This window comes from Cellulomonas sp. P4_H12 (assembly GCF_056400905.1).
The window spans coordinates 57,672-112,679 of record NZ_JBFUKJ010000011.1 but is presented as its reverse complement, the minus strand read 5'-3'; the positions used below and the strand labels follow the sequence as shown (position 1 = coordinate 112,679).

56 protein-coding genes (2 of these 56 running past the window's edge) are annotated in these 55,008 nt (G+C 72.5%); 23 read left to right on the top strand and 33 right to left on the bottom strand.

Annotated features, from left to right (window positions below):
- The 5 genes in view from AC1DQC_RS08250 to AC1DQC_RS08230 are tightly spaced (at most 43 nt apart) and all read left to right on the top strand, a layout consistent with a single transcriptional unit that may run on beyond the window.
- Positions 1–14, top strand: partial view of a DoxX family protein gene (locus AC1DQC_RS08250; RefSeq protein ID WP_477050742.1) — the end only. It extends 499 nt beyond the left edge of the window; the window shows 14 of its 513 coding nt (coding positions 500–513); its start codon lies off the left edge, out of view; it ends in the stop codon at positions 12–14.
- Between the two features lie 43 nt (positions 15–57).
- Positions 58–1,341 carry a 3-phosphoshikimate 1-carboxyvinyltransferase gene (gene aroA / locus AC1DQC_RS08245; protein ID WP_477050741.1) on the top strand — a complete coding sequence of 428 codons (1,284 nt, stop codon included), beginning with the start codon at positions 58–60 and terminating at the stop codon, positions 1,339–1,341.
- On the top strand, positions 1,341–2,417 hold the full coding sequence (gene rsgA, locus AC1DQC_RS08240) for a ribosome small subunit-dependent GTPase A (protein ID WP_477050740.1): 1,077 nt from the start codon (positions 1,341–1,343) through the stop codon (positions 2,415–2,417). Before aroA ends, rsgA begins: the two co-directional genes overlap by 1 nt.
- A gap of 31 nt (positions 2,418–2,448) precedes the next feature.
- Positions 2,449–3,252, top strand: a complete 804-nt coding sequence (gene hisN, locus AC1DQC_RS08235; RefSeq protein ID WP_477050739.1) for a histidinol-phosphatase — start codon at positions 2,449–2,451, stop codon at positions 3,250–3,252.
- A gap of 38 nt (positions 3,253–3,290) precedes the next feature.
- Positions 3,291–4,037 (top strand): class I SAM-dependent methyltransferase, encoded by a 747-nt coding sequence (locus AC1DQC_RS08230; protein WP_477050738.1) that lies wholly within the window; start codon positions 3,291–3,293, stop codon positions 4,035–4,037.
- On the opposite strand, the gene AC1DQC_RS08225 is transcribed toward AC1DQC_RS08230, so the two are convergent.
- The 5 genes from AC1DQC_RS08225 to AC1DQC_RS08205 form a co-directional block, all read right to left on the bottom strand.
- Entirely contained in the window at positions 4,016–4,432 is a 417-nt protein-coding gene (locus tag AC1DQC_RS08225; RefSeq protein WP_477050737.1) for an HNH endonuclease, read from the bottom strand. The genes AC1DQC_RS08230 and AC1DQC_RS08225 overlap by 22 nt on opposite strands.
- 36 nt (positions 4,433–4,468) lie before the next feature.
- Complete coding sequence (locus AC1DQC_RS08220) at positions 4,469–5,197, bottom strand: HAD family hydrolase (RefSeq protein ID WP_477050736.1); 729 nt, start codon at positions 5,195–5,197, stop codon at positions 4,469–4,471.
- Entirely contained in the window at positions 5,197–6,693 is a 1,497-nt protein-coding gene (gene gltX / locus AC1DQC_RS08215; protein WP_477050735.1) for a glutamate--tRNA ligase, read from the bottom strand. Before gltX ends, AC1DQC_RS08220 begins: the two co-directional genes overlap by 1 nt.
- Positions 6,694–6,768: 75 nt before the next feature.
- On the bottom strand, positions 6,769–7,554 hold the full coding sequence (locus AC1DQC_RS08210) for a fumarylacetoacetate hydrolase family protein (RefSeq protein ID WP_477050734.1): 786 nt from the start codon (positions 7,552–7,554) through the stop codon (positions 6,769–6,771).
- A 14-nt stretch (positions 7,555–7,568) separates the two neighbouring features.
- Positions 7,569–8,390 carry a methyltransferase domain-containing protein gene (locus tag AC1DQC_RS08205; RefSeq protein ID WP_477050733.1) on the bottom strand — a complete coding sequence of 274 codons (822 nt, stop codon included), beginning with the start codon at positions 8,388–8,390 and terminating at the stop codon, positions 7,569–7,571.
- Between the two features lie 92 nt (positions 8,391–8,482).
- On the opposite strand from AC1DQC_RS08205, the gene AC1DQC_RS08200 reads away from it, so the two are divergent.
- Positions 8,483–9,505 (top strand): DUF418 domain-containing protein, encoded by a 1,023-nt coding sequence (locus AC1DQC_RS08200; protein ID WP_477050732.1) that lies wholly within the window; start codon positions 8,483–8,485, stop codon positions 9,503–9,505.
- Here the strand turns inward: AC1DQC_RS08200 and AC1DQC_RS08195 are convergent.
- A complete protein-coding gene (locus tag AC1DQC_RS08195) occupies positions 9,495–9,884 on the bottom strand; it encodes a DUF1304 domain-containing protein (RefSeq protein ID WP_477050731.1) in 390 nt (129 codons plus the stop codon). The genes AC1DQC_RS08200 and AC1DQC_RS08195 overlap by 11 nt on opposite strands.
- Positions 9,885–9,919: 35 nt before the next feature.
- Here AC1DQC_RS08195 and AC1DQC_RS08190 point away from each other — a divergent pair, with 35 nt between their 5' ends.
- The 3 genes from AC1DQC_RS08190 to AC1DQC_RS08180 are packed head-to-tail and all read left to right on the top strand — an operon-like array spanning position 9,920 to position 12,722.
- On the top strand, positions 9,920–10,786 hold the full coding sequence (locus tag AC1DQC_RS08190) for a 3-methyladenine DNA glycosylase (protein ID WP_477050730.1): 867 nt from the start codon (positions 9,920–9,922) through the stop codon (positions 10,784–10,786).
- A gap of 47 nt (positions 10,787–10,833) precedes the next feature.
- The gene (locus tag AC1DQC_RS08185) at positions 10,834–11,499 is read left to right on the top strand and encodes a response regulator transcription factor (protein WP_477050729.1); all 666 of its coding nucleotides are present in this window, start codon (positions 10,834–10,836) and stop codon (positions 11,497–11,499) included.
- Complete coding sequence (locus AC1DQC_RS08180) at positions 11,496–12,722, top strand: sensor histidine kinase (protein WP_477050728.1); 1,227 nt, start codon at positions 11,496–11,498, stop codon at positions 12,720–12,722. The genes AC1DQC_RS08185 and AC1DQC_RS08180 overlap by 4 nt, the downstream gene beginning before the upstream one ends.
- Here AC1DQC_RS08180 and AC1DQC_RS08175 read toward each other — a convergent pair.
- The 7 genes from AC1DQC_RS08175 to rnhA all read right to left on the bottom strand — a co-directional run bounded on the left by AC1DQC_RS08175 (position 12,694) and on the right by rnhA (position 18,211).
- A complete protein-coding gene (locus AC1DQC_RS08175) occupies positions 12,694–13,431 on the bottom strand; it encodes an FAD:protein FMN transferase (protein ID WP_477050727.1) in 738 nt (245 codons plus the stop codon). The genes AC1DQC_RS08180 and AC1DQC_RS08175 overlap by 29 nt on opposite strands.
- Positions 13,432–13,433: 2 nt before the next feature.
- Positions 13,434–13,928, bottom strand: a complete 495-nt coding sequence (locus AC1DQC_RS08170) for an FMN-binding protein (protein ID WP_477050726.1) — start codon at positions 13,926–13,928, stop codon at positions 13,434–13,436.
- Positions 13,925–15,289 carry a ferredoxin reductase family protein gene (locus tag AC1DQC_RS08165; protein ID WP_477050725.1) on the bottom strand — a complete coding sequence of 455 codons (1,365 nt, stop codon included), beginning with the start codon at positions 15,287–15,289 and terminating at the stop codon, positions 13,925–13,927. The genes AC1DQC_RS08170 and AC1DQC_RS08165 overlap by 4 nt, the downstream gene beginning before the upstream one ends.
- 68 nt (positions 15,290–15,357) lie before the next feature.
- Positions 15,358–15,993 (bottom strand): AMIN-like domain-containing (lipo)protein, encoded by a 636-nt coding sequence (locus AC1DQC_RS08160; protein WP_477050724.1) that lies wholly within the window; start codon positions 15,991–15,993, stop codon positions 15,358–15,360.
- Positions 15,994–16,029: 36 nt separating this feature from the next.
- Positions 16,030–16,764 (bottom strand): glutamine amidotransferase, encoded by a 735-nt coding sequence (locus tag AC1DQC_RS08155; RefSeq protein WP_477050723.1) that lies wholly within the window; start codon positions 16,762–16,764, stop codon positions 16,030–16,032.
- Positions 16,761–17,639 (bottom strand): oxygenase MpaB family protein, encoded by an 879-nt coding sequence (locus AC1DQC_RS08150; RefSeq protein WP_477050722.1) that lies wholly within the window; start codon positions 17,637–17,639, stop codon positions 16,761–16,763. The genes AC1DQC_RS08155 and AC1DQC_RS08150 overlap by 4 nt, the downstream gene beginning before the upstream one ends.
- A gap of 143 nt (positions 17,640–17,782) precedes the next feature.
- Complete coding sequence (gene rnhA, locus AC1DQC_RS08145) at positions 17,783–18,211, bottom strand: ribonuclease HI (RefSeq protein WP_477050753.1); 429 nt, start codon at positions 18,209–18,211, stop codon at positions 17,783–17,785.
- A 68-nt stretch (positions 18,212–18,279) separates the two neighbouring features.
- Between rnhA and AC1DQC_RS08140 the strand changes: the two genes are divergently transcribed.
- The 3 genes from AC1DQC_RS08140 to AC1DQC_RS08130 are packed head-to-tail and all read left to right on the top strand — an operon-like array spanning position 18,280 to position 21,534.
- Complete coding sequence (locus AC1DQC_RS08140; protein WP_477050721.1) at positions 18,280–20,832, top strand: DEAD/DEAH box helicase; 2,553 nt, start codon at positions 18,280–18,282, stop codon at positions 20,830–20,832.
- A gap of 3 nt (positions 20,833–20,835) precedes the next feature.
- On the top strand, positions 20,836–21,228 hold the full coding sequence (locus tag AC1DQC_RS08135; RefSeq protein WP_477050720.1) for an MmcQ/YjbR family DNA-binding protein: 393 nt from the start codon (positions 20,836–20,838) through the stop codon (positions 21,226–21,228).
- Positions 21,229–21,270: 42 nt separating this feature from the next.
- Complete coding sequence (locus tag AC1DQC_RS08130) at positions 21,271–21,534, top strand: hypothetical protein (RefSeq protein WP_477050719.1); 264 nt, start codon at positions 21,271–21,273, stop codon at positions 21,532–21,534.
- Between the two features lie 3 nt (positions 21,535–21,537).
- Here AC1DQC_RS08130 and AC1DQC_RS08125 read toward each other — a convergent pair whose 3' ends face one another.
- A complete protein-coding gene (locus AC1DQC_RS08125) occupies positions 21,538–21,936 on the bottom strand; it encodes a YccF domain-containing protein (protein WP_477050718.1) in 399 nt (132 codons plus the stop codon).
- Between the two features lie 73 nt (positions 21,937–22,009).
- Between AC1DQC_RS08125 and ybaK the strand changes: the two genes are divergently transcribed.
- From ybaK to AC1DQC_RS08095, 6 genes are all read left to right on the top strand, one after another.
- Positions 22,010–22,507, top strand: a complete 498-nt coding sequence (gene ybaK, locus AC1DQC_RS08120) for a Cys-tRNA(Pro) deacylase (protein ID WP_477050717.1) — start codon at positions 22,010–22,012, stop codon at positions 22,505–22,507.
- 21 nt (positions 22,508–22,528) lie between these two features.
- Positions 22,529–23,260, top strand: coding sequence for a YggS family pyridoxal phosphate-dependent enzyme (locus tag AC1DQC_RS08115; RefSeq protein WP_477050716.1), 732 nt, complete (start codon positions 22,529–22,531; stop codon positions 23,258–23,260).
- Between the two features lie 322 nt (positions 23,261–23,582).
- Positions 23,583–23,777, top strand: a complete 195-nt coding sequence (locus AC1DQC_RS08110) for a helix-turn-helix transcriptional regulator (protein WP_477050715.1) — start codon at positions 23,583–23,585, stop codon at positions 23,775–23,777.
- Positions 23,764–24,213 carry a hypothetical protein gene (locus tag AC1DQC_RS08105; RefSeq protein ID WP_477050714.1) on the top strand — a complete coding sequence of 150 codons (450 nt, stop codon included), beginning with the start codon at positions 23,764–23,766 and terminating at the stop codon, positions 24,211–24,213. Before AC1DQC_RS08110 ends, AC1DQC_RS08105 begins: the two co-directional genes overlap by 14 nt.
- 15 nt (positions 24,214–24,228) lie before the next feature.
- Positions 24,229–24,594 (top strand): YidH family protein, encoded by a 366-nt coding sequence (locus tag AC1DQC_RS08100; protein WP_477050713.1) that lies wholly within the window; start codon positions 24,229–24,231, stop codon positions 24,592–24,594.
- Positions 24,591–24,905, top strand: coding sequence for a YidH family protein (locus tag AC1DQC_RS08095; protein WP_477050712.1), 315 nt, complete (start codon positions 24,591–24,593; stop codon positions 24,903–24,905). The genes AC1DQC_RS08100 and AC1DQC_RS08095 overlap by 4 nt, the downstream gene beginning before the upstream one ends.
- A gap of 1 nt (position 24,906) precedes the next feature.
- Here AC1DQC_RS08095 and AC1DQC_RS08090 read toward each other — a convergent pair whose 3' ends face one another.
- The 3 genes from AC1DQC_RS08090 to cimA all read right to left on the bottom strand — a co-directional run bounded on the left by AC1DQC_RS08090 (position 24,907) and on the right by cimA (position 28,570).
- Positions 24,907–25,965, bottom strand: coding sequence for a lipoate--protein ligase family protein (locus AC1DQC_RS08090; RefSeq protein ID WP_477050711.1), 1,059 nt, complete (start codon positions 25,963–25,965; stop codon positions 24,907–24,909).
- A 21-nt stretch (positions 25,966–25,986) separates the two neighbouring features.
- Positions 25,987–26,859: a hypothetical protein gene (locus tag AC1DQC_RS08085; RefSeq protein WP_477050710.1), complete on the bottom strand. Its 873-nt coding sequence runs from the start codon at positions 26,857–26,859 to the stop codon at positions 25,987–25,989.
- Between the two features lie 88 nt (positions 26,860–26,947).
- The gene (gene cimA, locus AC1DQC_RS08080; protein ID WP_477050709.1) at positions 26,948–28,570 is read right to left on the bottom strand and encodes a citramalate synthase; all 1,623 of its coding nucleotides are present in this window, start codon (positions 28,568–28,570) and stop codon (positions 26,948–26,950) included.
- 351 nt (positions 28,571–28,921) lie between these two features.
- Between cimA and AC1DQC_RS08075 the strand changes: the two genes are divergently transcribed.
- A complete protein-coding gene (locus AC1DQC_RS08075) occupies positions 28,922–29,527 on the top strand; it encodes a DUF6069 family protein (RefSeq protein WP_477050708.1) in 606 nt (201 codons plus the stop codon).
- Positions 29,528–29,602: 75 nt separating this feature from the next.
- On the opposite strand, the gene AC1DQC_RS08070 is transcribed toward AC1DQC_RS08075, so the two are convergent.
- From AC1DQC_RS08070 to AC1DQC_RS08030, 9 genes are all read right to left on the bottom strand, one after another.
- Positions 29,603–30,712, bottom strand: a complete 1,110-nt coding sequence (locus AC1DQC_RS08070) for a branched-chain amino acid aminotransferase (protein WP_477050707.1) — start codon at positions 30,710–30,712, stop codon at positions 29,603–29,605.
- Positions 30,713–30,799: 87 nt separating this feature from the next.
- Positions 30,800–31,864 (bottom strand): 3-isopropylmalate dehydrogenase, encoded by a 1,065-nt coding sequence (locus AC1DQC_RS08065; protein ID WP_477050706.1) that lies wholly within the window; start codon positions 31,862–31,864, stop codon positions 30,800–30,802.
- 53 nt (positions 31,865–31,917) lie between these two features.
- Positions 31,918–32,460, bottom strand: coding sequence for an ASCH domain-containing protein (locus tag AC1DQC_RS08060; protein ID WP_477050705.1), 543 nt, complete (start codon positions 32,458–32,460; stop codon positions 31,918–31,920).
- Between the two features lie 327 nt (positions 32,461–32,787).
- On the bottom strand, positions 32,788–33,816 hold the full coding sequence (gene ilvC / locus AC1DQC_RS08055) for a ketol-acid reductoisomerase (protein ID WP_477050704.1): 1,029 nt from the start codon (positions 33,814–33,816) through the stop codon (positions 32,788–32,790).
- A 52-nt stretch (positions 33,817–33,868) separates the two neighbouring features.
- A complete protein-coding gene (gene ilvN, locus AC1DQC_RS08050) occupies positions 33,869–34,393 on the bottom strand; it encodes an acetolactate synthase small subunit (protein WP_370502885.1) in 525 nt (174 codons plus the stop codon).
- A gap of 4 nt (positions 34,394–34,397) precedes the next feature.
- A complete protein-coding gene (locus tag AC1DQC_RS08045; RefSeq protein WP_477050703.1) occupies positions 34,398–36,245 on the bottom strand; it encodes an acetolactate synthase large subunit in 1,848 nt (615 codons plus the stop codon).
- Between the two features lie 237 nt (positions 36,246–36,482).
- Entirely contained in the window at positions 36,483–37,064 is a 582-nt protein-coding gene (locus AC1DQC_RS08040; protein ID WP_477050702.1) for a pyridoxamine 5'-phosphate oxidase family protein, read from the bottom strand.
- Between the two features lie 101 nt (positions 37,065–37,165).
- Positions 37,166–38,863 (bottom strand): glycoside hydrolase family 13 protein, encoded by a 1,698-nt coding sequence (locus AC1DQC_RS08035; protein ID WP_477050701.1) that lies wholly within the window; start codon positions 38,861–38,863, stop codon positions 37,166–37,168.
- Entirely contained in the window at positions 38,860–40,029 is a 1,170-nt protein-coding gene (locus AC1DQC_RS08030) for an ROK family protein (RefSeq protein ID WP_477050700.1), read from the bottom strand. Before AC1DQC_RS08030 ends, AC1DQC_RS08035 begins: the two co-directional genes overlap by 4 nt.
- 111 nt (positions 40,030–40,140) lie before the next feature.
- Between AC1DQC_RS08030 and AC1DQC_RS08025 the strand changes: the two genes are divergently transcribed.
- The 4 genes from AC1DQC_RS08025 to AC1DQC_RS08010 all read left to right on the top strand — a co-directional run bounded on the left by AC1DQC_RS08025 (position 40,141) and on the right by AC1DQC_RS08010 (position 45,491).
- A complete protein-coding gene (locus AC1DQC_RS08025) occupies positions 40,141–42,324 on the top strand; it encodes an alpha-galactosidase (protein WP_477050699.1) in 2,184 nt (727 codons plus the stop codon).
- 61 nt (positions 42,325–42,385) lie between these two features.
- On the top strand, positions 42,386–43,645 hold the full coding sequence (locus AC1DQC_RS08020) for an ABC transporter substrate-binding protein (RefSeq protein ID WP_477050698.1): 1,260 nt from the start codon (positions 42,386–42,388) through the stop codon (positions 43,643–43,645).
- Between the two features lie 2 nt (positions 43,646–43,647).
- Positions 43,648–44,583: a carbohydrate ABC transporter permease gene (locus AC1DQC_RS08015; protein ID WP_477050697.1), complete on the top strand. Its 936-nt coding sequence runs from the start codon at positions 43,648–43,650 to the stop codon at positions 44,581–44,583.
- Positions 44,583–45,491: a carbohydrate ABC transporter permease gene (locus tag AC1DQC_RS08010; RefSeq protein WP_477050696.1), complete on the top strand. Its 909-nt coding sequence runs from the start codon at positions 44,583–44,585 to the stop codon at positions 45,489–45,491. The genes AC1DQC_RS08015 and AC1DQC_RS08010 overlap by 1 nt, the downstream gene beginning before the upstream one ends.
- A 72-nt stretch (positions 45,492–45,563) precedes the next feature.
- On the opposite strand, the gene ilvD is transcribed toward AC1DQC_RS08010, so the two are convergent.
- From ilvD to AC1DQC_RS07975, 7 genes are all read right to left on the bottom strand, one after another.
- Positions 45,564–47,294 carry a dihydroxy-acid dehydratase gene (gene ilvD / locus AC1DQC_RS08005; protein WP_477050695.1) on the bottom strand — a complete coding sequence of 577 codons (1,731 nt, stop codon included), beginning with the start codon at positions 47,292–47,294 and terminating at the stop codon, positions 45,564–45,566.
- 60 nt (positions 47,295–47,354) lie between these two features.
- Entirely contained in the window at positions 47,355–48,353 is a 999-nt protein-coding gene (locus AC1DQC_RS08000) for a LacI family DNA-binding transcriptional regulator (protein WP_477050694.1), read from the bottom strand.
- A gap of 128 nt (positions 48,354–48,481) precedes the next feature.
- Positions 48,482–50,035 carry a glycoside hydrolase family 43 protein gene (locus AC1DQC_RS07995; protein WP_477050693.1) on the bottom strand — a complete coding sequence of 518 codons (1,554 nt, stop codon included), beginning with the start codon at positions 50,033–50,035 and terminating at the stop codon, positions 48,482–48,484.
- Entirely contained in the window at positions 50,032–52,479 is a 2,448-nt protein-coding gene (locus AC1DQC_RS07990; RefSeq protein ID WP_477050692.1) for a beta-xylosidase/alpha-l-arabinosidase, read from the bottom strand. The genes AC1DQC_RS07995 and AC1DQC_RS07990 overlap by 4 nt, the downstream gene beginning before the upstream one ends.
- 98 nt (positions 52,480–52,577) lie before the next feature.
- Positions 52,578–53,465 carry a carbohydrate ABC transporter permease gene (locus AC1DQC_RS07985; RefSeq protein WP_477050691.1) on the bottom strand — a complete coding sequence of 296 codons (888 nt, stop codon included), beginning with the start codon at positions 53,463–53,465 and terminating at the stop codon, positions 52,578–52,580.
- On the bottom strand, positions 53,465–54,481 hold the full coding sequence (locus AC1DQC_RS07980) for a carbohydrate ABC transporter permease (RefSeq protein WP_477050690.1): 1,017 nt from the start codon (positions 54,479–54,481) through the stop codon (positions 53,465–53,467). The genes AC1DQC_RS07985 and AC1DQC_RS07980 overlap by 1 nt, the downstream gene beginning before the upstream one ends.
- An 8-nt stretch (positions 54,482–54,489) precedes the next feature.
- Positions 54,490–55,008 carry the end of an extracellular solute-binding protein gene (locus AC1DQC_RS07975; RefSeq protein ID WP_477050689.1) on the bottom strand. 777 nt of this gene lie beyond the right edge of the window, so 519 of the gene's 1,296 nt are visible here — the last part of the coding sequence; its start codon lies beyond the right edge, outside the window — the gene reads right to left on this strand; the stop codon is at positions 54,490–54,492.

Below are 55,008 nucleotides of genomic sequence, written 5' to 3'. Positions count from 1 at the left end.
AGACGTCGGACTGAGACGTTCGCCGACGTCGTCGGCACCCCGACTAACCTGGGCGCCATGGATCTCTGGCCCGCGCCGCTCGCCGACGGCCCGCTCGACGCGCTCGTGGACGTCCCGGGCTCGAAGTCGCTGACCAACCGGTACCTGGTGCTGGCCGCGCTGGCCGACGCCCCCGGTCGCCTCCGCGGGGCGCTCCGCTCGCGCGACACCCGGCTGATGGCCGAGGCCCTCGCCGGCCTGGGCGCCCGCGTCGACGAGGACGGCAGCGACTGGGTGGTCACGCCGGGTCCCGTCCTGGGGTCGACCCAGGTCCACTGCGGCCTCGCCGGGACCGTCATGCGGTTCCTGCCGGCGGTGGCGGCGCTGGCCGACGGGCCGGTCCGGTTCGACGGCGACGAGTCGGCGCTCGCCCGGCCCATGGGACCCGTGCTGACCGCGCTGCGCACGCTCGGCGTCCGGGTCGAGGAGCACGGCGAGCCCGGGCACCTGCCGTTCACGGTGCACGGCCACGGCTCGCTCGTCGGCGGCCAGGTCGACGTGGACGCCTCCGCGTCCAGCCAGTTCGTGTCCGGTCTCCTGCTCGCCGCCGCGCGGTTCGAGCGCGGGCTGACCCTGCGGCACACCGGGCGGACCCTGCCGAGCCTGCCGCACATCGAGATGACCGTCGCGGTGCTGCGCGAGGCGGGCGTCGAGGTCGACGACTCGCGGCCTGCGATCTGGCGGGTGGAGCCGGGCGCGATCGCCGGTCGGGACGTGCGCGTCGAGCCCGACCTGTCGAACGCGGCGCCGTTCCTCTGCGCCGCGTTGGTGGCCGGCGGCACGGTGCGCGTCCCGGGCTGGCCCGCCGCCACGACCCAGCCCGGCGGCCTCCTGCCCGGCATTCTCGAGCGCATGGGCGCGACGAGCCGGCTGGACGGCGACGTGCTGAGCGTGACGGGGACGGGCACGGTGCACGGGGTCGACCTGGACCTGCACGCGGCCGGCGAGATCGCGCCGACCATCGCCGGGCTCGCGGCGCTGGCCGACTCCCCCACCCGGCTGCGCGGGATCGCGCACCTGCGCGGCCACGAGACCGACCGGCTCGCCGCGCTCGCCGCCGAGATCACGCGGCTGGGCGGCCAGGCGGAGCAGACGTCCGACGGGCTCGTCATCACGCCGCGCCCGCTCACCGGGGGCACGTGGCGGACGTACGAGGACCACCGCATGGCCACGGCCGGCGCGCTGGTGGGGCTGCGCGTGCCGGGCGTCGAGGTCGAGGACGTCGCGACCACCGCGAAGACCCTGCCGGACTTCGTCGGCCTCTGGGGCGGCATGCTCGCCGGTTCGGCCGTGCTCGCCTGATGGGTGCGCGGCGCTACGACGAGCGCGACGTCCGCATCCGTCCGGGTCGCGGGTCACGTCCGCGGACCAAGCAGCGCCCCGAGCACGCCGACGCCGAGGTGGCGCTGGTGACGGCGGTCGACCGGGGCCGGTACGCCATCCTCGTCGACCCCGACGGGCCCGACGAGCGCGTGGCGATCGCGATGAAGGCGCGCGAGCTGGGCCGCGACCGGGTGGTGCCGGGCGACCGGGTGGACATCGTCGGCGACACGTCGGGCGACGAGGGGTCGCTGTCCCGGATCGTGCGCATCGGCGAACGACGCACGGTGCTGCGCCGCACGGCCGACGACACCGACCCGGTCGAGCGGATCATCGTCGCCAACGCCGACCAGCTGGTGATCGTCACGGCGCTGGCCGACCCGGAGCCGCGCACGCGCATGATCGATCGCTGCGTCGCAGCCGCCTACGACGCCCGCATGGACGCCCTGCTCGCGCTGACCAAGGCCGACCTGGCGGACCCCGCGGAGCTGGTCGGCATGTACGCCCCGATCGGCGTCGAGGTCGTGGTCACCAGCGCGGAGAAGTCGACGGGTGGCCGGATCATCCACGGGCTCGACGACGTGCGCGCCGCGCTCGAGGGCAAGACGTCGGTGCTGGTCGGGCACTCGGGCGTCGGCAAGTCGACGCTGGTCAACGCGCTGGTGCCCGGGACGTACCGCGCCGTGGGCGTCGTCAACGACGTGACCGGCCGCGGGCGGCACACGTCGAGCTCGGCGGTCGCCCTGCGCGTGCCGGGGACGAGCAAGCCGACGTGGGTCATCGACACCCCGGGCGTGCGGTCGTTCGGGCTCGCGCACGTGGACCCGCAGCACCTGCTGGGCGCCTTCGCCGACCTCGCCGCGGTCGCCGAGGAGTGCCCGCGGGGCTGCACGCACGCCGACGACGCCCCCGACTGCGCGCTGGATGAGTGGGTGGCCGCGTCCCCCGACGACGTCACGCGCGAGGCCCGCTCCGCGCGCGTCGAGTCGTTCCGTCGGCTGCTGGCCAGCCGGCTGGGCACCGGCGAACCGGACAACCGGGAGCCCGCACGTCCCTGACGTGCACCGACGACCCACTACCGTGTCGGGCATGAGCCTGCGTCCCGGGTACGACGACGACCTGCGCCTCGCCCACGTGATCGCGGACCAGGTCGACTCGCTGACCATGGCCCGGTTCAAGTCGCAGGACCTGCGGGTGGAGACCAAGCCCGACCTGACKCCCGTGTCCGACGCCGACAAGACCGCCGAGGAGATCGTCCGGGGCCAGCTGTCCCGGGCGCGTCCCCGCGACGCGGTGCACGGCGAGGAGATGGGCGACACCGGCCACGGACCGCGGCGCTGGGTCATCGACCCGATCGACGGGACCAAGAACTTCGTCCGCGGTGTGCCCGTGTGGGCCACGCTCATCGGCCTCCTGGACGGCGACCAGGTGGTGGTCGGCCTGGTGAGCGCACCCGCGCTCGGGCGCCGCTGGTGGGCCGCCCAGGGCTCCGGGGCGTGGACCGGCAAGTCGCTGGCCGCGGCGAGCCAGCTGCGCGTGTCGGGCGTGGACCGGCTCGAGGACGCGTCGCTGTCCTACTCGTCGCTGAGCGGCTGGGAGGAGCGCGGGCAGCTGGACGCGTTCCTCGACCTGACCCGACGCACCTGGCGCACCCGCGCCTACGGCGACTTCTGGTCGCACGTGCTCGTCGCCGAGGGCGCCGTGGACCTGTCCGCCGAGCCGGAGCTCGCGCTGCACGACATGGCGGCGCTCGTGCCCATCGTGACGGAGGCCGGCGGGACGTTCACGTCGATCCGCGGCGTGCCCGGGCCGTTCGGCGGCTCCGCACTGGTGTCCAACGGGCTGCTGCACGAGGCCGCACTCGAGCTGCTGGACCCCCTGCCCGACGCGTGACGTCGCCAGACGCCCACGTCCGCGGCACGATCGGTGCCATGAGCACCGACAACCGGGACGACCGCGCCGCCTCCTTCGAGCACGCCGCGGACGTCTACCAGGCGACCCGACCGGGCTACCCCGACGACGCGGTCCGGTGGTCCGTCCCCGCGGACGCCCGGGACGTGCTGGACCTCGCAGCCGGGACCGGCAAGCTGACCGAGCGCCTCGTGGCGCTCGGCTGGCACGTGGTGGCGGTCGAGCCGTCCGACGCCATGCGGGCCGAGCTGCGCAAGGCCCTGCCGGACGTCGAGGCGCACCCGGGCACCGCGGAAGCCATGGACCTGCCCGACGCCTGCGTGGACGCCGTGACGATCGCGCAGGCGTGGCACTGGGTCGACCCGCCCTCCGCGTCGGCGGAGATCGCCCGAGTCCTGCGGCCGGGCGGGCAGGTGGCAGCGATCTGGAACGTCCGTGACCAGGCCGCCGACTGGGTGGCCAGGTGGACCGAGATCGTGCACACCGGCGACAGCATCGGAGGCACGCTCGCCTACGGCGAGCCGCAGCTGGGCGACCGCTTCACCGAGGTGGAGCACGCCACGTTCCGCTGGCAGCACTCGCTTCCAGCACGTGACGTCCGCCGGCTCGCGGAGAGCCGGAGCCACGTCATCCTCCTGCCGCCCGACGAGCGAGCTGCCCTCCTCGGCGCGGTCGACGAGCTCGTCGCCACGCACCCCGACCTGCGCGGGCGCGACGTCATCGAGGTGCCGTACGCCACCGAGTGCTACCGGGCGCGGCTCCGCTGACCCTCGGGCGGTTGCCGTCGTCGGAGCCGCCGCTGCTGCGCGGCGAGGTACGCGCGCGCCCGTCGCTGGCCGCCGCGCTCGACGATGACCTGCTCGAGCGCGGCGAGCGACCGGGTGATCGCCGCCTCGTCCGGCAGCCAGCCGCGGCGCCCGCACTCGTCGAGCCACTCGACGACCCCACGGTGCCCGCGCTCGGCGTTGCAGCGCCGACAGGCGGGCACCTCGTTCTCCAGCCACGACGGTCCGCCCTTGACCCGCGGCACGAGGTGCTCGCGCGTCGGCGGGAGGAGCGGTCCGAACGCGCGACCGCACCACACGCAGCGCGCGCCGTCCCGCTCGACAGCGAGCCGCAGGCGCTCCGAGCGAGCCGGCTGGTGCGACGGATCCTGCCTCACCCGGTCGACGGTACGTCCGGATCGCCGGGCGTGCGCCTACAGACCCAGCGCCGCCGGGAGCTCGTCGAGCGACGTCACGACGACCACGCCGGCATCGGCGATCTCGTCGTCGCTGATCGGGACCCGGCGACCGCCGGGTCGGTCCAGCCACACGCCGACCAGGCCGGCGGCCCGTGCGGCCGCGGCGTCGACGTCGAGCTCGTCGCCGACGTACGCCGTGCGCTCGGGGGCGGTGCCGAGCAGGCGGCAGGCCTCGAGGAACACCCGCGGGTCGGGCTTGCCGAAGCCGAGGGTGTCGACGCCGACGAGCATCGGCACCCGGTCGAGCAGGGCGGCCCGATCCAGCTTGCGGGTCTGGTACGCCACGGCCGCGTTGGACAGCGCGCCGACCGCCAGGCCGGCCGCCAGCAGCCGGTCGACCACCGCGTCGACGTCGTCGTGCGCCGACCAGGCGCCCGAGAACTCCGCCTCGAACGTCTCGTCCCAGCGCGCGAAGCCGGCGTCGTCCAGCGCGGGCCCGCCGAACCGCTCGTGCAGCTCGTTCGCGCGCGCCATCCGCTGCTCGGTGTACCCGACCTCGCCGCGCGTGTACGCCGCGTAGTGCCCGCCGACGTCCGCCCGCCAGACCGTCACCAGCTCCGCGTGCCGGTCTTCGGGCAGGTCCGGCAGGTAGCGGCGGGCGACGCCGGCCAGCGCGTGGCCGAACGCCCCGCGCGTGTCGACGAGGGTGTCGTCGATGTCGAAGAGGACGCCGTCGAGCTGCATCACAGGGTCGCGCGCAGGCCGGCGATCCGCGCGAGCGTCGACTCCTTGCCCAGGATCTCCATGGACTCGAACAGCGGCGGCGAGATGCGGCGGCCGCTCAGCGCGACGCGCAGCGGCGTGAACGCGAACCGCGGCTTGATGCCGAGCCCGTCGACGAGCGCCGCCTGCAGGGCCTCCTGCGTCGTCGTCGTCGTGAAGTCGTCGAGCCCCGCGAGCGCCGCCGCGGCGGCGTCCAGCACGGGCGCGGAGTCCTCCCGCAGGGCGCCGCGGGCGTCGTCCGCGATCTCGAGCGCGTCGTCCGCGACGAACAGGAAGCCGAGCATCCCCACGACCTCGCCCAGCAGCGTGATGCGCTCCTGGATCAGGGGCGCGCCCGCGTCGAGCAGCGCGCGGTGGGCCGGCTCGAGGTCGGCGTACGCGTCGGTGGGCACCAGGTGCGCGCGGTGCAGGTACGGGACCAGGCGGTCGCGGAAGTCGTCGGGCGCGAGCATCCGGATGTGCGCGGAGTTGATGGCCTCGGCCTTCTTGAGGTCGAAGCGCGCGGGGTTGGGGTTGACGTCGGCGACGTCGAAGGCCGCCGTCATCTCCGCCATCGTGAAGATGTCCCGGTCCGGCCCGATCGACCAGCCCAGCAGGGCGAGGTAGTTCAACAGGCCCTCCGGCGTGAAGCCGTTGTCCCGGTGCAGGAACAGGTTGGACTCCGGGTCGCGCTTCGAGAGCTTCTTGGTGCCCTCGCCGAGCACCGACGGCAGGTGGCCGAACACCGGCATCACCGTCGCCACCTCGATGTCGAGCAGGGCCCGGTACAGCGCGATCTGCCGGGGCGTCGACGACAGGAGGTCCTCGCCCCGCAGCACGTGCGTGATGCCCATGAGGGCGTCGTCCACCGGGTTGACCAGCGTGTACAGCGGCTGGCCGTTGGCGCGGACGATCACGAAGTCGGGCACGGACCCGGCCTTGAACGTGATCTCGCCGCGCACCAGGTCGGTGAACGTGATGTCCTCGTCCGGCATCCGCAGTCGCAGGACCGGCTCGCGGCCTTCGGCGCGGAACGCCGCCCTGTCCTCGTCGGAGAGGTCGCGGTCCGCACCGTCGTAGCCGAGCTTCGGGTCCCGCCCCGCCGCCCGGTGGCGCGCCTCGATCTCCTCAGGCGTCGAGAACGACTCGTACACGTGGCCGCCCTCGACCAGGCGGCGCACCACGTCGGCGTACAGGTCCATGCGCTGCGACTGCCGGTACGGCTCGTGCGGGCCGCCCACCTCGACGCCCTCGTCCCAGTCCAGCCCGAGCCACCGCAATGCGTCCAGCAGCTGCAGGTAGGACTCCTGCGAGTCCCGCGCGGCGTCGGTGTCCTCGACCCGGAACACGAACGTGCCGCCCGTGTGGCGTGCGTACGCCCAGTTGAACAGCGCCGTGCGGACCATGCCGACGTGCGGCAGACCGGTGGGCGAGGGGCAGAAGCGGACGCGCACAGCAGAGCCGGGAGAGGAAGTCACGGGCTCCAGATTAGTGGCGGCGCAGGACCGGGTTGCGCAGCGTGCTCGCCTGTCCGCGACGTTCGTCCGCCCGAGCTAGTGCCGGCGCAGGACCGGGTTGCGCAGCGTCCCGATCTCCTCGACCTCGATCTCCACGACATCCCGGTCCACGATCGGGCCCACGCCCGCGGGGGTGCCGGTGAGGATGACGTCGCCCGGCAGGAGCGTGAACACCTCGGAGATGTACGACACGAGGTACGCCGAGTCGAAGATCATCTGGGAGGTGCGGCCGTCCTGCGTCGTCGTGCCGTTGACGCGGGCGCGGACGAACAGGTCGTCGACGTCGAGGCCCGGCACGATCCACGGGCCGATCGGGCAGGAGCCGTCGAAGCCCTTGGCGCGGGTCCACTGGGAGTCGGCGCGCTGGACGTCGCGCGCGGTGACGTCGTTGGCCACGGTGTACCCGAAGACGTGGTCGAGGGCACGGTCCGCGGGGACGTCCTTGGTGACCTTGCCGATGACGATGGCCAGCTCGGCTTCGTGGTCCACGTGCTCGGTCCAGTCGGGCAGGACGATCGGGTCGTCCGGCCCGATGATCGACGTGTTGGGCTTGAGGAAGAGCAGCGGCGCCGCGGGGACCTCGTTGCCCAGCTCGGCGGCGTGCGCGGCGTAGTTGCGGCCGACCCCGATGATCTTGGACCGCGGGATCACGGGGGCCAGCAGGCGGACGCTGTCGTCGTCGAGCCGGATCTGCTCGCCCGTCGGCTGGACGGGCGTGTAGAGCGGGTCACCCGTGATGACCACGAGCTCCTCGGAGCCGGGGGCTCCGTCGACCAGGGCGTAGCGGGGGTCTCCCCCGGTGGTGAACCTCGCGATGCGCATGTCGGCAGCCTAGGTCAGGCGCGCGCGAGCACCTCGCCGTGGAGCACCGCGAACCAGCCCTCGGGCTGAGCGCCCCACTCGCGCCAGGCGTCGGCCAGCAGCTCCAGGCCGACCTCGTCGGCGAGCCCGTGCGCGATGGCCTGCGCGGCGAAGTTGGAGGCGACCGAGCGGTCCGCCCAGAGGCTGGCCCACCACGTCCGGTCCTCCGGGGTGGCGTAGCACCAGACGCCGGCGCTGGGGACGATGCCCGCCGGGTCGAAGCCGGCCTCGCGGACCCACGACAGCAGCTTGCGGCCGGCGTTGGCGTCGGCCTCGTTGGCCTGCGTGACCTCGTGGTACAGCTCGCGCCACTCGTCGAGGCCGTTCGACTGCGGGTACCAGGTCATGCCGGAGTAGTCGGCGTCCCGCACGGCGACGATGCCGCCCGGCTTGGTGACGCGGCGCATCTCCCGGAGGGCAGCGATGGGGTCGGTGAGGTGCTGCAGCACCTGGTGCGCGTGGACCACGTCGAAGGCGTCGTCGGGGAACGGCAGCTCGTAGGCGTCGGCCACCTGGAACGTCACGTTGTCCGCGCCGGCGTCCGCGGCGGCCTTCTGCGCGATCTCGACGACGGCCGCTGACGTGTCCACGCCGACGACCTCACCGGGCTCCAGGCGCGCCGCGAGGTCGATGGTCACGGACCCCGGGCCGCAGCCCACGTCGAGCAGGCGGGTACCCGGCACGAGGGCGGGCAGCAGGTACGCGGCGGAGTTCTCGGCGGTGCGCCACCGGTGCGAGCGCAGCACGGACTCGTGGTGCCCGTGGGTGTACACGTCGGGGTGCGTCGGAGAGTTCACATCGAACTGTAATCATCCGAGAGGGGGAGAGTTCAACAATCGGAACGAACCGTTTCGACATGCGAGATTCCGCGGCTCGCTAGCATCCGAGCATGCGCCGGATCGTCGGGATCGACGTCGCCAGGGGCCTGGCCGTGCTCGGGATGATGACCGCGCACGTCGGTCCCGACGACCCCTACGGCTTCTCCGAGCTGGCCGACGGACGGCCGGCCTCGCTGTTCGTCGTGCTCGCTGGCCTGTCGCTCGGCCTACTGTCCGGCGGCGCCTCCCCCGTCACGGGGACCCGGCTCGTCCAGGCGCGCGTCCGCATCCTGGTGCGTGCGCTGCTGCTGTTCGCGCTCGGGGAGCTCCTGGTCCTGCTCGCGACGCCGGTCGCCGTGATCCTGCCGACGTACGGCCTGCTCTTCGCGCTCGGCTGCCTCGCGCTGCGCTGGTCGCGCGCGGCCCTGCTCACCGCGGCCGGGGTGGTCGCCGTGCTCGGGCCGCCGCTCGGCCAGAGCATCGCCGCCGAGCTGGAGGGTCGGCCCGCCACGACTCTCGTCGCCCTGGCGACCGGACACTTCTACCCCGCGATCGTCTGGCTGGCCTACCTGCTGTTCGGGCTCGCCATCGGCCGCAGCGACCTGCGCGACCGCTCGCTGCGCGCCATCGGTTCCCTCGTCGGCGTGGGCCTCGCGATCCTCGGGCACGGCGGGTCGTGGGTCGCGCTGCACGTCCTGCACTGGCCCACAGGTCTGGCGACGAGCGAGCCGCACTCGTCGACCACGTTCGAGGTCGTCGGCAACGTCGGCGTCGCCCTCCTCGTGATCGCCGCGTCGCTCGCCCTCGCGGAGCGGTGGCCCGGCGTCCTGGCGCCGCTGGCGGCCGTCGGGTCGCTCGCGCTCACCGCCTACACCGTGCACATCGTCGTCATCGCGGCCCTGGGGCGGACCGTCGTCTACGACCCGACCCTCGTCGTCTGGCTCGTGTTCGTGCTCACCACGGTCGCGCTGTGCTGGCTCTGGGCCACGACCCTCGGGCGCGGGCCGCTCGAGTGGGTGCTGCACCGGGTGTCGACCAGCGCGGCCGACGTGGCGCCGGACGAGCTGCCGGCCAACCAGCCGGTCAGCCGCTGACGAGCGCGAGCACCGCGAAGACCACGGCGAGCAGCGGGAACGTGCCCTGGGTCGCGGCGGCGCGGGCCATGCTGCGGTTCGTCGCGACGAGCACGAGCGCGGCGGCGAGCATCGAGCCGCAGGCGAGAAGGATCAGCGCGAGACCTACGGTCTCCTGGCCCGCGAGCGCGAGAACGGCGCCGACGAGCGCGCCGACGGCCAGGAACAGGTTGTAGAAGCCCTGGTTGTAGGCCCACGGCTTCACCGCGGGCACGTCCTGCGTGCGGGTCTGGAACCGGGCGTGCACGTCGGGCCGCTCGAACAGCAGCGACTCGTAGGCGAAGAACAGGACGTGCAGCAGCGCGGCGAGCACGGCGAAGACGGACGCGAGGATGACCACGGGGGCAGTCTGGCAGGTTCGCCTACCCTGGACGCGTGACCGTGACCGCTCCCCCCGTGCTCGACGCCGCGACCTGGTCGTCGCGCGCCGCCGCGCACGCGGAGCGCGCCGACGCGTTCACCGCCGCCCGACGCGAGCGCCGCTCGCGCCAGCAGAAGCACGCGATCGAGGACTTCCTGTTCGAGTACTACCCGGTGTCGCCCGCGGCGCTGCGTCGCTGGCACCCCGGGGTCGGCGTCGGGCTCGAGGCGCCCGCGCCGCACGCCGGGTGGCGGTGGTACCGGGAGGCGGCCGGCGTCGTCGAGCTGGACGCCGCGGCGTTCGTCGCCGAGCGCGGCGACGCGGTCCGCTTCATCCACGGGCTGCTCACCGCGACGCTCGGTCGCCCGGCGCTCACCGGCTGCTTCGGCCTCCACGAGTGGGCGATGGTCTACCGCGAGGCCGACGAGCACCGGCACCCGCTCCCCCTGCGGCTCGGGTCGGCCGGCACCGACGCGGTGGTCGAGACCCACAAGATCCGGTGCACGCACTTCGACGCCTACCGGTTCTTCACCCCCGAGGCCGTGGACCGCAACACGCTGCGGCCGACGCGCGACTCCATGACCGCGATGGAGCAGCCCGGCTGCCTGCACGCCGGGATGGACGTCTACAAGTGGGCGACGAAGCTGGGTCCGGCCGTGCCCGGCGACCTGCTGCTCGACTGCTTCGCGCTCGCCCGGGACATCCGGACGCTCGACATGCAGGCGTCGCCGTACGACGTGACCACCTACGGCCTGGATCCCGTCGCGATCGAGACCCCCGACGGCAAGGCCGAGTACGTCGCGCGGCAGCGCGGGTTCGCCGACCGGGGGAACGTCCTGCGCGAGCGGCTGGTCGTGGTGTGCGAGGCCGTGCTGGCCTGACGGTCGACCGTACGATGCGATCAGTCGACCGCGAAGGAGAGCAGGCGATGCCCGACCCCGCGCAGCTGCTGCTCGTCGAGGACGACCGCCAGCTCGCGTCCATGCTCGAGCAGATCCTGGTCGGCGAGGGGTACGAGGTCGACGTCGCGCGGGACGGCCAGCGGGGGCTGCACCTCGGCCTGACCCGCACCTATGACGTCATCGTGCTCGACCGGGGGCTGCCCGCCATCGAGGGCCTCGACCTGCTGGGCCGGCTGCGGTCGAAGGGCGTGGTCACGCCTGCGCTGGTGCTCTCGGCGCTGGGCAACCCCGCGGACCGGGTCGCCGGGCTGGATGCCGGCGCCGAGGACTACATGAGCAAGCCGTTCGACGTCGACGAGCTGGCCGCGCGGCTCCGCGCGCTGCGGCGGCGGCGCTACGAGCACGCGACGTCGCTGCCCGTCCCCGCCGGGACGCTCGACGTGGACACGCGCCAGGTCACGCTCGCGTCGGGCGACCTTGTGGACCTCTCGGAGCGCGAGTGCTCGCTGCTCGAGCTGCTCGCGCGGCACCCCCGGCAGGTGTTCAGCAGGGCCGAGATCCTGGACCGGGTGTTCACCCAAGCCGAGGACGAGGGCGTCGTCGACACCTACGTGTACTACGTGCGGCGCAAGCTGGGTCGGGCGAGCGTCGCGACCGTCCGGGGCGCGGGGTACAGGTTGGGGGCCGGGTGACCACCGAGCCCGCCACCGGGGCGGAGCGCGACGCCCTGCGGCGGACGGCTCGTCGGCTCGGGGTGCAGACCGCGCTCCTGGTCCTCGGGTGCCTCGTGGTCGTGGGGGTGGCGGTGCTCCTCGTGGTCACCCGGGCCCAGGCCGAGTCGGCCACGGCCCGGCTCGAGGGCGCGGTCCACTCGATCGACGACGCCCACGACGCCCCGCCCGGCATGTGGGTCGCCGTCGCGTCGCAGCGTGGGCTGTCGGCCTCCGACGAGCTACCGGACAGCCTCCCCGACCTCGACGTGATGCGGCAGGTGGCCAGGTCGGGCGAGGACGTGTGGAGCACGGCACCCACCGACGCCGGCACGGTCCGCGTGCTCACGGGCAGCCACGAGGGGACGGTCGTGCAGGCGGCGCTGGACCCCACCGAGACGCGCGAGGAGCTGGCCCGGCTCGCCGCCGCCCTGCTGGCCGCGAGCGCGCTCGGCGTCCTGCTCGCGGGGCTCGGCGCGGTGTGGCTGACGCGCCGGGCGGTGCAGCCGATGGTGGCCGCGCTCGCCCTGCAGCGGCGGTTCGTCGCCGATGCGAGCCACGAGCTGCGCACCCCCCTGACGCTGCTCTCGACCCGCGCGCAGCTGCTCGACCGGCACCTGAGCGCCGACTGGGACGGCCCGTCACCGGAGCGGGTCCGGCACGACGTCGACGGCCTGCTCGCCGACGCGGCCGCCCTCACCGCCGTCCTGGACGACATGCTGCTGGCGGCCGACGCGCGGTCGGTCGACGCGGTGCCCGTCGACGCGGTCGCGCTCGCGCAGGAGGTGGTCGACGCCGCACGCGCGACCGCCCTGGAGCGCGACGTGCGGATCGAGCGCGACGGTGACCCGGCGGCGTCGGCCCTCGCGTCACCGGTCGCGTTCCGCCGGGCGGTCACGGCCCTCGTCGACAACGCCCTCGACCACGCGACGACGGCGGTCGAGGTCGTGGTGCTCGCGCGGGGCGGACGCGTGGCCGTGGAGGTGCGCGACGACGGCCCCGGGCTGCCCGAGAGCGACCGCCTGTTCGAGCGCTTCGCGTCGCACCGGGCGGACGGCCCCGACGACGAGCGCCGCCACTACGGCCTCGGGCTCGCGCTGGTCGCCGAGGTCGCCGCCCAGCACGGCGGCACGGTGACGGCGACGGCTCGTGGCGACGGGCGCACCGGCGCCGTCATCACGCTGGAGCTGCCTGCAGCCCCGTGAGGACCTCGCCGTCCGCACCGACGGCGAGCACCGCCGCGGCGCCGTGCTCGGCGGCCCAGGCGATCCCGTCGGGACCGAGGGCCAGCACGCACGTGGCCAGGACGTCGGCGGTGGTGAGGTCCGCGGCCACGACGGTCGCCGCGAGCAGGCCGGTCGCCGCTGCGCCGGTGCGGCCGTCCCAGACGTGCTCGCCGCGCTCGTACGTGCCGGACGTCGCGACTGCGCCGTCCCGCACCTCGAGCACGGTGAGGAAGGCCTGCGGGTCGGCCGGGTCGCGCACGCCGACGTGCCATCCCCGCCCGGGCTCGGGCTCGCCGCGCACGACGACGTCGCCGCCCGCGTTGAGGCAGAAGGTGGTCAGCCCGGCGGCGATCAGGGTGTCGGCCGCGCGCTGCGCCGCCCAGCCCTTGACCACGCCGTCGGTGTCGAGCGAGCCGTCGGGCCTCCGGACGCTGAACGCGCCCCCGGACGCCGCGGCGAAGCGTGCGGCGATGCCCAGCACCTCGCGCAGGTCGTCGCTGGGCTCCCCGCTCTCGCCCCGGTCGAACCGGCTCAGCTCGCTGTCCGGGCGGAACCGGCTGAACCGTCGGTCGGCGTCGTGCATCGTGTCGAACGCCGCGCGCACGGTGTCGCGCACGAGCCCGACGTCGCCGTCGTGCCGGACGTCCACCGACATCGGGACGCCCATCACCAGCTCCAGGTGGCGCACGGTCAGCCCGCCTGGTCGATGGCCGCCTGCACGGACTCCGCATAGGCCTCCGAGGTGTACGTGGCGCCCGAGACGGTGTCGATCTGCGCCGACTGGGCGGCGATCACCTCCTGCGCGAGGATCGGCGTCGCCCGCGCGTTGATCTGGACGCTCTCGCGATGGCCCCCGGGCACCTGCAGCGCCTGGACGTCGGTGATCTGGCCGCCCGTGAACGTCACCGACACCTGCACCGGTCCGTACCGGGTCTGCACCGACGACCCGACGATCGTGACCGTGTCGTTGGTCGTCGTTGCCGCACCCGAGTCGGTGCTGCTGGCGCTCGACCCGGCGGAGCTCGAGGAGCCCGAGGTCGACGAGCCGGCGTCGGCTGACGGCGTCGACGCGGAGCTCTCCGCCGTGGGCGCCGGTGCGAGCACCGCGAACTTGGCGAACCCGGCCGCCCCCATCGCGGCCACGGCCCCGGTGTAGATCAGGGTTCCCCGCCAGCGTGCGGTCATGACTCGATCTCCTCTCGGTGGATGGCGGTGCGCGGCACGCCCAGGGCCCGGGCCGACCGCACGACGGTGTCGGTCATCGCGGGCGGGCCGCAGACGAACACGTCCCGCTCGGCGACGTCGGGCACGAGCGCGCGCAGGTGCGCCGCGTCGAGCGGGTCGTAGCCCAGCTGGCTGCGGCGACCGGGCACGGGCACGTACCGCAGGCCCGGCGACGGCGTGAACTCGGCGGCCAGGGCGAGCCCGTCCGCGTCGTGCGCGCGGTGCACGACGACGAGCTGGTGCCCCCGCACGAGCAGGTCCTCGGCCAGGGCGCGCACGGGCCCGACCCCGGCACCGCCGGCGACCAGCACCGCCTTGCGGGTGGTGGCGCGGTCCGCCGTGAAGTGGCCGAACGGGCCCTCGACCTGCACCCGGGKGCCCGGCCGGAGATCCGCGACGGCCGACGAGTGGTCCCCCAGCGCCCCGATCGTGAACCGCAGGTGGTCGCCCGTGGGCACCATCGACAGCGAGTACGGGTGCGCGGTCGCCCGGTGTCCCGGAGCGAGGAACCGCAGGAGGAAGAACTGCCCGCCGCGGGCGCCCAGCGACCCCAGGCCGCGTCCTTCCAGCCACAGGCTCGCCAGCCCGCGCCCCTCGGGCACCACGGCCGACACCCGCAGCGCCAGCCGACGGTGCGCGAGCAGCGGCAGGGCCACCCGCCACGTCAGCAGCGCCGCCGCCGTCCCCGCGTACAGGACGATCCACAGGCCGCGCGCGACGGGCGAGTCGACGAAGTGGGTGCCGCCGGCGACCTGGTGGGCGAAGGCGAGGAACACCCCGACGTAGATCGACAGGTGCACCGCGAACCAGACCTCGTAGGAGAGCCGCTGGCGGGCCAGCCGGGCGCTCGAGAGCCCGACGGCGACGAAGAGGACCGTCCCGATCAGCGCGGGCCACAGGTAGGGCTGGCGCGCGAGCACGCCGGGGACCTCGGACCACAGGGTGAGGCCGTCGAGCAGTGCGCCGCCGACGATCATGAGCAGCACGTGCGTGAGCACCAGCAGCACCACGGACGTGCCGAGCGAGCGGTGCCAGGCGACCAGCCGGTCGAACCCGACGGCCCGCTCGAACCACGGGACGCGGCCGACCAGCAGCAGCTGCGCGCAGACGAGGTAGGAGGCGAGCAGGCCGACGAGCTCGCCGAGCGCCGTGAGCGCCCCTCCGGGCGTCGCCCCGGCGGCCGCGTCCGTGCCCGTCCACCAGAACACCAGCACCGCGACGACCCCGAGCCAGAGGACGGGGAGCACGCCGCCTCGTGGACGGGCGGGCGCCGGTGCGGCGACCGGAGCGATCGTCGGGGCTTCCCAGGTGGTCGTGGCCATGTCACGAGTGTGCCCACGCGATCTCAGAGGTTTCTCCGAGGTTCCTGTCCGCACGCTGTGCGGCGCCGTCAGCCGTCGTGCCGGACGTCCACCACCACGCGGGTGGGATCGGTGAGGGCGAACACACGGAACGGGTGGCCCGCCTCGGTGAGCCCGAGGAACGCCGACTGCTGCCCCTCGAACCAGCCGCGCAGGTTCACCTCGCGCAGCACGGCGTAGTCCGGCGTCAGCAGGGGTGCCGGCTGCGGCGCCGCGCCCTCGGGCATCTGCAGCCCCGTGAGGACCACCTGCAGCACCGCGTCACCGGCGAGGTCGAGGACGTCGTCCTGCGGGTCGTCGACCGCCTGGTCCACGTAGGCGGCGATCCACCCGGGCGTCCCGGTGCCCGCGAGCTCGAACACGACGCGGTCGTACCCGTCGTGCTGCCCGGTGGTGACACCGGTGACCGTCAGCGCCGCACCGGCCGAGCTGTCTGCCTGGTCCTCCGCGGTGTCGGCCGGGAAGGGCACGGGCGCGGGCTCCTCGGTCGGCGTCCCGGCGGCGGACGCGGTCTCCGACGGGGTCGCCGCGGTCGTCGCCGCGGTCGTCGCCGCCGAGCTCGCACCGCCGGGCTCGTCGTCCGCGCCGCACGCGGCGGTGGCCAGGACGGCCCCCGCCAGCACGGCGAGCACCGCCGCTCGTCCCCCCAGCAGTCCGTGCGTCATCTGCCGAGACTATGACGGGAGAGCGCCGGACTGTGCTCACGCGGCCGCGTACCGCCTGACGAAGGCCTCCAGGATCAGCGGCGGTGCCCAGACGTCCGCGGCCTGCACCCGCGCGACGACGTCGTCGTACTCCCGCGGGCGGTAGTAGCCGTAGTCGCGGTACACCCCGATGCGCGTCACGATGCCCGCCAGGTCGAGCTCGGGGTGGAACTGCGTGGCGTAGAGGTTCTCGCGCACGCGGAACATCTGGACGGGGCACGTGGCCGACGAGGCGAGCAACACGGCGTCGGCAGGCAGCACCCGGCACGCCTCCTTGTGGCCGACGAAGGCCTCGAAGGACGCGGGCAGCGCCGCGAGCAGCGGGTCCGCCCGGCCCTCGTCGGTGAGCGTGATGGTCACCGCGCCGATCGGCTCGGCGTACGTGCCGTCGATGACCGCGCCCTGGTGCACCCCCAGCGTTCCGACGCCGTAGCAGGCGCCCAGGAACGGCAGGTCGCGGTCGACCACGTCGTCGAGCAGTGTCGACATCTCGGCCTCGACGCGGCGCTGCACGGCCGACTTCTGGTCCTCGGGCTTGCTCGCGTCGTACGGGCTGCCGCCGACGATGATGCCGTCGTACCGGTCGAGGTCGACGGGCAGGAACGGCGCCGCCTCCATGCGCACCTGCTCCAGCTCGTCGGCCCGCAGGCCCCCGAACCGCAGGAACGCGGCGTGCTCCCCGTCGGCGGCGACGTCCTCCGCGCGCGAGCTCAGGAGCAGGAACCGGGTCATCGCACGCCCGACACCCGACTCGCGTCCTCGGGCCCCAGCATCCAGCGGATCGACCGCGTCGCCACGGACCCCGCCGTCCGGGCCGCCGCGAGCCCGACGCGTCCCGGGCGCTCCAGCCCGAGCGGCTCGAACGACCACGCCGGCATCGACGCGACGGCCGCGCGCGCGAGCAGGGTGTAGCCCGCCCGCAGGCTCCGCGGGACGGGCGGCTCGTGCAGCAGGAAGTCGGCGGCCTCGCGCGCGGCGGTCGACGGCCCCAGCGCGGGACGGAACTCCTCCAGCGCCTTGGCCAGCTCGGCCACCGACTCGGGCACGCGCTCGGCGCCGAGCGCGATCGCGACGCGCGACGCCTGCGCGACGTACTCGTCGGCGCCCGCGGCGTCGAGCGTCCGCTGCCCGTACGCGCGGTGCGCCCGCAGGAAGCTGTCCACCTCCGCCACGTGCACCCAGCGCAGCAGCGTGGGATCGCCGGCGAAGTACTCGAGGCCCTCGGGCGTCACCCCCTTGATCCGCTCGTGCACCCACCGGACGCGGTCGATCGCCGCGGTCGCGTCGTCGATGGTGCCGAACGTGGTGACGGCGAGGAACGTGCTGGTCCGCGCCAGCCGGCCCCACGGGTCGCCGCGGTAGCCGGAGTGCGCGGCGACCGCGGCCATCGCCGCCGGGTGCAGCGACTGCAGGAGCAGGGCCCGCATGCCGCCGACGAACATCGACGCGTCGCCGTGCACCGTGCGGATGGCCGAGCCGGGCGGGTACCAGCGCGGGCCGGGCGTGCCGTGGATGCGTTCGCGGCTGGCCAGACCGTCGGGGCCGGCGACCCGCAGGAACAGGCTCGTCCCCGCCCGGTCTCGCACGGCGGCGAGGCGTCGCACCATCGGCATCTCCCCTCGACCGCTTCCCCTGCCAGTCGATGGTAGGTCGGCCCTGTCCGGAGCGCGCCCGGCCGGGCCGTGCGTGCCACCAACCTCGGTCGTGACGGCCGGGCTCGCTCGGCGCCGTCGAGTCCGGGTGCCTGATCTCAGAGCCCGGCGCGGACCAGCTCCACGCCGCGGTTGGCCAGCTGGTCGGCGCGCTCGTTCCCTGGATCGCCGGCGTGCCCCTTGACCCAGACCCACGTGACCGTGTGCCGGGCGACCTCGGCGTCGAGCGCCTCCCAGAGCTCCTGGTTCTTCACGGGCTTCTTGTCCCCGGTGCGCCACCCGTTGCGCTTCCACCCGGCGATCCACCTGGTCACACCGTTCATCACGTACTGCGAGTCGACGTGCAGGGTCACCGCACACGAACGGGTGAGCGCCCGCAGGCCCTCGATGACCGCGGTCAGCTCCATGCGGTTGTTGGTGGTGAGCGCCTCGCCGCCGAACAGCTCGCGCTCGTGCTCGCCGTAGCGCATCCAGGCGCCCCAGCCGCCGATCCCCGGGTTGCCCTTGCAGGCGCCGTCGGTCCACATCTCCACCGTCGGTCCGTCGCTCACCGCCACACCCTATGGTCGCGCCGCCGTGGGACCATGCACGCACGATGAGCACCTTGGCCGACCGCATCCCCGCCGATCCCACGGACCCCGACGCGCTGTACGAGGCCTTCACCGGCTGGGCCGAGGACCAGGGCCTCACCCTCTATCCGCACCAGGACGAGGCGCTGCTGGAGCTGGTCACCGGTGCGCACGTGATCCTGTCGACGCCGACGGGCTCGGGGAAGTCGCTCGTCGCGGTCGCCGCGCACTTCGTCGCCCTGGCCCAGGGGCGCCGGACCTACTACACGGCGCCGCTGAAGGCGCTGGTCAGCGAGAAGTTCTTCGCCCTGGTCGAGGCGTTCGGGTCCGCCAACGTCGGCATGATGACGGGCGACTCCGCGGTCAACCCCGGCGCCCCGATCATCTGCTGCACGGCCGAGATCCTGGCCAACGTGGCGCTGCGCGACGGCGACGACGCCGACGTCGGCCAGGTGGTCATGGACGAGTTCCACTTCTACGCGGACCCGCAGCGCGGCTGGGCGTGGCAGGTGCCGCTGCTGGAGCTCACCCGCGTCCAGTTCGTGCTCATGTCGGCGACCCTGGGCGACGTCGGCTTCTTCGCCGAGGACCTCACGCGCCGGACGCACCAGCCGGTGGCCGTCATCGCGAACGCCGAGCGGCCGGTGCCGCTCACGTTCAGCTACGCGATCGAGCCGCTGCACGAGCTGCTGGACGAGCTGGTGAAGACCCGCCGCGCGCCCGTATACGTCGTGCACTTCACGCAGAAGGAGGCCGTCGAGCGCGCGCAGTCCCTGATGTCGACGCCGCTGGCCAGCCGCGAGCAGCGCGACCGGATCGCCGACGAGATCGCGGGCTTCCGGTTCGGGCCGGGCTTCGGTCGCACGCTCAACCGGCTGCTGCGGCACGGGGTCGGCGTGCACCACGCGGGGATGCTGCCCAAGTACCGGCGCGTGGTCGAGCGGCTGACCCAGAAGGGGCTGCTGCCGGTGGTGTGCGGCACGGACACGCTCGGCGTCGGCATCAACGTGCCGATCCGGACCGTCCTGCTCACCAGCCTGGTCAAGTACGACGGCGTGCGGATGCGGCACCTGTCGGCTCGCGAGTTCCACCAGATCGCGGGGCGGGCGGGCCGGGCCGGCTTCGACACCGTAGGCGAGGTCATCGTGCTGGCCCCCGAGCACGTGATCGAGAACCGCAAGCTGCTGGAGAAGGCGGGCGACGACCCGCGCAAGCTCAAGAAGATCGTCCGCAAGAAGGCTCCCGAAGGCCAGGTGAACTGGACGGACAGCACCTTCGAGCGGCTTCGCGACGCCCCGCCTGAGCCGCTGACCAGCAGCTTCGCCGTGTCGCACGCCATGGTGCTCAACGTGCTGGCCCGTCCGGGCGACCCGGTGGCGGCCATGACCCGGCTGCTCACGGACAACCATGAACCCGCGGGCGCCCAGGGCCGGCACATCCGTCGCGCGATCGCGGTGTACCGCTCGCTGCGCGCCGCGGGCGTCGTCGAGCGCCCCTGGATCGAGGACGCCACCGGCCGCCACCGAGGGCTGCGCCTCACCACGGATCTGCCGCCCAACTTTGCGCTCAACCAGGCGCTGTCGCCGTTCGCGTACGCCGCCCTCGACCTGCTCGACCGCGACGACCCCGCCTACGCGCACGACGTCGTCTCGGTGATCGAGGCGACGCTCGACGACCCGCGCCAGGTGCTGTCCGCGCAGGAGAACCGCGCGCGCGGCGAGGCCGTCGCGCAGATGAAGGCCGACGGCCTCGAGTACGACCAGCGCATGGCCCTCCTCGAGGACGTCGGCTACCCGAAGCCGCTCGCGGAGCTGCTCGAGGCGATGTTCGCCACCTACCGCCAGACGAACCCGTGGGTGGCCGACCTCGCCCTGTCCCCCAAGTCCGTGGTCCGCGACATGCACGAGCGGGCGATGAGCTTCGCCGAGTACGTCGCGTTCTACCAGCTGGACCGGACCGAGGGCGTGCTGCTGCGCTACCTCGCCGACGCCTACCGCGCCCTGCGCCAGACGGTCCCCGAGGAGGCGCGCACCGAGGAGCTGTGGGAGATCATCGAGTGGCTGGGCGACCTCGTCCGCCGCACGGACTCCAGCCTTCTCGACGAGTGGGAGCGCCTGAGCAACCCGCTGGACGAGCACGGCGCCGACGCCCCCGGCGGCATCGACGAGGACGTCCCCGAGCCGATCACGGCCAACCCGCGGGTGTTCCGCGCGCTGGTCCGCGGCGCGCTGTTCCGCCGGGTCGAGCTCGCGGCCCGCGAGTACTACGGCGGGCTCGCGCAGCTGGGCGACGTCGACACCGACGACGTCCCCTGGGACGCCGACCGCTGGCGCGCCGCGCTCGACCCGTTCTACGAGGACCACGACGAGATCCTCACGGGCGCCCCGGCGCGCGGCCCGGCGCTGTTCCAGGTCACCCCCGGCCGCGGCACCTGGCACGTCCGTCAGCTGCTCGACGACCCCGAGGACGACCACGACTGGCGCATCGACGCGGTCGTCGACCTGGCCGGTTCGGACGAGACGGGTGAGGTCCAGCTCCGGATCGTCGCCGTCGGCCCCCTGGGAGACCTGTCAGGCTGAGCCATGGCCACGTGGGACGACGTACGGCGCGAGGTCGCGGACCTGCCCGAGACCTCGGAGGGGCCGGGACTCGAGTGGGGCGTGTGCGGCAAGCCGCTCGCGTGGGACCGCCCGCTGCGCGCGAAGGACCGCGAGGCGCTCGGGTCGTCGGCACCCGAGGGCGCCATCCTGTGCGCACGCGTGCCCGGCCTGGAGGCCAAGGACGAGCTGATCGCCCGACTGCCGGACGTGTACTTCACGACGCCCCACTTCCACGGCTACCCGGCGATCCTCGTGCGCCTCGACGCCATCGACGTGCCCGAGCTGCGCGACCTGCTGACGGAGGCCTGGCTCGCGCAGGCGCCGAAGCGGCTGGCCGCCGGGTGGCTCGCCGCGCACCCCGACGGTCCGGCCTGAGACGGCGCCCGGCGACCCCGACGAGCGGGCTACCGTTCGCGCATGGCGACAGACCCGAAGCCCCAGCCGACCGCGCGCGTGACCAAGTCGCCGCGCTTCGTGTTCGTCGTGTGCCTGGTCGCGGCGCTGCTGTCCGCGGCGCTGGTCCTCGGGCTGCTCACGCTCGTGGCGGCCGTCGTGCTCGTCGTCACGGCGATGGTGCTGCAGGCCCGGGGGAAGAACCCCGCGCTCTGGTTCGCGGCGAGCACGGGCGTCGCCGCCGGGACGCTGATCTACCTGATCGCCGTCCTGATCATCGGCCAGTAGTGGTCAGTGCCCGAAGGCCGCCATCATCCGGTCGGCCGGCACGATCTGCTTGCCCAGCGGGAACAGCGAGATGGGCACCATCTTCCAGTTGGCCAGCGCCAGCGGGATGCCGATGATCGTGATCGCCTGGGCGACGCCGGTGAGGATGTGGCCCAGCGCCAGCCACCAGCCGGCGACGATCAGCCAGATGATGTTGCCGATCACCGAGAACGCGCCCGCGGTGGGCTTGTCGACGACGGTCCGGCCGAACGGCCACAGCGCGTAGCTGGCCATGCGGAACGAGGCGATGCCGAACGGGATCGTGACGATGAGGATGCAGCAGAGGATCCCGGCGAGCACGTAGCCGAGAGCGAGCCACAGGCCGGCGAGCACGAGCCAGATGAGGTTGAGCAGGGTCTTCACCAGGCCAGCCTGCACCCTGCGGCGCGGCGGACGGTATCGGGGACCACCCTGACGCGGCCCCTATCGTGGCCCCGTGGCGAAGAAGGATCACACCCCCACCGGCACTCCGGCCCTCGTCGCGCTGGCCGCCGCCGGCGTCGCGCACACGGCGCACGCCTACGAGCACGACCCGGCGAGCACCCTCGGCTACGGGCTCGAGGCCGCCGCGGCGCTCGGATTCCCGGCCGAGCAGGTGTTCAAGACCCTGATGACGGTGGTGGACGGCACGCTCACCGTCGCCGTGGTGCCGGTGACCGGTCAGCTCGACCTCAAGGCGCTCGCGCACGCGGTCGGAGGCAAGAAGGCCGCCATGGCCGCCAAGCCCGACGCGGAGCGCGCCACCGGGTATGTGGTGGGCGGCATCAGCCCGCTGGGCCAGCGGGCCTCGCACCCGACGGTCGTCGACGAGACCGCGTGGCTGTTCGACACCGTCCTCGTCTCCGGCGGCCGCCGCGGCCTCGACGTGGAGCTCGCGCCCGACGACCTGGTCCGGCTGACGTCCGCCGTGGTCGCGGACATCGCCCGCAACTGACCGCCGGTAGGTTCTGCAGCCATGGGCGACGACGCGGCGGACCGGCTGACCCTCGCCGGCCGGCTGGCGGACGTCCGCCGACGGGTCGCCGAGGCGGCGCGCGCCGCGGGCCGCGACCCCGCCGACGTCCGGCTGCTGCTCGCCACCAAGACGCAGCCCGCGGCGCTGGTGCGCGCGGCGCTCGAGGCGGATCGCGACGCCCGTGCCGCCGACCCCACGCTCACCGCCGTGCTGGTCGGCGAGAACCGCGTGCAGGAGCTGGTGGCCAAGGGACCGGAGCTCGACGGGCTCGCGAGCCTGCACCTGATCGGCCCGCTGCAGTCCAACAAGGTCAACGCGGCGCTGCGCTGGGCGTCCTGCATCGAGTCGGTGGCGTCGCTGGACCTCGCGGAGCGGCTGTCGGCACGGGCGGAGCGCGCCGTCGATGTCTACCTGCAGGTGAACGTGTCGGGCGAGGTGACCAAGCACGGCGTGGCACCGTCGACCGCCGTGGCGCTGGCGGGCGAGGTCGCCGGGCTGCCGGGGCTGCGCGTCGCGGGTCTGATGACCGTGGGCGCCCGCTCGGACGACGCGGGCGTGGTGCGGGCGGGGTACGCGCTGCTGCGCGCCCTGCGGGACGAGGTCGTGGCGGCGGGGACTCAGACCGCCACGGAGCTGTCCATGGGCATGAGCGGCGACCTCGAGCTCGCGGTCGCGGAGGGCGCGACCCTCGTGCGGGTGGGCAGCGCGGTGTTCGGCGCCCGACCGACGTGACCCCCGCGCAGCACCAGCACCTGGGCGGTTCGCAGCGACGCACGGGTCCGGGTGGTGGCGAGCTCGCGCGCACGGAGCACGGTGAGGCGGCGCAGCTGGCGGTCCAGGTCGAGGTCCATCTCTCTCCTTCGTCGACGGTCAGGAGCGGGGCCGGCCGCTCGTGATACATCCGCCGATGGCAAGGTCGCTTGACACCGCGGCCTATGTCAAGCACGCTTGTCACGTCAAGCACGCTTGACATCGGATCGACGCATCGGAGACCTCTCGTGCCGGACACGCTCGACACCATGCACGCCCTGGACGCGCCCTCCGCGGACGCCCCATGAGGAACGAGATCAGGCGCCTGCGCGAGGAGGCGGGGCTGTCCCAGGCGGCCCTCGCCGAGGCGCTGGCCGTCTCCCGGCAGACCGTCAACTCCCTGGAGAACGGCCGCTACGACCCGTCGCTGCCGCTGGCGTTCTCCGTGGCCCGCTACTTCCGCACGACAATCGAGGAGATCTTCCATGACGACGTCTGAGCCCCAGCGCACCACGCGACAGCCCCGCACCGTCTCCGACCGCCGCTTCTTCCTCAGCTGCGCGGCCGCCCTCGTCGCAGTCGGCCTCCTCTGGCTGACCTTCACCCTGGCCGGCGAGCCCGACACGGCCGCCGGCGCGCTGGTGGGCGGCGCGCTCGTCGTCGCCGTCGCCGCCGTGGTCCGCTGGCGCGCCCGGCGCCGCGGGACGGCCGACGGTGGGTTCGGACGCACGCTGCTGGGCGCCGCCGACGAGCGCGACAAGGCGATCCTCACCGCCTCACTGGCGTGGGTCGGGCTGGCCGCGTTCCTGGCCAACGCGGTCGGCCTCGCCGCCGTGGCGCTCGGCGCCGACGGCTCCACGGTGATCGGCGCCATCGAGGCCGTGCTGCTCGTGGTGCTCGTCGCGGCACTCCTCACGCTGTCCCGGCGGCTGTGACGGCAGGATGAGGCCATGAGCGACGAGCGTCGGTTCCCCCGGTGGGTCTACGGCAGCGGCACCGACCCCGACGCCCGGTTCTCCCTCGCCAACGAGCGCACGTTCCTCGCCTGGATCCGCACGTCGCTGGCGCTGCTGGCCGGCGGGGTGGCGCTCGAGGCGCTCGACCTGCCGGTCCAGTCGGACCTCCGGTTCGCCGCCGCGCTGGTCCTCGTCGCGGTCGGCGCGATCGCGCCCGTGCTCGCGTGGGTCGGGTGGGCCCGGGCGGAGCGGGCCGTGCGGCTCGGCCGGTCGCTGCCCACGCCGTCGGCGTTCGGGCTGCTCGTGGTCGGCGTCTGCGTGTCCGGGGTCCTGGTGCTCGTCGGGCTGGTGGCGGCGTGACCGTGCCGCAGGAGCCGCCCCCCACCCTCGCCGCCGAACGGACGCACCTCGCCTGGCGGCGCACCGCGATCGGCCTCACCGCGGGTGGCCTCGCCGCGGCTCACCTGCTGCAGGAGTTCCTCGGCCTGTCGGCCTGGGCGCTGGCCGGCACCGCCGCCGTCGTGGCGATCGCCCTCGCCACCGTCTCCGCCCGGCGTCACCTGTCCGGGGCCGACCTGCCCCCCGGAGGCCGGCTGGTCGCCGTGAGCGCGCTCGGGGTCCTGGTGATCGGCGTCGCCGCGGTCGCGTTCGTCCTGCTCCACGGCGACTGAGTCACGGCACGCGCGCGGTCCACCCCGGGTCGGTGAACTTGGTCCGCATCAGCTCGGTCGCCCGCTCCAGCTCCTCGGGCCGCAGCTCGCCGTCGACCGTCGGGTAGCGGCTGCGGAAGTGCGCCGCGAACGCGGCGATGACCGCCTCGCGCGGCAGCTGGGTCTGCGAGCGGACGGGGTCGACCCGCTTGTTCGCGCTCGTCGTCCCCTTGTCCGAGAGCTTCTCGCGCCCGATCCGGAGCACCTCGAGCATCTTGTCGGCGTCGATGTCGTACGACATCGTCACGTGGTGCAGCACGGCGCCGCCGACCATCCGCTTCTGCGCCGAGCCCGCCAGCTTGCCGGCCGGTGACGCGATGTCGTTGAGCCCGCTGGTCACCGCCTGCACGCCGACGTCCGCGAGCGCGCCGAGCACCCACTGGTTGAGGAACGCGTAGGACTCCTCGAAGGTCATCCCGTCCACCAGGGACGCCGGCACCACGAGCGAGAACGTGATGCAGTTGCCGGCTTCCATGAACATCGCGCCGCCGCCCGAGATGCGCCGCACCACGGTGATGCCGTAGCGCTGCGCGGCCTCCAGGTCGACCTCGTTGCGCAGGGACTGGAACGACCCGATGATGACCGCCGGCTCCACCCACTCCCAGAAGCGCAGCGTGGGCCCGCGCCGGCCGGCGGCGAGCTCCTCGGTGAGCACCTGGTCGAGCGCGGTGTGCAGGGCCGGCGGGAGCGGGCCCGGGTGGATCAGCTCGAACGTGTGGTCGCTCCAGGCGGTGGAGAACCCGAGCGCCCGGCGGACCGCGAGCGCCACCGCGTGGGCGTCGAACCCGACCATGGTGACCGGCTGCTCCTCGTGGGCGAGCGCCGTCGTCACCGCCTCGGTCAGCCGGCTCACGGGCGCGTCCCGCGGGAGCCCGTCCAGGGCCGACGACAGCACCGGCAGCGCCTCGTCGGGCTCCAGGAAGAAGTCGCCGCTCACGCTGACGCCGCTCAGCAGCCCGTCCACCACGTCGAGGTCGACCGCGACGAGCTTGCCGCCGGGGACCTTGTACTCACCGTGCACGGAGCCCAGCGTAGGTGCGCGTCAGCCCAGCGCCTGCACGGCGGTCTGCGCGCGGCCCTGCACCATGGCCGACAGGCTGGTCGGGTCGCCGAGGGTGGCCAGCGCGGCGTCCGGGTCGATGGTCGCCAGCGACTCCGCCGTCCACGTCACGATGGCGTTGCCCACGAGCATGTGACCGCGGTACGCGGGCTGCGACGTGCCCTCGGCGGACTGGGTGATCTCCTGCACGATCGACGGGTAGACGCCCTGGCCCTCGATGGCGGGCTCCGCCGTCCAGGTCGCACCGTCGATGCCCTCGTTGACCTGGCTGTACTTCGGGCAGGCGTCGACCGTGGTGACCAGCTCGCGGAAGGCCTCGCGGGCCGCGGCGGGATCGGGCAGCAGGATGACCTCCTGCTCGAAGCTCATCGCGCTGTTGCCCCAGAGCCGGGTGTCGAACCAGGACGGCGGCGTGGCGACGACGGTGACCGCCGTCAGGCACTCGGCGGGATCGACCGTCGACCCGGCCGGGAGCCCCCACGTCCGCTGGCCCGAGGTGATGAGGGGCTGCACGCCGGGCTCGGCGGCGGGGACGTCCGTGGCCAGCTCCTCCGGGGTGACGAAGAGGGGGGCGGCCGTGGTCGGGTCGAAGACGGCGTCCGCTCCGGGCGGCCCGATCGACACCGAGGGCGACGGCGTGCTGGGGGTCGTGGGCGAGGGCACCGTCACGGTGGTGGAGGGCGCCGGCTCGGTCACCACCGGCTCCCACGGCTGGGACACCAGCGCCGTCACCAGGGCGAGCGCGAGCAGGGCGAACAGCAACCACCACCAGCCACGTCGTGGCCGGGGCGGCGTTCCCCCCTGCGGTCCGCCCCCTGTGCCCGGGTCCACGGGCTGCGGCGCACTGCCGGACACGACCGCTCCCTCCGCACATCGGCGGCCGCGCTCCAGCGGCTGTTGCTCCGAGGCTAGGCCGCCGCGCTCGAGAGTGCAGGGATGAACTTCAGCGCGGCAGCACGCCGCGGTTCCGCAACCCCCAGATGGCCGAGTCCGTGAGCGCCTCCCACGACGCCTCGAGCAGGTTGGGCCCGACGCCGACCGTGCTCCAGGAGCGCTGCCCGTCGGTCATCTCGATGAGCACGCGCGTGACGGCGTCGGTGCCGTGCATCGAGTCGAGGATGCGCACCTTGAAGTCGATGAGCTCGAAGTCCTCGAGCTCCGGGTACACGCGCATCAGGGCGAGCCGGAGCGCGTGGTCCAGCGCGTTGACGGGACCGTTGCCCTCGCCCGTGCTCACGATCCGCTCGCCGCCCGCGTGCAGCTTGACCGTCGCCTCGGCCGTCGCAGGCGTGCCGCGGCCGCCCGAGCGCTCGACGATGGTCCGCCACGACTCGACGCGGAAGTACAGGGGGCGCTGCCCGTCGATCTCCTCGAGCAGGAGCAGCTCGAAGGACGCGTCCGCCGCCTCGTACGTGTAGCCGCGGGACTCGGCGTCCTTGACCCGTTCCGTGACCCGGCCCAGCAGCTCCGGGCGCCCCGACAGGTCGAAACCGAGCTCGCGGCCCTTGAGCTCGATCGACGCGCGCCCGGCCATGTCGGAGATCAGCATGCGCATGTCGTTGCCCACCTCGGCGGGGTCCGTGTGCTGGTAGAGGTCGGGGTCCACCTTGATGGCCGAGGCGTGGATGCCGGCCTTGTGCGCGAACGCGCTGGCGCCGACGTAGGGCGAGCGGGCGAACGGGGAGATGTTGGTGATCTCGCTGATCGCGTGCGCGATCCGGGTGAGCTCGGGCAGGCCGCCGGGCAGCCCGTCGGAGACCTTGAGGACGGGGAGCCCGTACTTCAGCTGCAGGTTGGCGACGACGGCCAGCAGGTCCGCGTTGCCGGTGCGCTCGCCGTACCCGTTGACCGTGCCCTGCACGTGGGCGCACCCGGCCTCGACGGCGGCGAGCGTGTTGGCCACCGCGCAGCCGGAGTCGTTGTGCGCGTGCATCCCCAGGATGACGTCGGGCCCGACCGCCTCGCGGATCTCGTGCACGATCTCGGCCACCCAGGTGGGCACCATGCCGCCGTTGGTGTCGCACAGCGCGACCACCTCGGCTCCCGCCTCGAACCCGGCGAGGACCGCGGCGCGAGAGTACGCCGGGTCGAAGCGGTAGCCGTCGAAGAAGTGCTCGGCGTCCACCACGACCCGGCGTCCCTCGCGCACGAGGAACGCGACCGTGTCCGCGATCATCGCGATGTTCTCCTCGCCCGTGGTGCGCAGCGCCCGCTCCGCGTGCCGCAGGTCGTGCTTGGCGACGAGCGCGACCACCGGCGCCTCGGAGTCCACCAGCGCGCGCACCTGGGGGTCGTCGACGGCGCGCGTGCCGGCCTTGCGGGTGCTGCCGAACGCGGCGAGCTCGGCGTTGCGGAAGTCCAGCTCCTTGGCCGCCCGCTTGAAGAACTCGGTGTCCTTGGGCACCGCGCCCGGCCAGCCGCCCTCGATGAAGCCCACGCCGAGCTCGTCGAGCAGGGGCGCGATCGCCAGCTTGTCGGAGACGGAGAGGTTGATGCCCTCCTGCTGGGCACCGTCGCGCAGGGTCGTGTCGTAGACCTGGAAAGGAGTGCGGGCGGGGACGGACACGATGGGCTCTCTTCGGTGCTGGGACGGGCGAGCTAGGTCCTGACCCTGCGGCGGGGTGTGCCGGTCCGGTGGACGGTGGTCGGGGCGGGGGTGGTGCTCCGACCAACAAAAAGACCCCCCGGGGTACGGGAGGTCTGCGCGTCAGCTGGTGGGCCGACGCGCTACTCGATAATGAGGGAAGAGTGGTTCACCCCTGCATCGTGGCACACGTCACGAGCGGTGGTCACGCGTTCCACGCCTTGGACACGCCGCTCACGGCGCGGACGCGGTCCGCGGGAATGTCCGATTCGCTACGGTGAACACGTGCCGTCACCGGCGGCGCGCAGGTCGGTCGACCTACCAGGAGGCAGCATGTCCGTCCCCACTCCCCCGCCGGAGCGCCAGTCCGCCTACCCGCACCAGACGCCGCCGCCCGCTGCCCCCGTACCTCCGCCGGCCGACCCGACCGTCGTCTACCCGGCCGCGCTCCAGCCCGCGGCCGTGCCCGTCGAACCCGTCCCCGTCGCCGCGGCCGTGCCCGCCCGTCCCGTCGGCCCGTCGGTGGACGCCGGGCGCTACTGGGCCGGTGTCGTCGCCACGGCCCTCGTCGCGGCGCTCGTCGGGCTGGTGGGGGTCGTCATCGTCGACCAGATCCTCTCGATCGACCTCGCGGTCAAGGACGTGTTCGGCACCGACTCGACGGGAGCGGCCTACGTGGTCGGCGCCGCGGTCTTCGCCGTGCTCGCCGGCGGGCTGCTGCACCTGCTCGTGCTCACCACGCCGAAGCCCAAGGCGTTCTTCGGCTGGATCATGTTCCTCGGCACCCTCACGGCGGCGCTCCTGCCGCTGACCTGGACCGACAAGCTCGAGTCGTCGATCTCGGCGGGCGTGGTGAACGCGCTCATCGGCATCGCGATCTGGTCGCTGCTCGTCGGCGTCCTCGGGCGGACGCTGCGGCCGGGGTCGACCGTCGACTGACCCCGTCAGCCCGTCGACCCGCATCGCGCCCGCGGGCGCGATGCGGTCGACGTCCTCGCGGAGCGACCTCCGACCTCAGACGAGGCGGTGCAGCCAGCCGTGCCGGTCGGTCGCGCGCCCATACTGGATGTCGGTCAGCTCGGCGCGGATGCGCGTGGTGACCGGACCCGCCTCACCGTCGCCGACGGTGAGGTCGAAGTCGCCGCTGGCCAGTCGGCCGATAGGCGTGACCACGGCCGCGGTGCCGCACGCGAAGACCTCGTGCACCGAGCCGTCGGCCAGTCCCGCCGTGAGCTCCGTCAGCGGGATCGGCCGCTCCGACACCTCGTGCCCGGCGTCGGTGAGCAGCCGCAGGATGGACGAGCGCGTGACGCCCTCGAGGATCGAGTCCGAGATCGGCGGCGTGGCCACGCTGCCGTCGGCGTGGACCACGAAGACGTTCATGCCGCCGAGCTCCTCGAGCTGCGTGTTCGTCGACGCGTCGAGGAAGCACACCTGCTCGAAGCCCTTGGCGTAGGCCTCCTGCTGCGGGAGCAGGCTCGCGGCGTAGTTGCCGCCGCACTTGGCGGCACCGGTCCCGCCGGCGCCCGCGCGGTGGTACTCCTGGTCGACCCAGATGGCGACCGGCCGCACGCCGCCGGCGAAGTACGGCCCCACCGGCGAGGCGATGACCAGGAACTCCGCCTCGAGCGAGGGGCGGACCCCGAGGAAGCTCTCGGACGCGTACATGAACGGCCGCAGGTAGAGGCTCGTCTCCTCACCGGACGGCACCCAGGCGAGGTCCGTCGCGACGAGCGCCTGGATGGCGCCCAGGAAGTCCGCCTCGGTCAGCTCCGGCAGCGCGAGGCGCCGGGCCGAGCGGGCGAACCGCGCCGCGTTGGCCTGCGGGCGGAACGTCCAGACCGAGCCGTCGGGGTGCCGGTACGCCTTGAGCCCCTCGAAGATCTCCTGCGCGTAGTGCAGCACGGCGGTCGCGGGGTCGAGCAGCAGGGGGCCGTACTTCTCGATGCGGCGACCGGTCCACCCGCTCTCCTGCGAGTACGAGATGCGGGCCATGTGCTCCGTGAACACGGTGCCGAACTTCGGCGACGCCAGCGCGGCCTCGCGCTGCTCGTCGGGGACGGGGGTGTCGGTCCGCGTGACCTCGAAGAGGTCGGCGGACGTCGGGGTTGCCAGGGTGCTCATCTGCGGGGCCTTTCACCAGAGTCAGGTTTGACGGTACCGGTGAGGACGGCCGGGTGGATATCCGGGGCGAGGCCCCGAGGATGCGGATCAGCCGGCGATGCGCGCGGCCAGGTCCTTGCCCACCTCGGCCGTCGACCGTACTCGCTCGGCCTGGCCGCGCTCGGCGATGTCGTCGGCGACGGCCTTCTCGACGCGCGCCGCCTCGTCCGCGAGGCCCAGGTGCTCGAGCAGGAGGGCGACCGACAGCACGGTGGCCGTCGGATCGGCCTTGCCCTGACCGGCGATGTCCGGCGCCGAGCCGTGCACGGGCTCGAACATGCTCGGCGCCGTGCGGTCCGGGTTGATGTTCGCCGACGCCGCCAGGCCGATGCCGCCGGTGATCGCGGCGGCGAGGTCCGTGAGGATGTCGCCGAAGAGGTTGTCGGTCACGATCACGTCGAACCGCGACGGGTTGGTGACCAAGAAGATCGTCGCCGCGTCCACGTGCAGGTAGTCGACCGTCACGTCCGGGAACTCGGCGTTCACGGCCTCGACCGTGCGGCGCCACAGGTGACCGGCGTGCACGAGCACGTTGTGCTTGTGCACGAGCGTGAGCTTCTTGCGCGGTCGGGCGGCGGCGCGGGCGAACGCGTCGCGCACCACGCGCTCCACGCCGAACGCCGTGTTCACGCTGACCTCGTTGGCCACCTCGTGCGGCGTACCGACGCGGATCGCGCCGCCGTTGCCGACGTACGGACCCTCGGTGCCCTCGCGGACGACCACGAAGTCGATGTCGCCGGGGTGGGCCAGCGGCGAGGCGACGCCCGGGTACAGGCGGCTCGGGCGCAGGTTCACGTAGTGGTCGAGCGCGAAGCGCAGCTTGAGCAGCAGCCCGCGCTCGAGCACGCCCGACGGGACGCTCGGGTCGCCGATGGCGCCCAGCAGGATCGCGTCGTGGGCGCGGATCGCGTCGAGATCGGTGTCCGTCAGCGTCTCGCCCGTGGCGTGCCAGCGGCGCGCGCCGAGGTCGAAGTCGGTCGTCGACACCGTGACCGACCCGCCGTGCAGGGCGGTGTCGAGGGCCAGCAGGCCCTGCTCGACGACCTCCGTGCCGATGCCGTCACCAGCGACGACAGCGAGGCGGATGTCCCGGGCGGAGGAGGTGTCGACCATGGATCGAGCCTAGACCCCGTCCCACCGCTCGGGACGGATGTCTCACACTGCGGTCAGTCGACCGCAGGCGTCGGGCCGGTGGTCGGGTAGATCAGCTCGAAGCGCTCGAGCACCACGTCGGTGCTCGGCGAGAAGCCCTCCCCCAGCACCCGGCGCCACGACTCCTCGTGGTGCGTGCGCCAGAACTCCAGCGACCCGTCGCCCTCCGCCTCGGCGGCCGCGTGGTCCGCGTCCACCTGGTCGAACGGCACCACCGCGACCTCCGTCGTGCGCAGCAGCGCGCGCGGGGTCCCCGCGTGGTCGACCACGATCGACAGGTCGCCGACGCGCGGCAGCTCCAGCCCGACCTGCTCCAGCTCGGCGACCGCCAGCGCGTGCGCCGTGCGCCGGCCGTCGAGCACACGGGCCAGCAGCTCGGCCGCCTCGTCGTCGTCGCCGTACGACCACGACGGCGGCGGCACCACGTCCTCGGGTGACTCACCGAGCACGCTGTCCAGCTTGCCGAACCCGACATGCCCTCGGGCGGCCTGCCAGAACGCCGCGATGCGCACGTCCTCGACCGCGCCCTCGACGCCCTCAACCTGCTCGTCGGTCATCGTCGTCCCTTCGTCGTGGTCCGCCCATCCTTGCGTACCCGCTGGCCACCGGCACAACCGGGGCCCTCGCCCCCGCCGCGGCCGTCCGAACCTGCCGCGCGTGGTGCCCACGGGACTGGTGTGGCAGGACCAGCGCCACACGAGTCACTCCAGCACCACGTGCGGCAGGGTCCGACGGCCGCACGGCCGCACAGACGTCGGTCTCCAGCGGCGAACCCGACATGGGTGCCGTGGCGAGGCGCCGGGACGGCACTCAGGTCGGGTTCGACGCCGGAGACGCCGAACGGCACCTCGCGACGAGGTGCCGTTCGGGTGGGACGGGAGGGGTCAGCGCGCCGCGCTGCCCTCGACGTAGTCGGTCTCCGACGGCTTCACCCAGGCGAACAGCTTGCGCAGCTCGCGGCCGACGGGCTCGATCGGGTGGTTCTGGCCCTTCTCGCGCAGCGCCTTGAACTCCGGGGCGCCGGCGTCCTGGTCGGTGATGAAGCGCTCGGCGAAGGCACCCGACTGGATGTCCCCCAGGACCGCCTGCATGTTCGCCTTCACGTCGGGCGTGATGACGCGCGGGCCGGACACGTAGTCGCCGTACTCGGCGGTGTCGGACACGGACCAGCGCTGCTTGGTGATGCCGCCCTCGAAGATGAGGTCGACGATCAGCTTGAGCTCGTGCAGGACCTCGAAGTACGCGACCTCCGGCTGGTAGCCGGCCTCGGTGAGGGTCTCGAAGCCGTACTGGATCAGCTGCGAGACGCCACCGCAGAGCACGGCCTGCTCGCCGAAGAGGTCGGTCTCGGTCTCCTCGGTGAAGGTCGTCTTGATGCCGGCGGCGCGCAGGCCACCGATCGCCTTGGCGTAGGACAGCGCGAGGTCCCAGGCAGCGCCCGAGGCGTCCTGCTCGACGGCGACGATGACCGGCACGCCGCGCCCGTCGACGTACTCGCGACGGACCAGGTGACCCGGGCCCTTGGGCGCGACCATGAGGACGTCGTGGCCCGCGGCCGGCTTGATGTAGCCGAACCGGATGTTGAAGCCGTGGCCGAAGACGAGCGCGGCGCCGTCCTGCAGGTTGGGCTCGATCTCCTCGCGGTAGACGATGCGCTGCACCTGGTCGGGCGCCAGGATGACGACGACGTCGGCCTGGCGGACCGCGTCGGCCACAGACGCGACCTTGAGGCCCTGGTTCTCGGCCTTCGCGCGGGACGCCGAGCCCTCGCGCAGCCCGACGGTCACGTCGACGCCGGAGTCGCGCAGGTTGAGGCTGTGCGCGTGCCCCTGGCTGCCGTACCCGATGACGGCGACCTTCTTGGACTGGATGATCGACAGGTCGGCGTCGTCGTCGTAGAACAGCTCGGCCACGATGGGTCTCCTCGGTGTGTGGTTCTGCTTCTGCTTCAGGAACGGGAAAGAGCTAGGCGGAGCGGTTGACGCGCTCCAGGGCGCGGTCGGTGATCGAGCGCGACCCGCGGCCGATGGCCACGGTGCCGGACTGCACGATCTCCCGGATGCCGAACGGCTCCAGGGCGGCGAGCAGGGCGTCGAGCTTGCCCGGTCCGCCGGTCGCCTCGATGACGACCGTGTCGGGCACGACGTCGACGACGTGCGCCCGGAACAGCTGGACGACCTCGAGCACGCTGGTCCGCTGCGTGGTGTCGGCCTTGACCTTCACCAGCAGCAGCTCGCGCTGCACGGACGCGGCGTCCTCGAGCTCGACGATCTTGATGACGTTGATCAGCTTGTTGAGCTGCTTGGTCACCTGCTCGAGCGGCAGGGCGTCGACGTCGACGACGACCGTGATGCGCGAGATCTCGTCGTGCTCGGTGGGACCGACCGCGAGCGAGTGGATGTTGAACGACCGCCGCGCGAACAGGCCGGCGACGCGCGTGAGCACGCCGGGCTTGTTCTCCACGAGGACCGACAGGGTGTGGCGGCTCATGAACTCACTCCTCGCGGTCCCACGCCGGGCTGATGCCCCGCGCGTACTGGATCTGGTCGTTGCTGACGCCCGCAGCGACCATCGGCCACACCATCGCGTCGCGCGACACGGTGAAGTCGATGACCACCGGCTGGTCGTTGATCTCGAGCGCCCGCTTGATGGTCGCGTCGACGTCGCCGACCGTCTCGCAGCGCAGGCCGGCGCAGCCGTAGGCGTCGGCCATCTTGACGAAGTCGGGGATGCGCACGGTGCCGTGCCCGGTGTTGAGGTCGGTGTTGGAGTAGCGGGACTCGTAGAAGAGCGTCTGCCACTGCCGCACCATGCCGAGCGACGAGTTGTTGATGATCGCGACCTTGATCGGGATCTCGTTGATGGTGCAGGTGGCCAGCTCCTGGTTGGTCATCTGGAAGCAGCCGTCGCCGTCGATGGCCCACACGGTCCGCGACGGGTCGCCGACCTTCGCGCCCATCGCCGCGGGCACGGCGTAGCCCATGGTGCCCAGGCCGCCAGAGTTGAGCCACGAGTTGGGCCGCTGGTACTTGATGAACTGCGCCGCCCACATCTGGTGCTGACCGACGCCCGCGGCGAAGATCGACTCCGGCCCGGACAGCTCGCCGATCCGCTGGATGACGTGCTGCGGGGCCAGGTGGCCGTCGCCGGGCTCGTCGAAGCCCAGCGGGAACGTGTCGCGCCAGTCGTCCAGCTGGCGCCACCACTCCTCGAGGTCGGGCTTGCCGTGCTGCGTGTGCTCGCGGGCGAGCTCGGGCAGCAGATCGGCCATGACCTCCTTGAGGTGGCCGACGATGGGGACGTCGACGTGGCGGTTCTTGCCGATCTCGGCCGGGTCGATGTCCGCGTGCACGACCGCCGCGTTCGGCGCGAAGCTCGAGAGCAGCCCGGTGACGCGGTCGTCGAAGCGGGCGCCCAGGGCGACGATGAGGTCGGCCTTCTGCAGCGCGGCGACCGCGGCCACCGTGCCGTGCATGCCCGGCATCCCCAGGTGCTGGGGGTGCGAGTCGGGCAGGGCGCCGCGGGCCATCAGCGTGGTGACCACCGGCGCGCCGGACGCCTCGGTCAGGGCCCGCAGCTCGGCCGCCGCGCGGGCGCGGATGACGCCGCCGCCCACGTAGAGGACCGGTCGTCGGGCGGTCGCGAGCAGCCGGGCGGCCTCGCGGATCTGCTTGGCGTGCGGCTTGGTCACCGGGTGGTAGCCGGGCAGCGTCAGCTCCTGCGGCCAGGAGAACGTCGTCTGCGACTGCATCGCCGACTTCGCGATGTCGACCAGCACGGGGCCCGGGCGACCGGTCGAGGCGATGTGGAACGCCTCGGCGATGACCCGCGGGATGTCGTCGGGGTTGGTGACCAGGTAGTTGTGCTTGGTCACCGGCAGCGTGATGCCGACGATGTCCGCCTCCTGGAACGCGTCCGTCCCGATGAGCGACGCGCCCACCTGGCCGGTGATCGCGACCAGGGGCACGGAGTCCATGTGGGCGTCGGCGATCGGCGTGACGAGGTTCGTCGCGCCGGGACCCGACGTCGCCATGCAGACCCCGACCCGGCCCGTCGCCGCGGCGTAGCCGGCGGCCGCGTGGCCGCCGCCCTGCTCGTGCCGCACGAGGATGTGCCGCACCTTGGTCGAGTCCATCAGCGGGTCGTAGGTGGGGAGGATCGCGCCGCCGGGGATGCCGAAGACGACCTCGACTCCGGCCTCCTCGAGCGAGCGGACGATCGACTTGGCGCCCGTGACCTGCTCAGGGCCGATCGCGCTGGTGGTCGCCGGTGCGGCGACGCGCGGGGTGGCGGCCGTGGGCGTGGGCGTTCGCGGCGGTGCCGGGTGTGGGCCCTGGACCATCGATGTCTCCCTGGATCGTGCTGCTGGGTGCTGCCGGAGTCCGAACACAAAAAACCCCTCGGGCCGCGTAACGGCTGGACGAGGGGTGAGCGCGCTGACGAGGCCTGTGCGGGTGGCCTCTAGCCGGCGCGCTCAGGAAGTACTACGAGAAGGATCGTCTGCACGCGTTGGACACTACGCCCAGGTCTCCGCTGTGTCACGCCACCACCCGTGCGTCTCACATCGTGGTTCACGGGATCAAGGGGCGGACGGCGTGCTTTCGACGACGGGGTCCATGTCGAACGCCGGCAGCCCGTCGATGCTGGTCCGGTTCTTCAGGCGCCGGTAGTCAGCCTGGCCCTCGGTGCCCTTGCGCTCCATGTACTGGGGCAGCAGGTCGCGCTCCCCCTCGAGAGCCATGAGCGGGACGCCGTACCCGCACGAGTCCGAGACGCGGTCGACGTCGACGACGATCACGGCGCGGGCGCCGCGCGTCTCGGGGAACAGCGCGGCGAGCTCGTCGAAGCCCTCGTCATAGAGCGTGACGAAGCGGCCGCGGCCGTACAGCCGGACGATGTTGGGCGGCCCCTGGAACGCGCAGAACATCAGCGTGATCCGGCCGTCGTCCCGCAGGTGCGCGATCGTCTCCGAGCCGCTGGCGGTGAGGTCGATGAACGCGACCGTGTGCTCGTCGAGGACCACGAACGAGCCGGCGATGCCCTTGGGCGACAGGTTGACGTGCGCGTCAGGCCCGCTCGGCGCCGTCGCGACGAAGAACATCGGCTGCGCCTCCACGAACGCGCGCAACCGACCGTCGATGCTCTCGTGAACCTTGCCCACGCCCGCCTCCAGCCGCGCCGCTGCCCGTCCGTGCGGCTCGATCACATCGAAGCACTCGTCGACGGGCGGGCTCCGGACCGACCACGCCCTGGACCGGTGCGCTACCCGAGCACCGCGCGGTGCACCCGCGCCTCCCACGGCCGCAGGTGGGGCCCGTCGGGATGGGCGTAGTTGCTGAGCACCAGCTCGCCCGGGTCGGCGTCAAGCGCGACGTCCTGCACGCTGCCCGAGAAGTTGCCCAGCACCGTGAGCGTCACGTCGCCCAGCCGACGGGTGAACGCGTACACGTGCTCGTGGTCGGGCAGCAGCATGGTGAAGTCGCCCAGCGCCACCACGGGGTCGTCGTGCCGCAGGGCGATGAGCGCGCGGTAGTAGTGGAAGACCGACTCGGGGTCGGCGCGCTCGGTGGCCGCGTTGAGGGAGGGGTAGTTCGCGTTGACCTCGATCCACGGCGTACCGGTGGTGAACCCCGCGTGCGGCGACCCGTCCCACTGCATGGGGGTGCGCGCGTTGTCACGGCTCATGGCCGCGATCCCGGCGAGGAGGTCCTCGTCGGTCCCCGTGCCGACCGTCTTCGCGACGGTGACGTGGTTGAGGGTCTCGATGTCCCGGTACTGGTCGAAGCGCGTGAAGTGCGCGTTCGTCATCCCGAGCTCCTCGCCCTGGTAGACGTATGGCGTGCCGCGGTGCAGGTGCAGGACCGTGGCGAGCATGGTCGCCGACTCGCGCCGGAAGGCGCCGTCGTCCCCGAAGCGCGAGACCACCCGGGGCTGGTCGTGGTTGTCCCAGTAGAGGCTGTTCCAGCCGACCTCGGCCAGCCCCGCCTGCCAGCGACCGAACGAGGCCTTGAGGTCGAGCAGCCGCAGCGGGCGGACGTCGAACTTGCCGCCCGGGCCGTGGTCGAGGCCCACGTGCTCGAACTGGAACACCATGTCGACCTCCTCCCGTGACGGGTCGGTGAAGTCGCGCGCCTGGTCGACGGTGACGCCGGGCATCTCCCCCACTGTCAGCAGCTTCTCGGGGCGGTCGGCGAAGACGGCCTTGTGCATCTCGGCGAGGAACTCGTGGATGCGCGGACCGCAGACGTACGACGCCGAGCCGTCGGCGAGCAGGCCGTCGGTGACCACCCCGTCGGGCAGCGCCGTGTCCTTGGAGATGAGGTTGATGACGTCCATGCGGAAGCCGTCGACCCCGCGGTCCAGCCACCAGCGCATCATCTCGTAGACGGCGTCCCGGACCTCCTGGTTCTCCCAGTTCAGGTCCGGCTGCTTGCGGCTGAACAGGTGCAGGTAGTACTCGCCGCTGGCCTCGTCGAGGTGCCAGGCCGGCCCCTCGAAGAAGGACCGCCAGTTGGTCGGCTCCGCGCCCGGCGCGCCCGCCGCCATGCCGGCACGCGGCGGGCGCCACCAGTACCAGTCGCGCTTCGGGCTCGCCGGGTCCCGCGACTCGACGAACCACGGGTGCTCGTCGGAGGTGTGGTTGACGACGAGGTCCATGACCAGCTTCATGCCCCGCGCGTGCAGCTCGCGGACCAGGTCGTCGAGGTCCTCGAGCGTGCCGAACACGGGGTCGACCGCCTGGTAGTCGCTGATGTCGTACCCGTTGTCGTCCTGCGGGGATGCGTAGATGGGCGACAGCCACACGACGTCGACCCCGAGCGCGGACAGGTGGTCCAGCCGCCCGAGGATGCCGGGCAGGTCGCCGATGCCGTCGCCGTCGGAGTCGGCGAACGAGCGGGGGTACACCTGGTACACGACGGCTCGGGTCCACCACGGGGCGTCCTCGGGCGTCCACGTCATGCGACGGCTCCTCTCGTGGGGGTGGGGGCGGGCAGCAGCTCCTGCTCCACCTGGTCGAGGTCGATGCGGTCGACCGCGTCCTGGATCGCGACCGTCGCAGCTCCGCGTGCCCACGCGGAGAAGCCGGACTCGTCGACGTAGAGCCCGACGGGCTCGGCTCGTGGATCGCGGTCGGCGGCGACTGCCGCCCGCACCTTCTCCTCGGCGACGGCGAAGAGACCGATGCCCTCTCCGGCGAGCACGGCCGCCGGCTGGAGGGTCAGGTTGGCCGCCATCGCGACGAGCCGACCGAGGGCGGTCGCGGCCTCGTCGACCACCGTCGCCGCCGCCGGGTCTCCCTCGCGGGCGAGGCGAAGCACCTCGTCGTAGTCGACGGGCCGCTGCAGGGCGGCCGACACCTGGCCTGCGATGGACCCCGAGGTCAGCATCGCCTCCGCGCACCCCCGGTGGCCCGCGTGACACACGGGCCCGGTCGTGCTCAGCGGGATGTGTCCGCCCAGCCCGACGCCGGCCTCGCGCGAGTGCACGACCTGGCCGTTCACCACGAGCGCGTACCCGATGCCGGCACCGATGGTGATGACGACGAACCCGGGGATGCCGCGGCCCAGCCCGAACCAGCGCTCGGCCTCGGCGAGCGCGACCAGGTCGTTCTCGAGCGTCGCGGGGACACCGAGCTCGGCCTCGACCATCCCTGCGAAGGGCACGTTCGTCCAGCCGAGGAACGGTGCGAACTCCACCCGGCCGTCCCGCACGGCGCCGCCGAGCGACACCCCGACCCCGGCGATGCGATCGACTCCGAGCCCCCGGACCGCCTGCGCGATCTCCGCGGCCACGGCGCCGGGGTCGTGGCTGGCGAGCGGGCGCTCCTCGTACGCGAGCAGCCCGGCGCGCACGTCGGTCGCCGCGACATGGAGCGACTCCCCGGTGACCTTGACGCCGGCGAAGCGGGCGAGGCCCGGCCGGACATCGAGCGGTCGGACGGGGCGGCCGACGGAGCCGTCGGACCGGTCGTCCAGCTCGACCAGCAGTCCGCGGTCGAGGAAGGGCTTGGCCAGGCGCGTGAGGCTGGGCGGCGACAGACCCAGCCGGCTCGTCAGCTCGCTCCGCGAGATCGGCCCGTGGATCAGCACCGCGCGTGCGAGGGCTCTCTCGCTGTCGCTCAGCATGCGCCCGTCCCGTTCATTGATTCCATCATGGCACGAACGAGGGCCATCCTGCGCGCGGAGACGCGATCGGCATCAGTTGCGCCCTTGGTTTCTTCCGTGTTAGAACTAACCATGCTCTTTCACGACGAGGTGACCGCCGACGCCGGGCACGCCGCGAACACCGCCGACGCCGTGGCCCCGGGACGAGTTCTGCACCTGCACCGGGGCGGCACCAGCGTCGTGATCGATGTCGACGCCTCCCCGCACCCGGCGATCGTGCACTGGGGCGAGGAGCTGGTGGACTCGAGCGAGCAGACGCTGCGCAGCGTGGCCGTCGCGGCACGCCCCCAGCGGGTCTCGGGCGGCCTGGACGAGCCCGCACGGGCCACGCTGGTCACCTCGCAGGCTGGCGGGTGGCTGGGCACGCCCGGGCTCGAGGGGCATCGCGACGGGGCGTCGTTCAGCGTCCGGCTCGAGCTCGTCGACCTCCAGGCCGACGACCACCGCGCCCTTGTGTCGCTCGCCGACCGGGAGGCCAGGCTCAGCGCGCAGCTCGAGCTGCGCGTCGGCGCGGCCGGGCTGCTGCACCAGCGGATCACCGTGCGCAACGACGGCGATACCCCCTACACGGTCCAGTCCCTGCACCTCGCCTTCCCCGTGCCCTGGGACGCCACCGAGATCCTCGACACCACGGGCCGCCATCTCCGTGAGCGCTCGCCCCAGAGGCACCCGTTCGGGTACGCGACGTACCTGCGCGAGAGCCGCCGTGGCCGACCGGGCGCGGACGCGACGCTGGTGCTCGCCGCCGGGCGGCCGGGGTTCGGCTTCGAGCGCGGTCGCGTCCACGCGGTCCACGTCGCGTGGAGCGGCAACCACCGTCTCCTCGCCGAGCGGTCCGTCTCCGGCGAGGCGTTCCTCGCCGGAGGTGAGCTGTTCGCGCCCGGGGAGGTCGTCCTCGCGGCCGGCGCGTCGCTCACGTCGCCGGAGGTCGTCGGATCGTGGGGCGACGGGCTGAGCGAGCTCGCGCACCGCTTCCACGACGAGTGGCGTTGCCGCCCGGCCCACCCTCGCCGGCCGCGGCCGATCACCCTCAACACGTGGGAGGCGGTCTACTTCGACCACTCGCTCGCGCGGCTGACCGCGCTGGCGGACGCCGCCGCCTCGGTCGGCGTCGAGCGGTTCGTCCTCGACGACGGGTGGTTCGCCGGTCGGCGCGACGACACCGCGGGACTGGGCGACTGGTACGTCGACCCCGCGGTCTGGCCCGACGGGCTGCACCCGCTGGTCGACCACGTGCTGGCCCGCGAGATGGAGTTCGGGCTCTGGGTCGAGCCCGAGATGGTGAACCCGGACAGCGAGGTGGCCCGCCGGCACCCGGACTGGATCCTGCGGGGCCGGATGTCTCTGCCGCCGGGCGCGCGCCAGCAGCAGGTGCTCGACCTCGCGCACCACGACGCCTACGCCTACGTGGCCGGCCGCCTGCACGCGCTGCTCGACGAGTACCCGATCGCCTACCTGAAGTGGGACCACAACCGCGACCTGCTCGACGCCGGCAGCGGCCCCGAGGGCGTCGCGAGGGTCCGCGAGCACACTCTGGCCCTCTACCGGCTGCTCGACGAGCTCAAGTCGGCGCACCCCGGCCTGGAGATCGAGAGCTGCGCCTCCGGCGGTGCCCGGGTCGACCTCGGCATCCTGGCCCGCACCGACCGGATCTGGACCAGCGACACCCTCGACCCGCTCGAGCGCCTGGTCAACCAGCGGTACACGGCGCTCGTGGTGCCCCCCGAGATGATGGGCATGCACCTCACCAGTCCCGTCGTGCACTCGACCGGCCGGACCGTGGACCTCGACCTCAGTGCCGCGGTCGCGCTGTTCGGTCACTTCGGGATCGAGTGGGACCTGACCGGGACCGACGAGGCGACCCGCACCCGCATCGCGGCGTGGGTCGAGTACGCCAAGCGCATCCGCCCCCTCGTCGCGACCGGTCGCACCGTCGACGTCGACGACACCGAGCCGGGCATCGACGTCCGCGGCGTGGTCGCTCAGGACGGCTCGTCGGCCGTGTTCACCCTCACGCAGACCGACACGACGGCCGCCTACCCGCCGGGACGGGTCCGGCTCCCCGGGCTCGACCCCGCCCGGCACTACCGGCTCCGCGTCGTAGGCGACGCGACGAGCGCTGCCGCCCAGTCCGAGCTCGCGTGGCAGACCTACGACACCACCCTGACGGGTCGCGAGCTCGACGCCGTCGGCCTGCGCCCACCCGTCCAGTACCCCCAGAGATCCACCGTCATCGAGCTGGTCGCTCAGGACTGAGCAGCCAGAACCCGGCGCAAGGAGGCGCACGATGAGACACCGAGACCCACGACGCGTTCGCATGGCGGCAGCGGCCGCAGCGATCGCCCTGCTCGCCGCCGTCGCAGGCTGCGCGAACCAACCGTCCGACGGCGTGACCACCCTGAACTTCTTCCAGTTCAAAGGTGAGGCGCTCGAGGACTTCGACAAGATCATCGCCGACTTCGAGGCGGAGAACCCCGACATCCGCGTCGTGCAGAACCAGGTCGCCGATGCCGACACGGTCATCCGGACGCTCCTGGTCAAGGACAAGGCACCGGACGTCATCACCCTCAACGCCAGCGGAAACTTCGGACGCCTCGCGCAGGCCGGGGTCTTCTACGACTTCTCCGACGAGCCCGTGCTCGACACCATCAACCCGGCGGTGCAGGAGATCCTCAAGGACCTCGGCACCTACGGCGACGAGGTCAACGGTCTCGGCTACGTGAACAACGCCAACGGGATCCTCTACAACCAGGACATCTTCGCCCAGCAGGGCCTGGAGGTCCCCGAGACATGGGACGAGCTCATCGCCGTGTGCGACAAGCTCAAGGCCGCGGGCATCACCCCGTTCTACGGCACTCTCGCCGACTCCTGGACCGGGCTGCCCTCGTTCAACGGACTCGGGGCGTACCCCGCGCAGGACGACTTCTTCGACACGATGCGCGCGCAGGGCGAGGACACCGGACCCGACTCCGAGGTCTCGTTCCAGAAGAACTTCGCCGAGGCGATGGACCAGCAGGCCCAGCTGTTCGACTACATGCAGGACGGCTACCGAGGGGCGACCTACGACGACGGCAACGCCGCGTTCGCCAACGGCGACGTCGCGATGCTGCTGCAGGGCATCTGGGCGCTGAGCCCGATCAAGGGCATCAATCCCGACATCAAGGCCGGGATCTTCCCCTACCCGGCCGCCGACGACCCCGACGACCGGATGCTCGTCTCCGGCGTCGACGTCGCGGTCACCATGCCCAAGGACTCGAAGCATCCCAAGGAGGCGCTGCGGTTCATCAACTACCTGTTCCAGAAGGACGTCATCGAGCAGTTCGCCGCCTCGCAGAACATGATCCCGTCGGTCAAGGGCGCCCAGCTCAGCGACGAACCCGCGATCCAGTCGGTCAAGCCCTACTTCGACGAGGGCCGCATCGCCGGCTTCATCGACCACCAGATCCCGCCCAGCATCCCGCTCGCGGCCATCGACCAGCAGTTCCTGTTCAGCGGCGACGCGGACGCCGCGCTCGCCACCCTCGACAGCGAGTGGAGCAAGGTCGCCGCTCGCACCATCCCCGTGACGGGAGAATGACGATGACGTCCTCCACGCAAGTCCTGCCCGCGGCGCCCGGGGCCGACCGCTCCGACCCGCCCACGCTGCGCAAGGTCAAGGTCGGCCGGGCACAGTCCACCTTCTACTGGATGGTCTGGCCCGCCGTCATCGCCTTCGCGCTGTTCCACACCATCCCGGTGCTGGTGGGCGTCTTCTACAGCCTGACCAACTACGCCGGCTACGGCGCCTGGAACTTCGTCGGCCTGTCCAACTACGTCAACCTGTTCAAGGACGACCGCGTCCTGGCCGCCTACGGATTCTCGTTCCTGTTCGCCATCGCCGCGACCGTGCTGACCAACGCCATCTCGCTGGCCATCGCGATGGGCCTCAACGCCAAGATCATGGCGCGCAACTTCTGGCGCGGCGTGTACTTCGTGCCCTACGTCCTGGCGGCCCTGGTCATCGGCTACGTCTTCCAGTTCTTCTTCTCGAGCTCGCTGCCCAAGATCCTGGCGAGCATCCCGCTCTTCGCCGACAACATCCTCACCAACGAGACCTGGGCGTGGACCGCGATCGTCGCCCTGGCGGTCTGGCAGGCCTGCGCCTTCACGATCATCATCTACCTGTCCGGGCTGCAGACGATCCCGCGCGAGCTCTACGAGGCCGCGTCCCTGGACGGCGCCAAGGCGTGGCGGCAGTTCAAGTCGATCACCTTCCCGCTGATCAGCGCGTTCTTCACGATCAACATCGTGCTGAGCCTCAAGGGCTTCCTGCAGGTCTTCGACCAGATCGTCGCCCTGACCAACGGCGGCCCGGGCACCGCGACGGAGTCCGTCACCCTGCTCATCTTCCGCGGCGGGTTCTCCGGCGGGGAGTTCGCCTACCAGTCCGCGAACGCGGTGATCTTCTTCATCGTCATCACCGTGGTCTCGCTGTTCCAGTTCAAGGTCCTTCAGCGCAGAGAGGCGGACTTCTGATGACCACCGCAGGAACCGCGCTCGGCCAGGCCGAGGCCGTCCTTCCCGAGCCCCGGCGTCGGCGCACCAAGGCCGTCGCCGACGACGACTCCCGCAAGATCAACTGGTGGGTGACCGCACTGATCGCGGTGTGCTCGCTGACGATCCTCGTCCCGCTCTACCTCGCCGTCGTCGTCGCCCTCAAGACTCCCGACCAGCTCGCCGCCGGCACCGGCCTCGAGCTGCCGAACCCGATCCGGTGGGCGAACTTCTCCGAGGCGTGGACGCGCACCGAGTTCCCGCAAGCGCTCCTGAACACGGCGATGATCACGGTCGGGTCGGTGATCCTCACGCTGATGACCAGCTCGGTCGTCGCCTACGCCATCGCGCGGAACATCCACCGGCCGTTCTTCAAGGGCGTGTTCTTCTACCTGCTCGCGGCCCTGTTCATCCCGTTCCCGATCATCATGCTGCCCCTGGTGAAGCAGACCGCACTCCTGGGCCTGGACAACCAGGCCGGCATGATCCTGCTCTACACGATCTACGGGCTGTCGCTGAACATCTTCATCTACACCGCCTACATCCGCTCGATCCCGATCGAGCTCGAGGAGGCGGCACGGGTCGACGGCGCATCGACGTGGCGGGTGTTCCGGCAGATCATCTTCCCGCTGCTCACCCCCATGAACGCGACGGTCGGCATCCTCACCTGCGTGTGGGCGTGGAACGACTTCATCATGCCGCTCGTGGTGCTCACCGACCCCGGCGCGCGGACCCTCCCGCTCGCCCAGTACGTCTTCCAGGGTCAGTTCAACACCGACTACACCGTGGCGTTCGCGTCCTACCTCATGGCCATGGCGCCCCTGCTGGTCGTCTACGTCTTCAGCCAGCGCTGGGTCATCTCCGGCGTCACCCGGGGGTCGATCAAGTAGGCACGACTGCTTCGACCCCCTGCCGACGACAGGGCCCGCTCCCCCTCCGGAGCGGGCCCTGCCGTCGTGCGGTCAGATGAGCACGGCGCCCTTCGACGCCGACTGCACGAGCTTCGCGTACTTGGCCAGCACCCCGCGCGTGTAGGTGGGGGGCAGCGGGGCCCAGCCGACCTTGCGGCCCTCGAGCTCCTCGTCCGAGACGAGCACGTCCAAGGTCTCGTTGGCGACGTCGAGCCGGATGCGGTCGCCGTCCTTGATGAACGCGATCGGCCCGCCGTCGACGGCCTCGGGCGCGACGTGCCCGACGCACAGGCCGGTGGTGCCGCCGGAGAACCGGCCGTCCGTGAGCAGCAGGACGTCCTTGCCCAGGCCGGCGCCCTTGATGGCGCCGGTGATCGCGAGCATCTCGCGCATGCCCGGGCCGCCCTTGGGGCCCTCGTAGCGGATGACGACGACGTCGCCGGCGACGATCGTGCCGTCCTCCAGCGCGTCCATGGCCGCGCGCTCGCGCTCGAACACGCGGGCCGTGCCCTCGAAGACGTCGGAGTCGAAGCCGGCCGACTTCACCACCGCGCCGTCGGGCGCCAGCGAGCCGTGCAGGATCGTGATGCCGCCCGTCTTGTGGATCGGGTTGTTCATCGCGCGCAGGATCTTGCCGTCGGGGTCGGGCGGGTTCACGTCGGCCAGGTTCTCCGCGACCGTCTTGCCGGTGACCGTGAGGCAGTCGCCGTGCAGCAGGCCCGCGTCGAGCAGCGCCTTCATGACGACCGGTACGCCGCCGATGCGGTCGATGTCGTTCATGACGTAGCGACCGAACGGCTTGAGGTCGCCCAGGTGCGGCACCTTGGCGGCGACGCGGGAGAAGTCGGCGAGCGTGAGGTCGACCTCGGCCTCGTGCGCGATCGCCAGCAGGTGCAGGACCGCGTTGGTCGAGCCGCCGAACGCCATCACCACGGCGATGGCGTTCTCGAACGCCTCCTTGGTCATGATCTGGCGCGCCGTGATCCCCTGGCGGAGCATCTCGACGACGGCCTCGCCGGACTTGTGCGCGAACGCGTCGCGACGACGGTCGGCCGACGGCGGCGCGGCGGAGCCGGGGATCGACATGCCGATCGCCTCGGCCACCGACGCCATCGTGTTGGCGGTGTACATGCCGCCGCAGGCGCCCTCGCCCGGACAGATGGCGCGCTCGATGCGGTCGACGTCCTCGCGGCTCATGAGCCCCCGCGCGCAGGCGCCGACGGCCTCGAAGGCGTCGATGATCGTGACGTCCTTCTCGGTGCCGTCCTCGAGCTTGACCCAGCCCGGCGCGATCGATCCGGCGTAGAGGAACACGCTCGCCAGGTCGAGGCGCGCCGCGGCCATGAGCATGCCGGGCAGGGACTTGTCGCAGCCGGCCAGCAGGACGGACCCGTCGAGGCGCTCGGCCTGCATGACGGTCTCCACCGAGTCCGCGATGATGTCGCGGCTCACCAGCGAGAAGTGCATGCCCTCGTGGCCCATCGAGATGCCGTCGGACACCGAGATGGTGCCGAACTCCAGGGGGTAGCCGCCCGCGGCGTGCACACCCGACTTGGCCGCCTGGGCCAGCCGCTGCAGCGACAGGTTGCAGGGCGTGATCTCGTTCCAGGAGCTGGCGACGCCGATCTGGGGCTTCGCGAAGTCGTCGTCACCGAGGCCTACCGCGCGGAGCATGCCACGCGAGGCCGTGGCCTCGAGACCGTCGGTGACGGTGCGCGAGCGCGGCTTGATGTCGACGGAAGGTGCAGCAGAGGAGGGGGCGTTGTCCGACGTCACGGTCATGCTCGCGAGTGTATGACTGCCCCTGCCGGGCGCCACGAGAGGGTCACCCTGCGGACGACGTCAGCGCGGCGGGGCCGTCGACCCGCGCTCGACCAGCGACGTCACCAGCTGGATGTGCGTCTGCTCGACCGCACGCCCGTCCATGAGCTCGATGAGCAGCGCGATGGCCGCGGCGCCCATCTGCTGGATCGGCTGGTGCACGGTGCTCAGCGCGGGGCTGGTGAGGGCGGACTCCGGGATGTCGTCGAAGCCGATGATCGAGAGCTCGGCCGGCACGTCCAGGCCCAGCTCCTGGGCGATCTCGAGCGTGCCGATGGCCGAGAGGTCGTTGGCCGCGAAGACGGCGGTCGGTCGCTCCGGCATGGTCAGCAGCTCGCGGGCGGGCTCGTGCGTCGAGTCCTTGCGGTAGTCGCCCTCGCGCATCAGCGCGGGATCGACCGCGATCCCGGCGTCGGTGAGCGCCTTGCAGTAGCCGGCCTCGCGCAGGCGGGACGACTCGAGGTCGGAGCGGCCACCGATGAACCCGATGCGCCGGTGCCCGAGGCGCAGGAGGTGCTCGACGGCCTGGACCGCGCCGGTGAAGTTGTCGGAGTCCACCGTCGGGAGCCCGGAGGGTCCGGCGTGCGGGTCGATGGCGACCACGGGGATGCCGGCGTCGGCCTCCAGGACGGTCGGCGTGACCAGGACGGCGCCGTCGATCAGGGTGCCGCTGAGCCGGGAGAGGTAGCGCCGCTCCCAGCCGACCCCGCCGGTCAGCTGCCCGCCGGTGTAGGCGAGGAGCGCGTAGCCGGAGTCGCCCAGGCCGATCGAGGCACCCTTGAGGATCTCCGCGCTGAAGGGCTCGAACTCGGCGACGAGGATGCCGATCACGTTCGTCTTGTGGGACCGGAGGCTGCGCGCCACGAGGCTGGACTCGTAGCCGAGCTCGGCGATCACCGCCTGCACGTGGGACGTCGTGCGGCTGGCTACGCCGTAGCGCTCGTTGATCACCTTGGAGACGGTCGCGGTGGAGACGCCCGCCTTCCGCGCGACATCCGTGATCGTCACCCGTGCACCCATGAACGGAGCGTACTGCAACGAAATCGTTATCGATAACGTTTCCTATCGCAGAATTCCGTCCTGGTCGCGCCCCACGACCACCGCCATGCTAGCCGCACGCGGCACCCGCCCCCGGGTGGCGCGCGGTGTCACGCCTGCGGCAGGTACTCGAACCCCTCGACGTGCGCCACGGTGTCCGTCGGCCGCCCGTTGCTCGTGGCGTACACGCCGATCCACAGCCCCAGGAACCCGCCGGTCGTCACCGAGTCGAGCGCGCGACCGTCGACGGACGCGACCGTCGCCGGCTCGCGGTCGCCCGCCGCCGCGAGCAGCTGGTAGTCCTGCCCGCGCGCCCGCACGGCCAGCGTCACGGGCCCGTCCCGATCGGGCAGCACCAGCTCCCCCAGCCGGGTGTCGACACCCCGCCGGCGGTGGACCGCGACCACCCGACGTCCCTGGCCGCCATCGAGGAACAGCCGCACGTGGTCGTCCTCCGACTGGCGCACCGCGAGCCCGCACTCCTCCCCCGGACCGAGCGCGACGCGGACGATCGCGCGCACGTCCACGTCGGAGTGCTGCTGACGCACCGCGACGAACGCCGGCGTGACCGGGTCGGTCAGCGTGCTCGGTCGCAGGCTCAGGTCCCAGCCGTCGCCCCGCGCGGTCGCGAACCCTGCCGCGGGACCCCGCAGCGACGTCCACCGCGGGTCGTCCGGCCGGACCGTCCCGGACTCGGAGCCCTGGGCGACCCCGGGGCGTGCCGGCCCGGCGAAGGGCACCTCTACCTGGGCGGTGACGCGGCCGACGCCGGGGGCGAACACGGGCCAGCCGTCCTCCCAGGCGACGGGCACGAGGAACGTCTCGCGGCCGAGGTTGTAGTGGTAGCCGCCGTAGGGGCGCATCCCGAGCAGGACGGCCCACCAGCTGCCGTCGGCCGCCTCCACCAGGTCGGCGTGCCCGACGCCGACGACGTCCGACCCGGTTCCGAGGTGCCGGTGGGTCAGCACCGGGTTGCCCTTGTTGCCGACGTACGGCCCGGTCACCGACTCCGCCCGCGCGACCGAGACGGCGTGGTGGAACTCGGTGCCGCCCTCCGCCGCGAGCAGGTAGTACGTCCCGTCGACCTTGTACAGGTGGGGCGCCTCGGCCCAGACGACGTCGCGCAGGGCGCCGTTCCAGACCACGTGCTCCGGACCCACGAGCGACCTCGTCGCCGGGTCGAGCTCGCGCACCCACACCTCGGTCTGGTCGTGCCACTGCGGCTCGCGGGCCAGCCGGGTGCCGTGCACCCAGACCCGGCCGTCGTCGTCGAAGAAGATCGACGGGTCGATCCCGTCCTCGTCGAGCCACACAGGGTCCGACCACGGCCCGGCCGGGTCGGTCGCGGTCATGAGGAAGTTGCCGCCCCGCGTCGCGTCCTTCTGGTCGACCAGCGTGCAGACCAGCCAGAACGTGCCGTCGTGGAACCGGAGCGTGGGCGCGTACAGGCCGCCCGACGAGGCGATCCCGGCGTAGTCGAGCTGGTCCGCCCGGTCGGCGACGTGGCCGATCTGCTGCCAGCTCGCCAGGTCGGTGCTGTGGAAGACCGGCAGGCCCGGGAAGTACTCGAACGTCGAGGTCACCAGGTAGAAGTCCTCCCCCACCCGGCAGATCGACGGGTCGGGGTAGCAGCCCGGCAGCAGAGGGTTGCTGACGAGCGTCATGCGCCGACGATCTTGACTTCCACCGAGCGCGCGTCGGCGGTGGTGACCTCGTGGACGCCGCCGGTGATCGCCACCACGGCGCGGGCCGTGGCGGTCCCGGGGATCTCGCGCGACTCGGTGGCCCGGCCGTTGGAGATGACGCCGCCGGTGGACTCCTTGACGTTCGTCCCGGCGAGCGAGGACGCCGCGTGGGAGCCGACCCACACCTCGACGTCACCGGGCTCGACCACGCGGACCATGCGCCGGTCGGAGAACGCGAACCGGGTGGTGGGCACCGAGAACGTCACCCGGCTGGACGCGCCGGGCTCCAGCTCGACGCGGGCGTAGCCCAGCAGGGCCGCGACGGGCCGGGTGATCGAGCCCTGGACGTCGTGGCCGTAGAGCTGGACCGCGTCGGCGCCCGCGACCGAGCCCGTGTTCGTCACGGTCACCGCGGCGGTGAACGTGCCGCTCGACGCGACGGTCGTGTCGACGACCAGGTCCGAGTAGGCGAACTCCGTGTAGGACAGACCGAACCCGAAGGGGCGCACCGGCGTGGAGTCCGTCGAGGTGACGTCGGACGGCCCGCCGAGGATCGGCTGCAGGTACGAGTACGGCTGCGCGCCCGTGGAGCGCGGCATCGACACCGGGAGCCGACCGGACGGGTTGACCGCGCCGGTGACGACGTCGGCGATGGCGAGGCCGCCGCCCTCACCGGGGAAGAAGGCCTGCAGCACGGCGCCCGGGMGCGCGGCGGCGCCGTCGAGAGCCCAGCCGATGGCGTAGGGCCGGCCGGTGAGCAGGACCATGACGACGGGCGTCCCCGTCTCGACCAGAGCCTCGACGAGCTGCCGCTGCACACCCGGCAGGTCGAGCGACTCGGAGTCGTTGCCCTCGCCGACGGTCCCCCGGCCGAACAGCCCCGCCTGGTCGCCGACGACGACGACCGCGACGTCGGCACCCTGTGCGGCGGCGACGGCGTCGGCGAACCCGGAGGTGTCGTCACCCTCGACCGTGCAGCCCTCGGCGAACACGAGCTCCGGCCGCGTCAGGCCGGCCCGGTCGAACGCCGTGTCGAACCCCTCGAGGACCGTCGGGATCTCGAAGCCCATCGGGAGCTCGGGGTGGTGGGCCAGCACGTGGTTGGCGAACGAGTAGCAGCCCATGAGGGCTTCCGCGCGGTGCGCGTTCGGGCCGACCACGGCCACGCGCGCCGGCGGGGACGCCCACGCGTTGAGCGGTAGCACGCGGTCGTGGTTCGACAGCAGGACGACCGACTCCTCGGCGAGCCGGCGGGCCAGCTCCTGGTGCCGGGCCGAGTTGAGGTCGACGTCCGTCGGCGGCTCGTCCTCGAAGGCGTCGGGGTCGAGGAGGCCGAGCTCCTCCTTCTGGGCGAGGGCGCGCAGCACGGCCCGGTCGACGAAGGCCTCGTCGAACGCACCGGCGCGGACGCGGTCGGCCAGCGGCTGCAGGTAGGCGTCACCGGTGGGCAGCTCGATGTCGATGCCGGCCTCGAGCGCGAGTGCGGCCGCCTCGCCGCGGTCGGCGGCGATGGCGTGCATGACCTGCAGGAACGCGACCGCGAAGTAGTCGGCCACGACGACGCCGTCGAAGCCCCACCGCTCCCGCAGGACCTCGGTCAGGTACTGCGTGCTCGACGCCAGGGGCACGCCGTCGATGTCGACGTAGGCGTTCATCACCGAGCGGGCTCCGCCGTCGAGCACGGCCATCTCGAACGGGGGGAGGTACGTGTCGGCGATCTCGCGCGGACCCGCGCTGACCGGCGCGTGGTTGCGGCCGGACCGCGAGCCCGAGTAGCCGACGAAGTGCTTGAGCGTGGCGTGCACGCCGGCCTCCTGGAGGCCCTGCACGTACGCGGTACCGATGGTGCCGACGAGGTACGGGTCCTCGCCGATGCACTCGTCGACGCGCCCCCACCGCGGGTCCCGCACGACGTCGAGGACCGGCGCGAGACCCTGGTGGATGCCCAGCTCGCGCATCGAGGCGCCGATCTCGCGCGCCGCCTCGTGCACGAGCTCCGGGTCGAACGACGCGCCCCACGCCAGCGGCGTCGGATAGGTCGCGGCCTGCCAGGCGGCCAGCCCGGTGAGGCACTCCTCGTGGACCAGCGCGGGGATGCCCAGGCGCGTCTCGCGCTTGAGGCGGCGCTGCTCGGCCCACAGCCAGCCGGCGCGCTCGGCCGGGTCCACCGGTCGGGTGCCGTACACCCGCGTGTAGTGGCCGATGCCGTCACGCGTCACGTCGCCGAGGGCGCTGGAGGCCTTCTGGCCCGCGGCCATTTCGGACTGCATGGGCGCGACCGTGCCGTTCTGGTCGAGCCAGTAGCCCACGAGCTGGGCCAGCTTCTCCTCGAGAGTCATCTGCGCGTGCAGGGCGCGCACGCGCTCGGACACGTGAGGGATGGCGGGTACGGCGTCGACCACGGGGTCCTTCTCCTTCGTCATGACGTGGGGGTGCATCCGTCGGCGGACGGCACGGGCGGGGCGACCACGGACGCGGCGCGCCGGCCGCGTCCGTGGGTCGGACGCCGGTTCCAGCCCGGTCAGCCCTTGACCGCGCCGGTGAGGCCGCCGACGATGCGGCGCTCGAAGAGCGTGAAGAACAGCAGGGCCGGGATCATCGACAGCGACGTGAACGCGAGCACCCTCGCAGTGTCCACGGAGTACTGCGACGCGAAGGCCTGGACTCCTAGCGGGAGCGTGTAGCTGTTCTCGTTGTTGAGGATGAACAGCGGCAGGATGTAGCTGTTCCAGCTGGCGATGAACGCGAGGATCCCGACGGTCACCACGCCCGGGATGGACAGCGGGATCACCATGCGGAAGAAGAACCCGAGCCGGCTCGCGCCGTCGATCGACGCCGCTTCCTCGAGCTCCTTGGGGATCGCCCGGAGGAACGGCACGAGGATGATGACCGTGGTCGGCAGGGCGAACGCGATCTGCGGGAGGATGATGCCGGCCAGGCTGTCGCTGAGGCCCAGTCCCCGGATCATGATGTAGAGCGGCGTGATGGCCACGGTGATCGGGAACATCAGCCCGGCGGCGAAGAGCGCGTACAGGGCGGCCCGACCCGAGAAGTTGTAGCGCGCGAGCACGAAGCTGGCCGCCACGCCCAGGATGACCACGCCGATCGTGGTGCCGACGGCGCAGATCACCGAGTTGCCCACCTGGCGCCAGAAGATCGGGCTGCTCAGGACCTCGGAGTAGTTGACCACCTGCCACTTCGTCGGGAAGCCCGACGGGTCGACCGTGATCTCCGCGTTCGTGCGGAAGCCGCCGATGATGATGTAGAGCACCGGAGCGATGCAGAGCCCGACCAGCGCCCACGCCACGACGTAGGTGGCCCAGCCGGCGCGGGACAGGCTCGGCCGCTTCCGGCCGGCCAGCGGCCGCGGGGTCGTCGGGCTCAGCGGGGGCGCCGTCGTCGCGGTCATCACTTCTTTCCTTCCGTCAGGGCACCCTCGGTGTCGCGCCGCAGCACGAACCGCTGGTAGGTCAGCGCGACGATGAGCGAGATGATGAAGAGCACCACCGCGACGGCGCTGCCGTAGCCGTAGTTCGCGGCGTTGCGACCGTTGACCACCATGTAGGTGGCCATGGTCGACGTCCCGGCCGTCGCGGCCACGTACTGGCCCCAGATGATGTAGACGAGATCGAACAGCTGCAGGGCGCCGATGATCGAGAGGAACGCCCAGATCCGGATGGTGGGGCCTAGCAGCGGCAGGGTGATCCGCCGCTGGGTCTGCCAGTAGCTGGCCCCGTCGATCGCCGCCGCCTCGAACAGCTCCTCCGGGATGCTCTGCAGCCCGGCGAGGAACAGGATCACGGCGAAGCCGATGTACTTCCACGTGATGATGACCATCAGCGAGGCCATCGCGACCTTCGGGTCGGACAACCAGTCCACCGTCCAGTTCGGGAACCCGATCTTGGTCAGCAGGTCGTTGACCGCGCCGTTGGTCTGGAGCATGAGGCTCCAGCCGGTGCCGACGATCACCTCGGAGATGACGTACGGCACGAAGATCAGCACCCGCACGAGCGAGCGGCCGCGCATCTTCTGGTTGAGCAGGAGCGCGAGCAGCACCGCGGCGGGGCCCTGGAGCACCAGGGACAGGATCACGATGACGAAGTTGTGCCGCACGGCGTCGTGGAACGTCGTGTCCTGCAGGATCGTGACGTAGTTCTGCAGCCCCACGAAGTTCGTCGGCGGGCCGAAGCCCTTCCACTTGAAGAACCCGTAGTACCCGCCCAGCAGCACCGGGAAGATGACGAACGCCAGGAACATCAGCACGGCGGGGCCCGCGAGCAGGGAGATCTCGAGGCGCTGCCGCCAGGGTGAGGTGCCGACCCGGTAGACCGGGGACGACGCCGTGTCGGCGCCGTCCCCGATCTCCGAGGAACCCTCGGGCGAGGAGGTCACGGCGAGATTGCCCTCGCCCGAAGAGTTGCTCATGGTGCCGATTACTCCTTCGCCGCCGCGTCCTCGACGCCCTTGACGATGGCCGCCGAGTCGCCCTGACCGGCGAGCAGGTTCACCACGCCGGTGTTGAGCGCGTTGCCCACGTTCTGGCCGTACAGCGTGTCGAGCCACAGCGAGACGTACGGCGCCTCGTTGTACGCCGCGAGGACGTCCTTCAGGGCCGGCTCGGTGACGACGCCCTGGGCCTCCTGGCTGGCGGGCAGCGTGTGGAACGCGTTGGCGTAGCCCTCCTGGTACTTCTTCTGCATCGCGAAGTTCAGGAACTTCGAGCACTCCGGCGGGGCGTCCTTGGAGCAGGAGAAGCCGTCGAGGCCACCCATCATGGCGCCGGCCTCACCCTTGCCGCCGCTCGTCGTGGGGAAGGGGAACCAGGCCAGGTCGGCCAGGGGCTTCTTGTCCGGGGTCAGGGACGCGATCACGCCCGGGTCCCAGGCGCCCATGAGCTCCATCGCCGCCTGGTGGTTGGCCACCAGACCGGCCGACGAACCGGCACCCTGCTG

Excerpts from the sequence above, each read along its gene's own strand:
- AC1DQC_RS08110 (WP_477050715.1), top strand. The coding sequence starts at position 23,583 with ATGAGGAACGAGATCAGGCGCCTGCGCGAGGAGGCGGGGCTGTCCCAG.
- AC1DQC_RS08170 (WP_477050726.1), bottom strand. The coding sequence starts at position 13,928 with ATGACCGCACGCTGGCGGGGAACCCTGATCTACACCGGGGCCGTGGCC.
- AC1DQC_RS07995 (WP_477050693.1), bottom strand. The coding sequence starts at position 50,035 with ATGACGCTCGTCAGCAACCCTCTGCTGCCGGGCTGCTACCCCGACCCG.
- ilvD (WP_477050695.1), bottom strand. The coding sequence starts at position 47,294 with ATGACCGTGACGTCGGACAACGCCCCCTCCTCTGCTGCACCTTCCGTC.
- AC1DQC_RS08115 (WP_477050716.1), top strand. The coding sequence starts at position 22,529 with ATGGGCGACGACGCGGCGGACCGGCTGACCCTCGCCGGCCGGCTGGCG.
- AC1DQC_RS08105 (WP_477050714.1), top strand. The coding sequence starts at position 23,764 with ATGACGACGTCTGAGCCCCAGCGCACCACGCGACAGCCCCGCACCGTC.
- AC1DQC_RS08045 (WP_477050703.1), bottom strand. The coding sequence starts at position 36,245 with ATGGTCCAGGGCCCACACCCGGCACCGCCGCGAACGCCCACGCCCACG.
- AC1DQC_RS08060 (WP_477050705.1), bottom strand. The coding sequence starts at position 32,460 with ATGACCGACGAGCAGGTTGAGGGCGTCGAGGGCGCGGTCGAGGACGTG.
- AC1DQC_RS08140 (WP_477050721.1), top strand. The coding sequence starts at position 18,280 with ATGAGCACCTTGGCCGACCGCATCCCCGCCGATCCCACGGACCCCGAC.
- AC1DQC_RS08155 (WP_477050723.1), bottom strand. The coding sequence starts at position 16,764 with ATGACCCGGTTCCTGCTCCTGAGCTCGCGCGCGGAGGACGTCGCCGCC.
- AC1DQC_RS08230 (WP_477050738.1), top strand. The coding sequence starts at position 3,291 with ATGAGCACCGACAACCGGGACGACCGCGCCGCCTCCTTCGAGCACGCC.
- AC1DQC_RS08020 (WP_477050698.1), top strand. The coding sequence starts at position 42,386 with ATGGCGGCAGCGGCCGCAGCGATCGCCCTGCTCGCCGCCGTCGCAGGC.
- AC1DQC_RS08200 (WP_477050732.1), top strand. The coding sequence starts at position 8,483 with ATGCGCCGGATCGTCGGGATCGACGTCGCCAGGGGCCTGGCCGTGCTC.
- AC1DQC_RS08210 (WP_477050734.1), bottom strand. The coding sequence starts at position 7,554 with ATGCGCATCGCGAGGTTCACCACCGGGGGAGACCCCCGCTACGCCCTG.
- AC1DQC_RS07980 (WP_477050690.1), bottom strand. The coding sequence starts at position 54,481 with ATGAGCAACTCTTCGGGCGAGGGCAATCTCGCCGTGACCTCCTCGCCC.
- AC1DQC_RS08070 (WP_477050707.1), bottom strand. The coding sequence starts at position 30,712 with ATGAGCACCCTGGCAACCCCGACGTCCGCCGACCTCTTCGAGGTCACG.
- AC1DQC_RS08130 (WP_477050719.1), top strand. The coding sequence starts at position 21,271 with ATGGCGACAGACCCGAAGCCCCAGCCGACCGCGCGCGTGACCAAGTCG.
- AC1DQC_RS07985 (WP_477050691.1), bottom strand. The coding sequence starts at position 53,465 with ATGACCGCGACGACGGCGCCCCCGCTGAGCCCGACGACCCCGCGGCCG.
- AC1DQC_RS08065 (WP_477050706.1), bottom strand. The coding sequence starts at position 31,864 with ATGGTCGACACCTCCTCCGCCCGGGACATCCGCCTCGCTGTCGTCGCT.
- AC1DQC_RS08220 (WP_477050736.1), bottom strand. The coding sequence starts at position 5,197 with ATGCAGCTCGACGGCGTCCTCTTCGACATCGACGACACCCTCGTCGAC.
- AC1DQC_RS08035 (WP_477050701.1), bottom strand. The coding sequence starts at position 38,863 with ATGACGTGGACGCCCGAGGACGCCCCGTGGTGGACCCGAGCCGTCGTG.
- AC1DQC_RS08025 (WP_477050699.1), top strand. The coding sequence starts at position 40,141 with ATGCTCTTTCACGACGAGGTGACCGCCGACGCCGGGCACGCCGCGAAC.
- rnhA (WP_477050753.1), bottom strand. The coding sequence starts at position 18,211 with ATGTGGACCGACGGCGCCTGCAAGGGCAACCCGGGGATCGGCGGCTGG.
- AC1DQC_RS08100 (WP_477050713.1), top strand. The coding sequence starts at position 24,229 with ATGAGCGACGAGCGTCGGTTCCCCCGGTGGGTCTACGGCAGCGGCACC.
- AC1DQC_RS08075 (WP_477050708.1), top strand. The coding sequence starts at position 28,922 with ATGTCCGTCCCCACTCCCCCGCCGGAGCGCCAGTCCGCCTACCCGCAC.
- AC1DQC_RS08150 (WP_477050722.1), bottom strand. The coding sequence starts at position 17,639 with ATGGTGCGACGCCTCGCCGCCGTGCGAGACCGGGCGGGGACGAGCCTG.
- AC1DQC_RS08000 (WP_477050694.1), bottom strand. The coding sequence starts at position 48,353 with ATGGGTGCACGGGTGACGATCACGGATGTCGCGCGGAAGGCGGGCGTC.
- AC1DQC_RS08010 (WP_477050696.1), top strand. The coding sequence starts at position 44,583 with ATGACCACCGCAGGAACCGCGCTCGGCCAGGCCGAGGCCGTCCTTCCC.
- AC1DQC_RS08160 (WP_477050724.1), bottom strand. The coding sequence starts at position 15,993 with ATGACGCACGGACTGCTGGGGGGACGAGCGGCGGTGCTCGCCGTGCTG.
- AC1DQC_RS08015 (WP_477050697.1), top strand. The coding sequence starts at position 43,648 with ATGACGTCCTCCACGCAAGTCCTGCCCGCGGCGCCCGGGGCCGACCGC.
- AC1DQC_RS08185 (WP_477050729.1), top strand. The coding sequence starts at position 10,834 with ATGCCCGACCCCGCGCAGCTGCTGCTCGTCGAGGACGACCGCCAGCTC.
- AC1DQC_RS08135 (WP_477050720.1), top strand. The coding sequence starts at position 20,836 with ATGGCCACGTGGGACGACGTACGGCGCGAGGTCGCGGACCTGCCCGAG.
- AC1DQC_RS08030 (WP_477050700.1), bottom strand. The coding sequence starts at position 40,029 with ATGCTGAGCGACAGCGAGAGAGCCCTCGCACGCGCGGTGCTGATCCAC.
- ilvN (WP_370502885.1), bottom strand. The coding sequence starts at position 34,393 with ATGAGCCGCCACACCCTGTCGGTCCTCGTGGAGAACAAGCCCGGCGTG.
- aroA (WP_477050741.1), top strand. The coding sequence starts at position 58 with ATGGATCTCTGGCCCGCGCCGCTCGCCGACGGCCCGCTCGACGCGCTC.
- rsgA (WP_477050740.1), top strand. The coding sequence starts at position 1,341 with ATGGGTGCGCGGCGCTACGACGAGCGCGACGTCCGCATCCGTCCGGGT.